The organism is Bradyrhizobium sp. 62B (assembly GCF_030272265.2).
Lineage (GTDB): Bacteria > Pseudomonadota > Alphaproteobacteria > Rhizobiales > Xanthobacteraceae > Bradyrhizobium.
The window spans coordinates 1305752-1361598 of sequence record NZ_CP092841.2; the positions used below are offsets into that span (position 1 = coordinate 1305752).

A 55847-nucleotide genomic window follows, 5' to 3' on the forward strand; every position below is an offset into this window, starting at 1 on the left:
GCGCGCCTTGACGTCCGCCGGCACCAGCTCCGGCAGCGTGCCGAGCAGATAGTCGTTGAGCTGATTCTCCTCGCGGATGATCTGCATCGCGCGGCCGCCGAGCACGTAGGACGGGCGCACCACCAGCGGCAGGCCGAGATCTGCGGAGACGAGCCTTGCCTGCTCGACCGAATAGGCGATGCCGTTCTTCGGCTGCTTGAGGCGAAGCTTGTCGAGCACGCGCTTGAAGCGGTCGCGGTCCTCGGCAAGGTCGATGGCGTCGGGCGAGGTGCCGAGGATCGGCACTTCGGCAGCTTCCAGCGCGCGTGCCAGCTTCAGCGGCGTCTGGCCGCCGAACTGCACGATCACGCCGTGCAGCGTGCCGTTCGAGCGCTCCTTGGTGATGATCTCCAGCACGTCCTCGGCGGTGAGCGGCTCGAAATAGAGCCGGTCGGCCGTGTCATAGTCGGTCGACACCGTCTCCGGATTGCAGTTGACCATGATGGATTCGTAGCCGGCATCATGCAGCGCGAAGCAGGCGTGACAGCAGCAATAATCGAACTCGATGCCCTGGCCGATACGGTTGGGCCCGCCGCCGAGAATGATGACCTTCTTCTTGTCTGACGGGGTGCTCTCGTCCGCCGGCGCACCTGCAAACAACGCCTCATAGGTCGAATACATGTAGGCGGTGGGCGAGGCGAATTCGGCCGCGCAAGTGTCGATGCGCTTGTAGACGGGCCGAACGCCGAGCGCATGGCGCTTCGCGGTGACCTCGGCCTCCGTCGTCTGGGCGAGCACCGCGAGCCGCGCGTCGGAGAAGCCCATGCTCTTCAGCGTGCGCATGCCGAAGGCGTTGCCGGGCAGGCCGTTCTTCCGGACTTTCTCCTCCATGTCGACGATGCCGCGCATCTCGCTGAGGAACCACGGGTCGATCTTGCAGGAGTTGAAGATGTCCTCGTTCGACCAGCCGAGCCGCATGGCCTGGGCGACCTGGAGCAGCCGGTTCGGCGTCGGCGTGCCCAGTGCGGCACGGATCGCGTTCTTGTCGTCGTCGCGGCCGAGACCCTCGATCTCGATCTCGTCGAGGCCCGTGAGACCGGTCTCGAGCCCGCGCAGGGCCTTTTGCAGGCTTTCCTGGAAGGTGCGGCCGATCGCCATGACCTCGCCGACCGATTTCATCGACGTGGTCAACGTGGTCGAGGCGCCCGGGAATTTCTCGAAGGCGAAGCGCGGCACCTTGGTGACGACGTAGTCGATGGTCGGCTCGAACGAGGCCGGCGTGGCGCCGCCGGTGATGTCGTTGGCGATCTCGTCCAGGGTGTAGCCGACCGCGAGCTTGGCGGCGACCTTGGCGATCGGAAAGCCGGTGGCCTTGGACGCCAGCGCGGAGGAGCGCGACACGCGCGGATTCATCTCGATGACGACCATGCGGCCGTCTTCGGGATTGACGCCGAACTGCACGTTGGAGCCGCCGGTCTCGACGCCGATCTCGCGCAGCACCGCCAACGAGGCGTCGCGCATGATCTGGTATTCCTTGTCGGTCAGCGTCAGCGCCGGCGCCACCGTGATGGAATCGCCGGTGTGCACGCCCATCGGATCGAGGTTCTCGATCGAGCAGACGATGATGCAATTGTCATTCTTGTCGCGCACCACCTCCATCTCGTACTCTTTCCAGCCGAGCACGGATTCTTCGATCAGCACTTCGTTGGTGGGAGACGCATCGAGGCCGCGCTCGATGATGTCGAGGAACTCTTCCTTGTTGTAGGCGATGCCGCCGCCGGTGCCGCCCATGGTGAAGGAGGGGCGGATGATCGCGGGCAGGCCGATCTCGGACAGCGCCATCATCGCCTGTCCCATCGCATATTCCTGATAGCGCTTGCGACGGTCGCCTTCGCCCAGCGTCCATTGCCGCTCGAGCTCTTCGAGCGCTGCGCCGGACGCCTTCTCGCGCGCCGCCTGGTACTTGTCGCGGAAAGACTTCTTCAGGTCGGAAGCATTGGCGAGCCGCGACTTCGGCGTCTCCAGCCCGATCTTGGTCATGGCCTCGCGGAACAGCTGGCGGTCCTCGGCCTTGTCGATGGCGTCGGCGGTGGCGCCGATCATCTCGACGTCGAACTTCTCCAGCGTGCCTTGCCGGCGCAGCGACAGCGCGCAGTTCAGCGCGGTCTGTCCGCCCATGGTCGGCAGCAGCGCGAAGCCGCCGGGGATGACGTGACGTTCCTTCTCGATGATCTTGGCGACGATCTCGGGCGTGATCGGCTCGATATAGGTCGCATCGGCCAATTCCGGGTCGGTCATGATGGTGGCCGGGTTGGAATTGACGAGGACGATGCGATAGCCCTCCTCCTTCAGCGTCTTCACCGCCTGGGTGCCCGAATAGTCGAACTCGCAGGCCTGGCCGATCACGATGGGACCGGCGCCGATGATCAGGATGGTGGTGATGTCTGTACGTTTGGGCATCAACTCTCGCCGGACTGGAATTTGGGCACAAAAAAAGGGCGCGCTGCTGCGCGTCCCTGTGGCCGAGAGCGCGGTGGTCTCCCTCGCGCGCGGGTGGGTCTTAGACCAGTTTTTGGGGCGGCGAAACCCCGAAAAACGCCCATCAACCGGCAATTTTGACTGGTTTTGGCCGGGCCTGCCAGCCGCGGGCGAGATGCACCAGAAGCGAGGCCGCTACGCTCACACCGCCGATCCAGCCGAGGTCGTTGGGCGACAGGGTGGCCAGCACCGCGCCGCCGAGGGCCCCGCCGATGGCGAAGCCGAGATACATGGCGGAGGCGTTGAGCGAGAGGGCGATCATCGAGGCCTGCGGCTCGATCCGGATGATGCTGGCGATCTGGGCTGGATAGAACGCCCAGCCCGAGATGCCCCAGAGGAAGATCGCGCCCAGCACGGCGTAATGGGCCTGGCCGGGCATCAGCTTCAGGGCCAGCGAATGCAGGATGAGGGCGCTCGCCATGCCGGCGAGCCCGAGCGCTGCGGTCGTGAGCGTGCCGAGCCGGTCGGCCAGGACGCCACCAAGCATGTTGCCGATCGCCGCCGCGCCGCCAAACACCAGCAATGCCAGGCTGATCTGCGAGGCGTCGAAGCCGAGATTGCGCAGTGGAACCGCGAAATAGGTGAATACGGTGAAGCCGCCGAGCGCCCATAATATCGTGATCAAAAGTGCGACCACGACATTGCCGTGGCGCGCCACCGCGAGCCGCTCGCCGAGCGAAGCCGTGTTGCGCGGCAGGCCGCGGGGCAGGCCGAGCAGGAGGCCCGCGAGCGCGACAGCGCCGATCAGGGCAACCATGGCAAAGGTCGCGCGCCAGCCGAGCAGGCTGCCGACGAGATTGCCGAGGGGAACGCCAATGACAGTCGCGACCGTGAGTCCGGAGGTGACCAGCGCCACCGCGCGGCCCCGCCGTTCGGGCGATGCGATGGCGATCGACACGGCGAGGGCCGTCGGCATGCACAGGCCCGAACCCAGCGCCATCAGCATCCGGGAGGCGAGCAGCAGGGCGTAATTCGAAGCCACCATCGCTGCGAGGTTTCCGGCGATGAAGGTCGTCAGCGCCAGGGCCAGCACGGTGCGGCGGTCGATATTGTTCAGCGCCACCGCCAGGATCGGGGAGCCCACGGCATAGGTGAGGGCGTAGGCGGTGACGAGCTGGCCGGCGGCGGGGACCGAAATCGACAGATCACCCGCGATTGCAGGCAAAAGCCCAGCAATCACAAAGCCTTCAGTACCGATCGCAAAGGCTCCCAAGGCCAGCCAGAACACGCTCATTGGACCACATCCCTAGTTCAACGCTTATTGAACAATTGAATGTACAAAGGTGGCGATGTCAATCTGTTCAAGAACTATTGAACAATGCGGCCGCATCGCTATGATCTCAGGGTCATGAGCCGCACGCCTCTCCACCCCACCCGCGAGCAGATCGAGCTGCCGATGGTTCTGGATTGCCTCAGCGATCCGATCCGGTTGGCAATCGTGTACCAGCTCGCAGCGCAGGAACGTGTCAGCAGCGAACTCTGCTGCGGCGATTTCAGTGGGCTCGGGGGCAAGTCGAACCTTGCCTATCACTTCGCCAAGCTGCGCGAATGCGGCCTGATGCAGACGCGCGTGGCCGGCACCAATCGCTTCATGCGATTGCGCCGCGAGGATCTGGATGCACGCTTTCCGGGCCTGCTGGACGCGGTGATCGGCTCCGCGGCCAAGGATGCCGAGCGGCTGCACTTGTTGTCGGAGGGGGATGTGGTCGAGGCGGATTGAGGTTCGAGCGGGCAGTCCGTCTTCGCTTGCGCTTCGCTCCAGCTACGCCGGACACGCTTCGTCCCTTCGGGACTCGCGTGACTGCGCCACGCGCAGCCCCGTAGGGGCGAAAAGTGGAGACCCGGCCTGGATTTGAACCAGGATGAAGAGCGTTGCACCGCCCTCGCGTAGACGCTTCCGCCACCGGGCCACAGCGATCATGTCCGATTGCAGTGCGACAAGCCACAACGGCTAATTGTTATGCTTAACGAACCAGGGGCGGCCGCGCGATGAAGGTCATGCGCCAGCGATTATGGCCGATATTGGTGTGGGCGCGCTGGACCGCGAAGCCGGCTGCGCTCAGCTTGGCGGTGATCTCGTCCTCGCTGTAGCGCTGCAGCCCGATGCGCGTGCGCAGTTGACGATAATCCGACAGCGCGGTGCTGATTAGCCCGATCAGCGCGTCCTTCAGAAAACCGTGGCGCAGGCCGAAGCCGAGCAGCGCCATGACATCCCTGAACATGCCGACATTGGGCTGCAGGATGTCCCCCAGCACCAGCTTGCCGGAGGGCCGCAGGATCCGGCGGATGTTGAGGAGCGCGGCATCGAGCTCCTCCGGCGCCATGTATTGCGCGACCGAGTTCATCACCACGAGGTCGATGGATTGGTCCTGCATATTGCGGACGTCGTCGAGCGAGCGGACGCGGATCTTGGTGTTCGGGGCAAAGCGCGCGATCAGCCGGCCGCGCACGCCGGGCGCTGGCTCGGCCAGGATCAGCTTGCCGCAGGCGGCCGCCACCTGGTTCGCCGACAACGCCTCGCCGCAGGCGTAGTCGAGCACGGTCGCCTCGGGCGAGGCGATGTAGCCGATAATGTCCCGCGCGATGATCTGGAAGTGCAAGTCACGATGCAGCTTGCTGACATAGATCGTATGCGTCGAGTCGTAATAATCGATCCAATCGTCCATGGTATCCGCCCAGCGGTTCCTGTCTGGGAACCGCGCTGCCCGCCTTGCGTTAGGGGTGCGACGGCGCGCCGTCAATGTCCGCGTCCTAACAGGAAGGTCTCCCGTGAGCAAAACCAACAAGGTCTCGCCCGATCTCGATACCCCCACCGATCTGTCGCCCGACGGGGTCAAGAAGGTCTCGGAGGCGCTCAACGTGCTTCTGGCCGACGCCTTCGCGCTGTATCTGAAGACCAAGAACTTCCACTGGCACATCAGCGGTCGGCATTTCCGCGACTACCATCTGCTGCTCGACGAGCAGTCGGACCAGATCTTCGCCACCACCGACCAGCTTGCCGAGCGCGTCCGCAAGATCGGCGGCACCACGCTGAAGTCGATCGGCCAGGTCGCAAAGCTCCAGACCATCAAGGACAACAACGAGGACTACGTCCCGCCGCGCGAGATGCTGCGCGAGCTGATGCAGGACAACAAGCACGTCGCAGCCGCGATGCGCAAAGCCCATGAGGTCTGCGACGATGCCGGCGACGTCGCCAGCGCCAGCATCCTCGAAGTCTTCATCGACGAGACCGAGCGGCGGACGTGGTTCCTGTTCGAGGCGACGCGGCAGGAAGGTGGCAACGAGGCGTAAGGGGTGCTGCCGTAGGTGGATTGGAAGGCGTAACCCACCTACGGCACCTTTCTCCTGGCTATCGCCACAGCCTCATCAACGCGCCATCCTTCCCCGTCACGGGATCCGCGGGCGGCAGCGCGACTTGCGGAATCGTCTTCAGCGCCTTGGCGTGGTTCTCCGGCGTCGCCCTTGTGATCTCCATCTTGCTGCCTGGCGGATAGGCGCCGATCACGCAGAAATCGTTGCTCGCCTTGATGCATTGATGCCCGGTGCCGGCAGGCAGGATCGCGACGTCGCCGGCCTTGATGTCCAGCTCCTGGCCGTGGTCGCCGCCGAAGCGGACGCGGGCGCTGCCGCGCGCGACGCCGAGCACCTCGTGCACCGTCGCGTGATAATGCAGATAATCGTAGACGCCGTTGCGCCAGGTGCCGCCCCAGCCGTTCGCCTCGAACAGATCTTCGATGGTCGCTTCCGGCTGCTTCGGATCAAGCTTCACCGCGGCTTGGTAGACCAGGAACGGACGGATGTTGTTCGGCGTAAGGCCGTCGTCCTCGAACACGATGGCGAGTGGCTCGGCGTTGTCGCGGACGACGGACATGGCGGGGCTCCTGCGCGAATCTAGCAGGGATCAACGAGGGGCGTGAGGCGGCGTTCCTCGCTCCTCCGTCAATCCGGGGCGACGCGTGAGCCCGGAATGACAAGAGCCCGGGACAAGGCCCGGGCTCGATGTCGTCAAAGCAGCTGCGGAAGAGCGCGCCCTACGCGCTCTTCTTCTGCCGCATCAGGTCCGCAAAGCGCTGGAACAGATAGTGCGAGTCGCGTGGACCCGGTGAGGCCTCGGGGTGGTACTGCACCGAGAACACCGGCTTGCCGTCGAGCTGGATGCCGCAGTTGGACCCATCGAACAGCGAGATGTGGGTCTGCGTCGCTCCCTTCGGCAGCGTTGCCTCGTCCACCGCAAAGCCGTGGTTCATCGAGGTGATCTCGACCTTGCCGGTGGTCTCGTCCTTCACGGGGTGGTTGGCGCCGTGATGGCCCTGATGCATCTTCTTGGTCTTGGCGCCGACGGCCAGGCCCAGCATCTGGTGGCCGAGACAGATGCCGAAGGTCGGCGTGCCCGACTTGATGACGTCCTGGATGACAGGCACGGCATATTTGCCGGTCGCAGCCGGATCGCCCGGACCGTTGGATAGGAACACGCCGTCCGGATTCATCGCCAGGATGTCTTCGGACGAGGTCGTCGCCGGCACCACCGTCACTTTGCAGCCGACGCCGGCGAGCAGGCGCAGGATGTTGCGCTTGATGCCGTAGTCGATGGCGACGACGTTGAACTCCGGCTTGTCCTGGCGGCCAAAGCCCTTGTCCCACAGCCAGGGCGTTTCGTCCCAGGTGAAGCGCTGGCCGCTCGTGACCATCGGCACGAGGTCCATGCCTTCGAGGCCGGGCCATTCGCGCGCTTCTTCCTTGAGGCCATGCAGGTCGAACTCGCCGTTCTTGGCGTGCGCGATCACGGCGTTGGGCATGCCCTTGCTGCGGATCAGTGCGGTCAGCGCGCGGGTGTCGATGCCGGAGAGACCGATGATGCCGCGTGCCTTCAGCCACTGGTCGAGATGCTTGGTGGCGCGGTAGTTCGAGGGATCGGTGATCGCGGTGCGCAGGATCACGCCGCGCGCGCCCGGCGTTGCCGCCATGTTCACCGTCTCGATGTCTTCCTCGTTGGTACCGACATTGCCGATATGCGGGAAGGTGAAGGTGATGAGTTGGCCGGCATAGGAGGGATCGGTGAGGATCTCCTCATAGCCGGTCATCGCGGTGTTGAAGCAGACTTCACCGACGGCGTGGCCTTCGGCGCCGAGACCAAAGCCTTCGAGCACCGTGCCGTCGGCAAGCACCAACAGCGCGGTCGGTTTGTGGTCCGGCCAGGCGGGATCGTTGTCATGTTGTGTCATGAGCGCGTTTCATAGTCTCCGCGGGCGCCGCCGTCAAAGCGGGAGAGGCCCGATTCACATGCGTTTTTGCATATTTGACAGGCCTCCTCGGCCGCTTAAGCTCGGTCGCATAATTTCCGGCAATTTGAGGGGCTTGCGAGGCAATAATGGACCAGACCACCCCGATCGTGCTGGTTCCGGGGTTGGCCTCCTCGGCCCGGATCTATGCCCCCGTCGTCCCGGCGCTGCGGCGGTTCGGCCCGGTGATGATCGCCAACCATATCCGCGATGACAGCATGGCGGCGATCGCGGCCCGGGTGCTGAGCGAGGCGCCGCCGCGCTTCGCGCTCGCCGGCCATTCCATGGGCGGCTACATCGCGCTCGAGATCATGCGTCAGGCACCCGAGCGGGTTGTGAAACTCGCACTGATCAACACCCAGGCCCGGCCCGACACCGCCGAGGCGACCGCACGCCGCCGCGGCCTGATGGAGCGCGCCAGGCGCGGCGAGCTCCGCGCCATCCGCGAGGAGAGCTTTCCGGAGCTTGTGCATCCGTCGCGACGCGACGATGCCGAGATCCTCGAGCTGGTTCATGCGCAGGACGAGGATGTCGGCGTCGCGGGATATCTGCGGCAGCAGGCCGCGATCATCGCGCGGGTGGATTCGCGCCCGACGCTTTCCGCCATCAGCTGTCCGACATTGGTGCTGACGGGCGATGCCGACAACACCATTCCCAACGCGTTCTCGATAGAGATGGCCGAGGGCATCGCCGGCGCAAGGCTCAAGGTTCTCGAGCGCTGCGGACACCTGCCGCAAGCCGAGCAGCCGGACGCGACAGTGCGTGCGCTCACCGAATGGCTCGGAACCGAGGTTGTCTAGGCGCCACGAACGGCCTAGATCAGGCCTCAGATATTCGAAGGGATCACGATCATGCTGCGCGACGACATCAACAATGCGGTCAAGGAGGCCATGAAGGCCAAGGACGAGCGCAAGCTGTCCACGCTGCGCATGGTCAACTCGACCATCAAGAACGCCGACATCGAGGCGCGCGGCCAGGGCAAGCCGCCGCTGTCTGACGCCGATCTGCTCGGTGTCTTTCAGAAGATGATCAAGCAGCGCCAGGAATCGGTCGAGCTCTACGACAAGGGTGGCCGCGCCGAGCTCGCGGCCCAGGAGCGCGAGGAGATCGCGGTGATCTCGGCGTACTTGCCGAAGCAGATGGCCGACGACGAGGTGAGGAAGGCGATCGCGGATGCGATCGCCGAGACGGGCGCAGCCGGCATGAAAGACATGGGCAAGGTGATTGCCGTGCTGCGCGCGAAATACGCCGGCCAGATGGATTTTGGGAAGGCCAGCGGTTTGGTGAAGGCGGCGTTGTCGGGCTAGGCCGTCATTCCGGGGCGACGCGAAGCGTCGAGCCCGGACTCCATCAGGCCGCCAGCCCTGTTGCTCAATGGATTCCGGGTTCGTGCTTCGCACGCCCCGGAATGACAAAAAGAAACTGGGAGGCACGATGACCGCGATCAAACCGTTCCGCATCGCCATCAGCGACGACATCCTCACCGACCTCAAATCGCGCCTCGCGCGTACGCGCTGGCCGGAGGCGGAGCTGGTCGACGACTGGAGCCAGGGCGCGCCGCTGAAATGGATCCGGGAGATCTGCACCTATTGGGCGAATGACTATGACTGGCGAGCGCGTGAGGCCAAGCTCAACCGCTTCGAGCAGTTCACCACCGAGATCGACGGGCTCGACATCCATTTCATTCACGCACGCTCCAAGGAGCCGGCCGCGCTGCCGCTGATCATCACTCATGGCTGGCCCGGCTCGATCGTGGAATTCCAGAAGGTGATCGCGCCGCTGACCGATCCCGCCTCGCATGGCGGCGATCCCGCCGATGCGTTTCACGTGATCTGTCCCTCGCTGCCGGGTTTCGGCTTCTCGGCCAAACCCAAAGAGACCGGCTGGGGCGTCGACCGCATCGCCGCGACCTGGGCCAGGCTGATGGAGCGGCTGGGCTATGCGCGCTACGGCGCGCAAGGCGGCGACTGGGGCTCGGCGGTGACGACGTCGCTCGGCGCGCAGGACGCGGCGCATTGCGCCGGCATCCACATCACGCTGTCCTTCAACTCGCCACCGCGCATCGAGGGCGAGCCGACGGCGGAAGAGAAGCGGGCGCTCGCCGGCCTCAAGCATTATGTCGACCTCGACTCCGGCTATTCCAAGCAGCAATCGACGCGGCCGCAGACACTCGGCTATGGCCTGACGGATTCGCCGAGCGGGCAGGCGGCCTGGATCCTGGAAAAATTCTGGGCCTGGACCGATTGCAACGGCCACCCCGAGAACATCTTCACCAAGGACGAGCTGCTCGACAACGTCATGCTCTATTGGGCGACGGAGACCGCGACCTCATCGGCCCGGCTCTACTGGGAAAGTTTTGGCAAGCGCCGCACCACGCCTGTCGTCAAGGTGCCGACGGGCGTGGCCGCCTTCCCCAAGGAGATCATCACGCCGGTGCGGCGCTGGATGGAGCCGAACTTTCCTGACATCACGCATTGGAGCGAGATGGAGAAGGGTGGCCATTTCGCCGCGTTCGAGCAGCCGGAGCTGTTCGTGCGGGATGTCAGGAAATTCTTTGCGACGGTGCGGTAACGTCATCCCGGGGCGACGCGCTGGCGTCGAACCCGGAATCGATCAGGCGGCGTTTCGTGTGGCTTGATGGATTCCGGGCTCGCCCCGCGGGCGCCCCCGAATGACGGGACTTTGTTCCGCGCCCCTGTGGCTCTAGACTACACACCAACAAGACATCGGGAAACGATCCGGCCCATGCTGACCGAAGCCGCAACCTACGACGAACTCGTCTGCAATTTCCGCTGGGACATCCCTGAGCGCTTCAACATGGCGGAGGCGTGCTGCGATCGCCATGCTGACGGCTCGGGCCGCCTCGCGCTGGTCTATGTCGACGACAACGGCGCAACCAGCCGCACCTCCTTCGACGAGGTCGCCGAGATGTCGCGCCGCTTTGCCAATGTGCTGAAGGCGGACGGGCTTATGCGCGGCGATCGCGTCGCGGTGTTCCTGTCGCAGTCGCTGGAATTGCCGGTCGCGCATATGGCGGCATTCCGCTCCGGCCTGATCTCGATCCCGCTGTTCGCGCTGTTCGGCGAGGATGCGCTCGAGTTTCGCCTGTCGAATTCCGAGGCAAAGGCTATCGTCACCGACGAGGGCGGCTGGGAGAAGCTCGCGAAGATCCGCGATCGCCTGCCGCAATTGAAGACCGTCTATGTCGTCGGCGACCGTGCACCGGCGGGCACGACGTCGTTCTGGGGTGCAATCAAGGCCGCTTCGCCCAACTTCGCGCGGGTCGATACCTCCGCGGATGATCCCGCGCTGATCATCTACACCTCGGGCACGACGGGCAATCCGAAGGGCGCGCTGCACGCGCACCGCGTCGTGCTCGGTCATCTCCCGAACGTCGAGATGTGTCACAACTTCCTGCCCAGGCCCGGCGATCTCATGTGGACGCCGGCGGATTGGGCGTGGATCGGTGGCCTCGTCAACGGCCTGCTCGCGTTCTGGTACCACGGCATCCCCCTCGTCGGCCATCGCGCACGGAAGTTCGGGCCGCAGGCGGCGATGCAGATGATGGCCGATCTCGGCGTCCGCAACGTCTTCCTGCCGCCGACGGCGCTCAAGCTGATGCGGCAGGCCGGGGTGAAGCATCCGGGTGTCAAGCTGCGCAGCATCTTCACCGGCGGGGAATCGCTCGGCGGCGAACTGCTCGGCTGGGTACGCGAAACCTTCGGCATCGACGCGCATGAGGTGTTCGGCCAGACCGAGTGCAATCTCGTGATCGGCAGCAACTCCAATCTGTTTCCGATCCGCCCCGGCGCGATGGGCAAGGCGACGCCGGGCTTCGACGTCCGCATCGTCAACGACAAGGGCGAGGAATTGCCGCGCGGCCAGCGCGGCATCATCGGCGTGCGCCAGCCGTGCCCCGTCACCATGCTCGAATACTGGCGCAATCCGGATGCGACAGCGAAGAAATATGCCGGCGCGTTCCTGCTCACCGGCGATCTCGGCGTGCAGGACGAGGAAGGCTACTTCTGGTACGTCAGCCGCGAGGACGACGTCATCACCACCGCGGGCTATCGCGTCGGCCCGTCCGAGATCGAGCACACGCTGATGAAGCATCCCTCGGTGGCCATGGCCGCGGTGGTCGGCATTCCCGATCCGATCCGCACCGAATCGATCAAGGCGTGGATCGTCTTGCGGCCCGGCTTCAGCGCCGGCGACGCGCTGGCGCGCGAGATCCAGGAGTTCGTCAAGGTGCAGCTTGCCGCACACGAATATCCGCGCTTCGTCGCATTCGCCGAGACGCTGCCGATGACGGCGACGGGCAAGGTGCTGCGGCGCGAGCTGCGAGCCAAGGGCTGACGTCCACGATGGCAAAGACTTCTCAAGCCGCGGGACTTCACCGCGCCTCGCTCGACAAGCTGCACGATCTCGATGCGGCGCTCGAACTCATGTACTACGGCTGGCGCGGCATGACGCTGGAAGCCGACGAATACCTCGCGAAGCAGGGCCTGTCGCGTCCGCACCATCGCATCCTCTACGTGGTGGCGCGCCGGCCCGACATCGCGATCGGCTCGCTGCTCGAGGTCCTCGGCATTTCCAAGCAGGCCCTCAACCGGCCGCTCAATCTGCTCTTGGAGCGCAAGCTCGTGACGTCGAAGCGCTCGCCCGAGCAGCATCGCTCGAAGCTGCTGCGCCTGACGGCCGCCGGCCAGCGCATCGAGCAGCGCGCCTCCGACCACGAGCGCAACGTCATGCGCAAGGCGTTCGATCGCGCCGGGTCGTCCAGTACGGCGGCATGGATGGCCGTCATGGAGGCGATTGCCGACCATAACTGACAGTCTCAAGTCAACGTAGTTGACATGAAGATCGTGCTTTGCCATTCTCCGCGCCATCGAGCGAGGGGAGGGCCGCGTCATGAGCGGACAGACGATGAATCGCGCGGCCGCCGAATCCTTTGTCGCGGCATGGTGCGCGAGCTGGCGCAAGGTCGATATCGACGCCGTCGTCGCGCATTTCGCCGAGGACGCGCAGATGCGCAGTCCTCTGGCGTTGACGCTGACCGGCTCGCCGGTCGTGAGCGGTGCCGAAAACATCCGCGCCTATTGGCGGAAAGCCTATGGCCACATCGAAAGCGCCGACCTCAGGATATTGAGCTGGAGCTGGGACGATACGATCGCGCGGTTGGTCGTCTGGTGGCAGCTCGGCGACACCCGCGCCAGCGAGTTCATGGATTTCGACGATGCCGGCCGCGTCGTACGCAGCGAAGCCTTTTACGGGAAATAACCATGCGTCTTTCCGATATCGTCCTGCTTCTCAACACGCTCTGGTTCGTCGGTGCCTTCGTCCAGTTCAGCATCGCGCAAACCAACACGCTGAAGATCCTGCTGCCGCGGGAGGAGCGCGGCAATCCGATCGCTCCGACCCTGGCGGCCAGCGTTGCGTTCCTCGGCGGCATGAACCTGCCGATCGGTCTGCTGTCGTTCTACCTTCTGGCGGCGCGTCCGTCCTTCTTCCAGCCGGTCGAGGCGCAGATCGTGCTGTTCCTGTTCTTTGCCGCCTGCCATTTCAGCCAGTTCGTCTACAACGTTCCGGTGCTGATGCGCGGCGGCCGCGTCGGGGTGGCCTACTGGCCGGTGCTGAAGGGTCCGATGCTGCGGATCTTCGTCATCGACGCGGGTCTGTTTGCGGCCAATCTCGCCGTGGGGATTCTGCTCGCGTCGCGCTTCTGACTATCGCGGCGCCGCCGCCAGGGCGGACCGCAGCATCGCGGCAAGATCCTGTCGTCGGAACGGCTTTGTCAGAATGCGAGCGTCGACCCCGTCCGGCGTCTTGACGGGATCCTGGCTGTAGCCCGAGGTGAAGAGCACCTTGAGATCGGGCCGCAGCACGGTGGCTTGTCTTGCGAGCTCCGGCCCGAACATGCCGCCGGGCATCACCACGTCGGTGAACAGCAACCGGACGTCGTCGCTCTGCCGCAGCAATTCCAGCGCCGCGGGCCCGTTCGACGCCGTGATGACGCGGTAGCCGAGCGTCCTGAGCTCGTTCTCGATATAGGCGCGCACCATGTCGTCGTCTTCGACGAGGAGAATGGTCTCGTGGTCCGCTTGCGTGACGGTCTGCTCCGCGGGAGGCGGATCTTCGCTCGGCGGTGTTGCGAGACGGGGAAAGAACAGCCTGACGACGCTGCCTTGTCCCGGCTCGGACTGCATCTGCACGAGTCCGCCGGATTGTCGTGCAAACCCGTAGACCATGCTCAGGCCGAGGCCGGTCCCCTTGCCGACCTCCTTGGTCGTGAAGAACGGCTCGAATGCGCGTCCCAACACTTCGCTGCTCATGCCGCTTCCGGTGTCCTTCACGGACAGCATGACGTAATCGCCCGGACGCGCTTCACCGTTGACGTCGATGTCGGTCTCACCGAGCGATGCGTTGCTCACCTCGACCATCAGCTTGCCGCCGTCAGGCATCGCATCGCGCGCGTTGAGCACGAGGTTGAGCACGGCGGTGGCCAATTGGCCGGGATCGACGCTGGCGAGCCACAGATCGGGCGCGAATGTGAAGCTCGATTCGATGTGCTCGCCCAGCGTCCTCCGAAGAAGCTGCTTCATGCCGGTGACCTGCTCGGCAATGTCGATCTCTCGCGGTCTTAGCGGCTGCTTGCGCGCGAAAGCGAGAAGGCTTCGTGTCAGGTCGGAGCCGCGCTCGGCGGCGGTCGCAATGTCGTTGGCGATCCGATGCAATTCCTTGTTGCCCGCCAGCCTGTCGGCGAGATGTTCCGAATTGCCGAGAATGACGGTCAGGAGATTGTTGAAATCATGCGCCACGCCGCCGGTGAGCTGGCCCATCGCTTCCATCTTCTGGGACTGGCTGAGCTTGTGGCTGAGATCGGCGATTGCGGCACGCTGCTGCTCGAGCGATTCCGCCGTGCTGTTGAGCAGGGTCATCAACCCGCCGAGCTCTCCGCCCGGGTGAGGCTCTGGAATGCGCGCGCTGAGATCACCGCGCCCCAGGCGCTTCGCCATGGCAGCGAGCCGCCCGACCTGACGTCCGATGCTCACGGTCGTGAGGATCCAGAGGCCGCCGAGGAGCAGCAGCGAGGCCACCGCGAGAATTGCCATGTCCTCGTAAAGTCGGCGGTTCGCGGCCGCGACCAGGACGTCCTTGGATCGCCCGACCAGGATGTAGAGGCCGGCCTTGCGGATCGCGGGCGAGCGGGCAACGCCCCATATCCGGGTCCGGCCCCCGCCGTCGGTGACCTCTCGAAATGGCTCGCCATCGGGCGCTGCGGCGAAGCGGAACAGGTCGGAGCCGGCGATCGATCCGCCGACGGGCACGCTCCAGCCGCCGCCCTTGGGGGCGGCCAGCACCGTTCCCTTAGCGTCGACGAACAGGATGTCCTTCTCCGCGAGCAGCCGCTTGTCGTGAAACTCGGCGAACTTGTTCAGGTTGAAGGACGCGAGCAGCACGAACTTCAGCGCTCCTGTCTCCGATCGCACGGGATAGGCGATCTGGAGCACGGACAGGCCGGTGAGGCGGCCGAACACCGGCTCGACTGCGACGACGCCTTGAAGGGTCTTGACCTCTTTGAAATAGCCGCGGTCGTTCAGGTCGAGCGTGCGGTTGGTCCGCAGCGAGTCGCAGAACAGGTGGCCGTCGGGATCGATGGTCAGGATACCCGTGAACTGCGGATATTCCTCGCGGACATCCGACAGAAATGCCGAGCACGCCGCCTTGTCGCGCGTGTCGAGGTCGCGGGCCCGGGCGAGCCCATAATGGAGCTGGGCGGTGCCCTGAATCTTCTCGCCGAGATCACTTGCGATGTCGTCGGCGGATGCGGCCAGATTGGCCAGCGCGGCGTCGATCTCGCTGGCTCGGTTCTGCATGAACCGCAGCCCGACCAGGATCGCCGGCACGAGCATGGCCGCGATGACGAGGATCAGTAACCGGGTACGCAGGCTCATCTGTTGGGCGGTCTGTTCTGATCGTCACGCGCGCGGCTTGAAGGTAAAATTTGCGGACGATTGTCTGTGCAGTCCATAGGAATCTGCTCGAAAATCGCACAGAAGACTAAAGAATTCGAGCCGCCGCCTTGTCGCCTTCGTGGGCCGGCGCCGTTCTCGCCCCGTCATCGGCCGTCAAGTTGCGCCCGCGGGCGGCAACGCTAATATCGCGTTCAATCTGCGCGCGACGAAAGATCGCGCCGATGTGGGGAGGAATGCTGATGTCCATCTCGGGCAAGGTCGATCCGGTGGTCCGTCCCGTCGCGGTGACCGACATCGCCGAGGCGCTGGTCGAGGGCCTGCGCGATTTCCAGGCGCTGCCGCTGTACGGTCTCTGCTTCGGCGTCCTTTACGCGGCCGGCGGCATCGCCATCATGCTGTGCTTCACCGCCTTCGGCATGGTCTATCTGGTCTATCCCCTGGCGGCAGGTTTCGCGCTGATCGGACCGTTCGTGGCCATCGGCCTCTACGAGGTCAGCCGCCGCCGCGAGCGCGGCGAGCCGGTCTCCTTCGGCGCGGTCTGGTCCGCCGTGCGCTCGCGCAGCGAGATCGGCTGGATGGCGTTCGTCACGCTGTTCGTGTTCGTGGTCTGGATGTACCAGGTGCGGCTCCTGATCGCGCTGCTGCTCGGCCTGCACGCCTCGTTCTCGAGCCTTCAGGAATTCATGACGGTGGTGCTGACGACCAATGAGGGCCTGCTGTTCCTCGGCATCGGCAACGCGGTCGGCGCCGTGCTGTCGCTGATCCTGTTCTCGCTGACCGTGGTGTCGTTTCCGCTGCTGCTCGACCGCGAGGTCGATTTCGTCACGGCGATGGTGACGAGCGTGCGCGCGGTGGTGACGAGCCCGCTGCCGATGATCTCCTGGGCCGCCGTGATCGTGATGCTGCTGATCGTCTCGGCGTTGCCATACTTTCTCGGGCTGATCGTGACGCTTCCGGTGCTGGGGCATGCGACCTGGCATCTCTACCGGCGGCTGGTGGCGCCGGTCGGGTAGTGTCGTTCCGCTGCCCTTCTTCCTTCTCCCCTTGTGGGAGAAGGTGGCGCGCAGCGCCGGATGAGGGGTCCCTATCCGCATGCACTGATGCGAGAGCAGTGCTCGTTGATAAATACCCCTCACCCGTCTCGCCGCTATCGCGGCGAGCCACCCTCTCCCGCAAGGGGGAGAGGGGAAGAAGCGGCCGCTGCTTGTCCCTCCGCACCTACGGCGTCTTGATCCCCATCGCCTTCAACGCGTCCAGCATCTTCACCGGCGGGGACATCTTGATCTGCGGCGCCTTGCCTGTCTCCAGCAGGCTCTTCAATCCGGAGAGGATCGCGGGCCAGCCAGTGCGGCCGCCGGACAGGATGTCGTCGCTGAGCTCGCGGTCGTGGCGCTCGCTCATGGTGAGACGGACGGCTTCACCGGCTGCCTCGATCTCGTAGGTGACGAGCGTGGAGCCGAGCTTGGCGACGAGGCCCGGCCAATTGACGTTCCAGCTCACCGTGAGCTTCCTCGGCGGATCGTATTCGAACACTTCGCCGCTGATGTGCTCGGAGCCGTCGGGTGCGCGCACGATGAAACGGCCGCCGAGCTTCGGCTCCATCTCGACCGCAAAGCCGGAGAAATACTTTCGGCTGAACTCCGCCGAGGTCAGCGCCTCCCACACCTTCTCCGGCGTGGAGGCGATGTAGATGGTGTAGACGGTCAGCGGCTTGAATTGCTCGATATTCATCACGCAAATCCTTCGATGCCGAGCGCGGCGGGCGGGATCGTCGGCGCCTTGCCGGTTTCCAGCAGGCTCTTGAGCCCGGACAGGATGGCCGGCCAGCCTTTGGAGATGCCGTCGAGCAGCTTGCTGCCCGCGGCGAATCCTTCGTGCGTCACCGTCAGCTTCACGAGATTGCCAAAGGGCGCCAGAGTGAAGACGACCCTCGTCGCCGCTTCGTTCCGCATCTCCTCCATCAATTCGTGCTTGAACGTGTAGGACAGTCGCCGCGGCCGGTCGGCCTCGAGGATCTCGCCGGTGTCCGTGACCTTGCCGCCCATCACGAGGGCAAAGGGCGAGCCGACCTTCCAGTCGGATCTGACTTCGGTGTCGAACCAGTACTGGCGCGTGAACGCGCTCGACGTCAGCGCCTCCCACAGCTTCTCCGGCGTGGTCTCGATATAGGTCACGTAGACGAATTCCGGCTTATTCATCGCGCTTCTCCAACTGGCGTTTCAACTCGCTGAGCGCAGCTAACTTGCCGCGCTCGAATTTCTTGATCCAGCGTTCGCCGATCTGATGGATCGGCACCGGGTTGAGGTAGTGCAGCTTCTCGCGGCCATGCCTGATGGTCGTGACGAGACTGGCCTCCTCCAGAATCGCAAGGTGCTTGGTCACGGCCTGCCGCGTCATCGCGAGGCCCTCGCAGAGCTCGTTCAGGGTCTGGCCGTTCCTGGCGTGAAGCCGGTCCAAGAGCGAGCGTCGTGATGCATCGGCGAGCGCTTTGAACACCTCATCCATGGCGACGACAATACGCAACCAAATGGTTGCATGTCAAGCGCGAGCCGCGAAATCGTGTTTTGGTCGCCCGCATTCGGCTATGTTAGCGTTGAAGCTCAGCCAGCACAGATTGGTTCCGGGAGGACTTTGATGTTTCGTTGCGTCCTGACTGCTGCAAGCCTCGTCCTTTTTGCTTGCAGCACGGCGGTCCATGCCCAGAAGCAAACCATCGGCGCGCCGCCCGAAGCGTCCAACATGAAGCTCGTGGGCACCAGCGACCTGCAGGCGCGCAGCGCCTATCAGCCGACCATCCATCATCAGGGCGATCGCTGGATCGCTTATATCGGCCATCACGGCGGCACCGACGACGTGCCCGCTCCCGTCAACCCGATGACGGGCAAGGCCGAGCCGAACGGCACCTCGATCGTCGACGTCACCGATCCCGCGCGCCCGAAATATCTGCGGCATCTGCCGGGGCAGGAGGGCAAGTACGAATCCGGCGGCGCACAGATGGTGCGGGTCTGCGACGGCAAGGCGTTGCCGAAGGGCGATCCCAACGCGGTCTACATGCTCAGGACCTTCGGCAGCGAGGCGCATGAGATCTGGAACGTCAGCGATCCCGCCAGTCCGGTGCTCATCACGCGCATTGGCGGCCTGAAGGATACGCACAAGAGCTGGTGGGAGTGCGACACCGGCATCGCCTATCTCGTCTCGGGCGCGCCCGACTGGCGCACCCGGCGCATGACGCAAGTCTACGATCTCTCCGATCCCGCGCGTCCGCAGAAGATCCGCGACTTCGGCCTGCCGGGCCAGGAGCCCGGCTCGACCGGCGCGGTGCCGACCGAGCTGCACGGGCCGATCTCGACCGGTCCCGATGGCAACCGAGTCTATTTCGGCTACGGCACCAACAAGGGCGGCATCTTGCAGATCGTCGACCGCGACAAGCTGCTGAGCGGACCGAAGCAGCCGACGCCGGACAATCTGCGCTATCCCGAGATTTCGCGCCTGCCGATGTCCGCCTTCAACGGCGCGCACACGACATTTCCGATGCTCGACATGCCCATCGCCGAATTTTCCGAGGACAAGGACGGCAAGACCCGCGACATCGTCATGATCGTGGACGAGGCGATCCTCAACGAATGCGGTGAAGCCAGGCAGATGGTGTGGTTCGCCGACGTCACCACCGAGACGCGGCCGATGATGATCTCGAGCTACACCGTGCCGGAGGCGAGCGGGCAGTTCTGCCAGCGCGGCGGCCGGTTCGGCGCGCATTCATCGAACGAGAGCATGGCGCCGGTCTACTACAAGAAGATGGCCTTCATCGCCTTCTTCAATGCCGGCGTGCGCGCTCTCGACATCCGCGATCCCTATCATCCCCGGGAAGTCGGCTATTTCATTCCAGCGATCACGGCTGCGACCGACAAGCGCTGCATTCCCATCGAAGGCGGCGAGCGCTGCAAGGTGGCGATCCAGACCAACAATGTCGAGACCGACGACCGCGGCTACATCTACATCGTCGACCGCGCCAATACCGGCCTGCACATCCTCGAGCTGACCGGAGCGGCGCGCGCGGCTGCCGGCTTGGCGAAGAATGGATGAGCGAGCTTCCGTTCCCGCTCGTCCCATGCATTAATACCTTCAAACCGCTTTCAGCCGAGTCCCTCCCATGATGTCTATGCAAGCCTATCTCGCCTTCCTCGCCGCCTGCATTGCGCTGGCGCTGCTGCCGGGGCCGATCGTCACTCTCGTCATCGCCAACGGCCTGCGCCACGGCACGCGTGCCGCGCTCACCAACGTGGCCGGTGCGCAAGCCGGGCTTGCCATCGTCATCGGCATCGTCGCGATCGGCCTGACCTCGCTGATGGCGACCATGGGCTATTGGTTCGACTGGGTGCGCTTTGCCGGCGCCGCTTACCTCGTCTGGCTCGGCATCAAGCTGATCTGGGCGCCGGTCGAGGGCGTTGATGTCGACACGCCGCCTCCGCCGCCGCGCGGCGGCTTCTTCCTGCAAGGGTTTCTGGTGCTGCTGTCGAACCCGAAAGTGCTGGTGTTCTTCGGCGCCTTCATCCCGCAGTTCATGGACATGAACCAGCCGCACTTTCCGCAAGTCGCGCTCCTGGGTGCGACCTTCATGGTCACCGCCGTGATGACGGATGCGCTCTACGCCATCGCCGCCGGCCGCGCGCGAAAATTCTTCTCGGCGCGCCGCACGCGGATGATGTCGCGCATCTCCGGCGGCTTCATGATCGGCGGCGGCATCTGGCTGGCGCTGACCCGGGCGAAATAACCTTCCGCGGACACGTCTTGGCTTGAACCATTTGCAGCGGCGATGCGTCCAATCGGACATTGCCGCTGACGAAGGTTTTCGCCGTGCCCGATCTGCCCTGGACCGTCTATGCGATGCTGCTCGCGCCACTTGGACTCCTCCTGGTTACCGCCATCGTCAAGACCTGGCAGGTGCGCGAGGCGCGAGGCTGGCTATTGGCGCCGGGTAAGGTCGTTGTCTCGGTCGCCGAGGTGCGCGAGGTCAGGGTCTCCGACAGCGACCGCGAGGACGGCTATCGCCTCGAGAAACGCAATTTTGCGAACGTGACTTACGAATATGCGGTCGGCGGCCGCAAGCTGCGCGGTAGCCGCATCTCGATCGGCGAGGATCTCGGCAATTTCGAGGTCGCCGAGAAGCTCGCAAAGTATCCCGCCGGAAGCATCGTCACCGTCTACTACAATCCGCGCCATCCCGAGCAGGCCGTGCTGGAGCGCGACCTGCCCAAGGGACTGTGGGGCTGCCTCGGCATCGGCACGGCGATCGTGCTTGGCATCGTGTTCGGCTCGGCGTTCGGGCTCAACCAGACTTATGCATACCTCGCGCGCCACATCGCCCGGCCCGATCTCGCGGGCCTCGTCGTCGGCCTCGGCGCGTTCGGCCTCGTTATCGCACTGATGGGATATGGGGTGCGACGTCAGGCGTCGATGGCGGCACGCTGGCCGGTCGTGCAGGGCACGATCAAGCTGTCGGCGCCCGAGCACTATTACGAGGCCAGCGAGCCGGGCGAGCGCCGCGGTACCGAGATGTTCGGCAGGCGCGTGACCTACACCTATCGCTACCAGAACGTCAGCTACACCAATGAATGCGCGCGCGTTGCGGCCGGCACCCCGTCGGGGTCCGAGAAGATGTTAAAGAAGCTCATGGCGCGCTACCAGGACGGCGCGACCGTCGAGGTCCGCGTCAATCCCGACAACCCGGTCGAGGCAACGCTCGATGCAAACGGCGCGAGCCGTATCGCCTGGCTGCTGTGGGGCATCGCCGCGATCTTCGCCGCGCTCGCGCTGTTCGTCGCAACGCGCGGCGGCTAACCGACCAGCAGTTCCGGCCGCAGCTCCCTCTCGATCTCGCCAAGGATCCGCGCCAGCCGTTCGGCCCATTGCCGCTGGCCGGAGGGGTCCGTGATCAGATCCTGCCGGATCTCGATGCCGGTGTTGACGAGGCCGCGTCCTTCGCCGTGGACCGGGATGGTGTAGTCGGTGAGGTCGCTGACCGCATAAGGCTCGTTGTCGCCGACGACGAGATCGCCTTCCGCGCGCAGATGCCTGAGCAGGAGCTGCGGCAGCACGGTGTCGCGGTTGTAGAGCGCGGCGATGTGCCAGGGCCGCGCGACGCCGGCATAGACTGGCGTGAAGCTGTGCAGCGACACCAGCACGGTCGGCCGCTTGGCGTGCAGGCGGGTGTCGATCGCGGCATCGATGCGATCATGATAGGGCTCGAAGATCTCGCGCCGCCGCGCCTCGCGCTCGTCATCCGAGATGCCCACGTTGCGCGGAATCGCCGTCGCCTCGGAGATGACCGGGATCGAGCTTGCCGCGGCAGGGGGGCGGTTGCAGTCGATCACGAGCCGCGAATAGCGCTGCGCGATCAGATGGGCGTCCAGCAGCGCCGCGAGGTGTTCGGCGACGCCGGCAATGCCGATGTCCCAGCCGATGTGCCTGACGAGCTCGCTTTCCGCGATGCCGAGGTCGCCGAGCGCGCGCGGCAGCGCCCGTCCGTAATGATCCGAGGTGAGCAGGAAGGGCGATCGTCCCTCCGCATTCACCTCATGCACGGGAGCAATGTCGCCCTCGCCGAGCAGTTGATCCGTCGCCTCGGCCGTATGCAGGTCCATCCTGATTGCCTATGAAACGATTACGTGTTGAAACGAGTAACGATATTGCACCGACGTCGCAACGTTAGAACAGCATGACCTCCGATCGCCTCTTCGTCTACGGCACCCTGATGCGCGGCTTCGACCATCCGATGGCGCGGCTGCTGGCGGGGCACGCGGATTTTCTGGGCGAGGCGACCTGCCGCGGCCGGCTGGTTCTGGTGAAGCACTATCCGGGATTGCTGCTGTCGGAGACGGCCACCGACATCGTCCATGGCGAGCTCTTCCGGATGCGCGTGCCTGACGAGCTGCTGGCCGAGCTCGACATGTACGAGGCCTGCGGCGAGGGCTTTCCCGAGCCGACCGAATATCTGCGCCGGCTGGTCGACGTGACGCTGCCGGATGGTGGCACGGAGAAGGCCTGGACCTACGTCTACAACTGGCCGGTCACCGATCTGCCGCGCATCGAGTCCGGGCGATTCCTGGAGCATTAAGCCGACAGCACTTCCTTCACCAAGCGCACGTCGACCTCGTGCTCGACGTAGCGCCACTCCTCAGTCTGCCTGAGCATCGCGACCAGCTCCTCGAACAGCGAGGCGTGCGCCGGGGCGAATTCGAACCATGTGAGGAAGTCGAAGGGGCCGCCGAGGTCGCGGCAATGATAGAGCTGGCGCGCGATGGCGGGCAGGAAACGAAGACTGCTCGCGATGTGGTGCGATCTGTCCTCGAAGATCTGGCGCCGTTCTTCCTGCGTCAGATCCCACCAGGCCTGCGATTTGCGGATCGGGATCAGCGCCGCGCTGGTGGCCTCCACCCGGCCGAGCCCGGCCTGCACGGCGACGAGCTGCTGCTTCTCAGGCCTTTCGGTGTAGCGCAGGCTGCTGGCGACGCCGACCAGCCGCCAGGCATTGCGCGAGGGCACCAGCGGCAACGAGACGGCCTCGCTGTCGGTGACCGACAGCGCCGGTACGAAGGGCAGGGGCTCGCCCGTCACTGCTGCAACCGAGGTCACCCGCCAGCCCCCGCTCTGGCCGCCGCGAAACGTCCTGAACATGGCCCATGGAAGCGTGGAACCGGGCGCGGTTCAAGCTTTCCGTCGAAACTTTCACCTGTGAATAGCCGGGAGAAGCCACACATGCTTCGTATTTCCCGGGGCCGTCCCTATATGCCTATCCGGTTGGCGATAACGTCCGACTCAGCCCAGAAATCAGCATAATGCGCTTCACGCCCCAATTCCTCGACGAGCTTCGTGCCCGGCTTTCGGTCTCCGAAGTCGTGGGCAAGCGCGTGAAGCTGAAGAAGGCGGGGCGGGAGTGGAAGGGGCTGTCGCCGTTCCAGCAGGAAAAGACGCCGTCCTTCTACGTCAACGACCAGAAGGGCTTTTACCACGACTTCTCCTCCGGCAAGCACGGCGACATCATCTCCTTCGTGATGGAGACCGACGGCGTGCCGTTCGCCGAAGCCGTGGAGCGGCTCGCGGGCATGGCGGGCCTCGCGCTGCCGGCGGTGACGCCGGATGCGGCGCGGCAGGAGCAGCGGCGCCGCACGCTGCATGACGTCATGGACCTCGCCGCGACCTATTTCGCGGAGACGCTGGCCTCGCGCGTGGGTGCCAAGGCGCGCGGCTATCTCGCCGACCGCGCCATCTCGCCTGCGACGCAATTGCAGTTCCGCCTCGGCTATGCCTCGCCGGATCGCTTCGCGCTGAAGGAGCATCTCGGCAAGCTCGGCGTGTCCGTCGACGACATGGTCGAGACCGGCTTGCTGGTCGCCGGCGACGACATCCCCGTGCCTTACGACCGCTTCCGCGATCGCGTGATGTTTCCGATCACGGATTTGCGCGGCCGCGTCATCGCCTTCGGCGGGCGCGCGCTGGAGAAGGACGTTCCGGCAAAGTACCTGAATTCGCCGGAGACGCCGCTCTTCCACAAGGGCGACAATCTCTACAACCACCAGACCGCACGCAAGGCGACCCATGACGGCGCATCGCTGATCGTGGTCGAAGGCTATGTCGACGTCATCGCGATGGTCACCACCGGTTTTCCCGGCGCCGTCGCGCCGCTCGGCACCGCGCTCACCGAAAGCCAGCTCGCGCTGCTCTGGAAGATGGCGGACGAGCCGATCCTCTGCTTCGACGGCGACCGCGCCGGCCAGAAGGCGGCGTATCGCGCCGCGGATCTTGCCTTGCCCTATCTCGCGCCCGGCAAGAGCCTTCGTTTCGCGCTGCTGCCGGAAGGGCAGGACCCCGACGATCTTGCACGCTCCGGCGGGCGCGGTGCGATCGAGGAGGTGATTGGAGCGGCCCGTCCGCTCGCCGACATGATCTGGTCGCGCGAGCTCGAAGGCGGCAATTTCGCGACCCCTGAACGCCGCGCCGCGCTGGAAGCGCGCATCAAGGAGCTGACCAACGGCATCCGCGACGAGGTGGTGCGGCGCTATTACCGCGACGAATTCGTCGAGCGGCTGCAACGCGCCTTTGCCCCCGAAGGCGGGCGCGGCGGCTTCGGCGGCCGGGGCAATTTCCGCCAAGGCCAGGGCGGCGGCGGCCGGCCATTCCAGCCCAGGGGCGGCGGCGCGAATCGATTCGGCGGCCAGGGATTCGGTGGAGGCCGCCGGGGGCCGGCCGGCCCCACCCCGCTACCGTCAGGCCCCTATCAGGCGGCCAGCCCCCAGCTGGCGGCCAGCCCGATCATGAGGGGACAGCGCAGCGCCATCTCGCGCCGGGAGGCCCTGATCCTGCAAATTCTGATCAACCACCCTTGGCTGCTGCACGACCACCTCGAGGAAGTCGCGGCCCTGGAGCTGGCTCATCCCGAGGTCCACAAGCTCCGGGCCGGCATCATCGCCGCCTTCGCCAACGACCATCACCATTCGCCCGACCCCGAGGAGCAGGCCGAGAAGATGCGGTCAGATCTCGAAAAGGGCGGATTTTTGCAAGTCCTTCAAAGGGTTGAGAGCGGCATCACCACCGCCGCGGTGTGGGGCGCGCGCGAGGGCGCGGCACGGGACGACGTTCTCTCCACCTGGCATCAGCTCGTTGCCTTGCATCGGCAATGGCATTCACTACTTAGGGAGTTGAAGGACGCCGAGCTGGCCTTGGGGGAGGACCCCAGCGAGGCCAATTTGGCGTGGCTGCGTGACGTCAAGGCCCGGATGGCCGAGGTCGACGGCACCGAAGCCCTGATCGAGGGTTTTGGCGAGCTGTCGGGCCGGTTCCAGAAGAGCGTGTGAAGAAAAGAATCATGCGGACGGCCGGGGCCGGAACCGCTAAAAGACTCGCCAAATCTTGGGTTTGGCGGCAAAAACAGGGTTAATCGAGGCTTAACGGTCTTGTAGCACTTTGGCCATCAGGCGGCCGCAGGCAGAACAGACGCGTCAGGAATGAATCCGCGCAATCGCTGTTGGCACTTCACCTGCATCCGCTGCGACAAAGAGGCTGACGAAGCGTTAGGCAATTCCGGCGAGAGAAGGTTGGGGGGTGGCGATAGACATGCGCGCCGCCCTTTCCGTGTCGAGAGCTGCCGAAGCGAGAGCGTCGGGCAACAGGTTCATGTGAATTCACGCGGACGCGGCGCAGCGTCCTGCATGAAGCGCGTTTAGGAGCAATGGATGGCCACCAAGGCAAAGACGCTGCAGGCGAAGGACAAGGAAAAAGACGACAAGGCAGCGGACGCGCCGGAGAAGGATTCCCAGGACGCGCCCTCGCCCTTGCTCGACCTGTCCGACGCCGCCGTGAAGAAGATGATCAAGCAGGCCAAGAAGCGCGGCTTCGTGACCTTCGATCAGCTCAACGAAGTCTTGCCGTCCGACCAGACCTCGCCCGAACAGATCGAGGACATCATGTCGATGCTCTCGGACATGGGCATCAACGTCACCGAAGCCGACGATAGCGAAGGCGAGGAAGAGAAGGACGAGGGCGGCGAGGACGAGACCGACAACGAGCTCGTCGAAGTCACCCAGAAGGCCGTCACCGAGGTCAAGAAGAGCGAGCCGGGCGAGCGCACCGACGATCCCGTGCGCATGTATCTGCGCGAGATGGGCACGGTCGAGCTGCTCTCCCGCGAAGGCGAAATCGCCATCGCCAAGCGCATCGAGGCCGGCCGCGAGGCGATGATCGCGGGTCTCTGCGAAAGCCCGCTGACCTTCCAGGCCATCATCATCTGGCGCGACGAGCTCAACGAAGGCAAGATCTTCCTCCGCGACATCATCGATCTCGAAGCCACCTATGCCGGCCCCGACGCCAAGGGCGGCATGAACAACGCGATGATCGCCGGCCCCACCGGCGAGAACGGCGAAGCTCCCGCCGAGGGCGGCCAGGCCGCCGCGGCCGTCGGCGCGCCTGCGCATGTCGCCCCGCCCGCTGCGCCGCCGTCGCCGACCCCGTTCCGCGCCGCGCCCGCCGCCGGCAATGTCGGCGAAGGCAAGGATCCCGGCGAATCCGCCGCCGAAGCCGACATGGACGAGGACGACGAGTTCGAGAACCAGATGTCGCTGGCGGCGATCGAGGCCGAGCTCAAGCCGAAGGTCGTCGAGATCTTCGACAAGATCGCTGAGAGCTACAAGAAGCTGCGCAAGCTGCAAGAGCAGGACATCCAGAACCAGCTCGAGAGCACCTCGCATGGGCCCTCGCTCTCGCCGCACCAGGAGCGCAAATATCGCAAGCTCAAGGACGAGATCATCGTCGAGGTGAAGTCGCTGCGCCTCAACCAGGCGCGTATCGATTCACTGGTCGAGCAGCTCTACGACATCAACAAGCGCCTCGTCTCGCATGAGGGCCGCCTGATGCGCCTTGCCGACAGCCACGGCGTCGCGCGCGAAGACTTCCTGCGCAACTATACCGGCTCGGAGCTCGATCCGCGCTGGCTCAACCGCGTCTCGAAACTATCGGCCAAGGGCTGGAAGAACTTCGTCCACCACGAGAAGGACCGCATCAAGGACCTTCGCCACGAGGTGCACCAGCTCGCCGCCCTCACCGGGCTCGAGATCGTCGAATTCCGCAAGATCGTGCACTCCGTGCAGAAGGGCGAGCGCGAAGCCCGCCAGGCCAAGAAGGAGATGGTGGAAGCCAACCTCCGTCTCGTGATCTCGATCGCCAAGAAGTACACCAACCGCGGCCTGCAGTTCCTCGACCTGATCCAGGAAGGCAACATCGGCCTGATGAAGGCGGTCGACAAGTTCGAGTATCGCCGCGGCTACAAGTTCTCGACCTACGCCACGTGGTGGATCCGCCAGGCGATCACGCGCTCGATCGCCGATCAGGCGCGCACCATTCGCATCCCCGTGCACATGATCGAGACGATCAACAAGATCGTGCGCACCTCGCGCCAGATGCTCAACGAGATCGGCCGCGAGCCGACCCCGGAAGAGCTCGCCGAGAAGCTCGGCATGCCTTTGGAGAAGGTGCGAAAAGTTCTCAAGATCGCCAAGGAGCCGCTGTCGCTGGAGACGCCGGTCGGTGACGAAGAGGATTCGCATCTCGGCGATTTCATCGAGGACAAGAACGCGATCCTGCCGATCGACGCCGCGATCCAGTCGAACCTGCGCGAGACCACGACGCGCGTGCTCGCATCGCTCACCCCGCGCGAAGAACGCGTCCTGCGCATGCGCTTCGGCATCGGCATGAACACCGACCACACGCTGGAAGAAGTCGGCCAGCAGTTCTCGGTGACGAGAGAGCGTATCCGCCAGATCGAAGCGAAGGCGCTGCGGAAGCTGAAGCATCCGTCGCGGTCGAGGAAGCTACGGAGCTTCTTGGATAATTGATCGGGAACGGAGTGGCCGGGGCTTGATCGGGGCATCCATCCAAACCGAAAACGGCGGGCGTAAGCCCGCCGTTTCCATTAGGCGGCTGAACAAAGCGCCTTCTTCGTCGCACTTCCTGACGCTCTTCACTTACACCACGGGATGTTTCCCTTTAGAACGGCATTATTCTCTATCTCCTTGCGAAGGGCCGGCGAAAAGTAGGGCTGCTCGGACTTGAGTTCCTCAGGAGTCACGTTGGTTTTGTGACGGTCGCCGACGCACGCCGTCTGAAGCTGCTTTGCAGTTAGCTGCTGCGCCCCCTTGAAGCTGGTGCGGGAGATGACGGCTCGCGCGAAGTTGGCATCCTTCAATATGGCGCCGGAGAAATCGGCGCCCTGAAGCCCGGCGTCGCTGAAGTTTGCCCCTTCCAGGTTTGCGTCGATGAAGTGAGTGACGAATTTCCGCCTCACGTCTCCGTTGTCGGTGCCTTCCCTATTGTCTCCCTCGTCCCCCTTGTGAAGGTGATCGCCGATTGTCTTATCCCAGGAGGGATTCAGGTAGTCGCCCGCCTCGATGCCGATCAACTGCGCATAGGAAAGATCTGTTTTACCGAAATCGACCCGAAGCATTTTCGACCCCGAGAACCTGGCCTTGGCAAAGCCCTGGATGACGCCCCATTCATCGAGACGCTGGCATCGACTGGCAGCGCAACAAGCTGCTGGCGCTGGTGCGCGCGGGGACTGTCGAATTCAGGGACATCAACGAGCAGCCTGATGCGCTGGCGCATTTCGGCGCTTCGCTCGACGACATCAGGCGCCGCCTGCACGCGACCGATGAGGACGGCCGGCTCATTGTCGGTGCGGATGTCGCTGTTGCGTTGTGGCGGATAAAGCCGGGGGAGGGGTGGCTTGCGGCGCTGTTCGGCAATCGCTTGGCGCTGCCGGTCACGCGGTTCGGCTACGACCGGTTTGGATCTGCTGTTTGCCTGGAATAAATGGAGCGGGCGCTGGTGAGCGCCGGCATTTGCCGCACCTACTTCTTCTTCACCCCCACCCGCTCGATCCGCTTGATCTCCAGCGCGGGCCGGCCGCTCTTCTCCGCGATCTCGCGGTCCTGCTCCATGATGAAGCCGCGCGCGGGTTCGTCGCCGTCGAGGCCGCCGAGCAGCTCGGAGGGCACGCGGCGGTTGGAGCGTTGGGAATCGTCTTCATAGAAGACGTTGAAGAAGGCGAATTCGCCTTTGGGATTGGTTCCGGGTTTCTTGGCCATGGCGGCTTTTCGTCGATAGAGGCGCCTTAGTCAAATGACTTTGCGCAGGGCCCCGGGGGCGGTGGGAAGCCGTGGCCGCGGACCCGCCGTGTCACAAACCCTGGCATCGAGAGGCGCTCGCCTCAATAAACGGCGGGCCGAAGCCCGCCGTCTATTTTTGGTCTTCAGTGTCGCCCGGGGCTGGCGGGGCGACAACCTAAAATAGAATGTTATAGAAGGCGCGCTGCGATGGCAAGGCAAATCAGATGATGCCGATGTCGCAGCGAGCGCATCACATATGCGTTGGCTACGATCTGTGGTGTGTCGCCACATCGAAGCAATTATTCGGATTGGCAAACCACTTTGTTCATCTTCGCGGGCGCGCGATGCAGCGCATGTGGAGCGCGCCATTGCCGGAAGGGTGCGCCGGCCTGCACATGCTCCCGCGTGCGTGCAGATGATGTGATCAGCGTGTGAGGCGAGTTCCATCGCCGCGCGGTTCTCATTGCATGCGGGGCCGCTGCGCCACCTCCTGCACGGCGAGCCGCGATCCGTGCCCGCCGCCCTTGTCGTTGTTCTCCTTGCGCCCTTGCGCCATGATCGCGCTGCCCATCGCGGCCGAGCCGAAGGTGATGAGGAAGGAGGCCAGCAGCAGCGCGAGCGCGATGCCGGGAGAGCTGTCGGCAAAGATCAGCTCGCGCAGATGTCCTGGATTGAGCCAGAGCAGCCCGCCGACGAGAAGCGCGGCGGCGCAGGCGCCGATCGCGAGGTTGATGGCGAGCAGGCGAAGCAGGGGGATGCGGAGGAGGGCGCGCGTTGGCTTGTGCTGATGGTCGGGCATGGCCTGTTGCCTCAGACTTTGTCGAGCCCGGAATGACGCCGAGAGAAGATGTGTGCGTCCATCCCTCTCACGTCGTTCGTTCCGCGATATTGACCCGCATCAAACTCGCACGCAATGCTCTACGGCGCCACCAGCTCTACCCGCCGGTTCAGCGCGCGGCCGGCATCTGTCGCGTTCGGGCCGACCGGTGCCAGCAGGCCGACACCGGCGGTGCGCAGGCGTTGCGCGGCGATCCGGAAGCTCTTCGTAAGCTCGGCCGCGACCGCTTCCGCGCGGCGCTTCGACAGATCGAGATTGTATTCATAGGCGCCCTGGCTGTCAGTGTGGCCGACGATGAAGACATTGAGCTGCGGCTGGCCCGCCAGCAGCTTTGCGATCTGCTCCAGCGTCGGACGGCTTTCCGGTTTCAGCACGGCCTTGTCGGTGTCGAAATAGATGCCGTAGAGCGCGATGTGGCCGGTCTCGCCAAGGCCCTTCGCCATCGCGGCGGCGTCGACCATCTTGTTCGCGATGGCGCCGAGCTCGGCGACGGTGACCTGCGCGGTGATGTCCTGGTTGTTCTGGCTGACGATGACGCTGGCATAGGTCTCGCGTCCGCCTTCGACCTTGCGGCCGGCAACATAGCGGTAGTTGAAGCCGTCGACCCACATTTGCGGCACCGGCAGCGTGTCGATGCTTTCGGTGAAGGGAATGGCGCCGCAGGCCTCGGTGTCGCAGGCCAGCAGGGTCTCGAAGCCCGCTTTGGCAAGCTGCGTCTCGAAATTGCGCGACACTTCGAGGATCGAGGGACCGGGGTTGGTGCGATAGGCGATGCGGACGATGCGGCCCTCGAGCCTCCGCGCGTCGGTCGGCTGGCCGTCCCTAAAGGCCGCCGCCTGGATCCGCGTCGCATCGAAATCCTTCACCACATAGCCGGTGACGACGCTGCCGGCGAACCGGCCGATGCCGGGATAGTCGCGCGCGCCCGCCACGTCGCGCGTCTGCGCGGAGGCGGGGATGGTGTACAGGCAGAGCAGGGCGGCAAGGACGAGCATTCCCGGGACGTTTTGCGGTGCGGACATCGGCACTCTCTGTCGGTTGCGGGGAGCTGGGGCGCAAGACGTTAGTCTCGCGCGCCGCCCTGCCGGTTCTAACCGACGGACCGTTTCCGCTTCCATTGCGCCGGAACTTGCCGTCTGCCTTACGCGGCCGGCGCGGCCTGCTGGCGCTCCATCATGGTCTGCCACAGCGCTGCGATGCTCACTTGCGTCTGCGGGGCGATCAGGCAATGGCCTTCATTGTCGAAGCCGCAGAACCGCACGAGTGGATCCTTCTTCACCTCGATCAGCGCCTGGTTGATCATCTCGAGGCACGTGATGACCGCGTTGATGTCAGGCAGGCGGGTGTGATGAAGGATGTCCATCAGGCGGAACGTCATCACCGCGGGCTGGCCGAAGCTGATGCCGGGACGGCCGAGCTCGAGCAGCACGTTGACCGCCGGCAGCACGCCCCTGATGTGCTCGAGCACGCCGGCGACGTCCTCCACGCTGCAGGCGACGAGATGGGAGGCGTGCGGCGGCATCGTCACGGGCGCGCGGGGGCTGAGGCCGAGCGAAGAGATCACCTCCTGCTCGATCCATTGCCGCACCGCTGCGGGCGCACTGCGGATCTGCTCGGCGGTCAAGGTAATTCCGGTCATGAACGCGTCTCCTCGGAGGCTTTCCTGGTCGCCTGCAATCTAGGGAGCGGTACGTGAGACAGTTTGATGCGGATCAAGCATTGCGCTTTCAGGCTTTGCGCTTTGACCCTTGCGGCTTTCCCGGGCATGATCCGCGCGCTGCTTCGCGCTTTTCTCCAAGGGGTTTTTCCATATGCTGAGACTGCTTCTCGCCGCCGCGTCCGTCCTGTGTCTGGCCGGCGGCTCGGCGCAGGCCGCGCGCTGCGGCGGCGACTTCAACAGCTTCGTCGCCACCATGGCGCAGGAGGCACAGGCCGCCGGCGTCTCGGCGAGCGTGACCAGCGCGGCGCTCAGCGGCGTAACTCCTGATGCTGCGGTGCTCGCCTTCGACCGCCGGCAGCGCCACACCTTCAACAAGAGCTTTGAGCAGTATGTCTCGACCCGCGTCGGCCCGGGCCGCATCAATGGCGGCCGCGCACTGCTGCAGCGCCACGCAGCGCTGCTCTCGCGCATCGAGCAGCAGTTCGGCGTGCCACGGTATATCCTGGTCGCGATCTGGGGCCTGGAAAGCGATTTCGGCAAGGGCGACATCGGCAAGATGCCGGTGGTCCGCACGCTGGCGACGCTCGCGCATGATTGCCGCCGCACCGATCTGTTCCAGGGCGAACTGCTCGCCGCCTTGAAGATCGTGCAGCGTGGCGACCTGCCGCTGCGCGACCTCATCGGCGCCTTTGCCGGCGAGATCGGCCAGACCCAGTTCCTGCCGTCGTCCTACATCAAATATGGCGTCGATTTCGACGGCGACGGCCATGTCGACCTCCGCCACAGCGTCCCCGACGTGCTGGCCTCGACCGCCAATTTGCTTCACACCAACGGCTTCAAGATGGGCCAGCCCTATGGCGAAGGCACCGCCAATTTCGAAGCGATGCGCGAGTGGAACAGGGCGGTGATCTACCGCAAGGCCATCGGCTATTTCGCCGATCGGCTGGCGGGGCAGTGATGCCGTCACGCCCCCGGCGTCACGTCCCCTTCGCCATCTTCTCCAGCTTCCGTTGCAACGGCGCCCAATAGGTGCCCGGGCGAAAGCGCTGCAGCAGGTCCATGAAGCGGGCGTCGTTGCCGATCAGGATGCGCGGCTCGTTCTTCTCGATGCCCTTGATGATGCGCAGCGCAGCGTCCTTCGGCGTGGTCTTGGCCGCGTTCTCGAACCGCTCGATCGACTGCGCGCGGCGGGCATTGTCGGTGACGCCGACACCGGTGCGCGAATTGCGCGCGATCGCGGTGGCGACGCCGCCGGGATGCACGACCGACAATCTGATCGGGCTCCCCGCGACGCTGAGCTCATGCCGCACGCTCTCTGAAAAGCCACGCACCGCGAACTTCGCCGCCGCATAGGCCGACTGTCCCGGCGGCGCGATGATGCCGAAGATCGAGGAGAGGTTGACGATATGCGCCTCGGGCCTCGTCTTCAGATGCGGCAGGAAGGCGCGCGTGCCGTGCACCACGCCCCAGAAATTGATGTCGAACAGCCAGTCCATCTGCGCCTGGTCGATCTCCTCGAACGAGCCCATCAGCGCCACGCCCGCATTGTTGACGACGATGCCGAGCTCCGGATGCGCGGCCGTCGCCTCGCTCGCGAACCGCGCGATGTCGGCGAGCTCGCCGACGTCGACGCGATGCACGCTGACCTTTCGGCCTCGTCCGATCTCGGCCGCGAGCGTCTTCAGCCCGGCCTCGTCGCGATCGGCGAGCGCGAGATCGCAGCCGCGCCCCGCCAGCTCGATGGCCAGCGCCCGGCCGATGCCGCTGGCCGCTCCCGTAATGGCGGCGGCGCCGCGAATCGCTGTCATGATGTCCCCCGTCAAGGCCCGATCGATGGAACTATGCTTTACATTTTTTCAGAATGGAACCGAACCACATGGGAATTTGCTCCTTAACGTACGTTACGCAAGCGAGCATTGGGAGACGCAGATGGGACAAGCGCAACCATTTCGTGCCACCGCGCTGATCGTGGAAGACGATGTCATGCAGCGTGAGATGTTGTGTCTCCTGCTCGAAGAGAGCGGCTACCAGGTCATCCAGTGCGAAAGCGCCGAGGCCGCCGAGCTCGTGCTCGAGAAGAGCGCCGGCGCGCTTTGCCTGATGCTGACCGACGTGCAATTGGCCGGCCGCATGAACGGCGTCGAGCTCGCTCATGTCGCCAAGGATCGCAATCCCGGCCTCGACGTCGTGGTCACCTCCGGCCGACCGTTGATGCAGCCGCTGCCTGAGGGCGCAAAATTCTGGGCCAAGCCCTGGGCGCCGCTCGACGTGCTGCGCGAAGCCGAGATCGCACAGCTGTCGTGAGGCCTCGCTTCGCCGTTGCGCGGGGGTGATGTAGAGAGACTGAAGGCCCTGAGGCGTGACTTCCCTGCCGCGATGGGCGGTGATAGCGTCCGCCCATGTCCTGGTCCTTCCTGCTCACCTCGCTCATCGTCGTCGCGTCGCCCGGCACCGGCGTGCTCTACACGCTGGCCGCCGCGCTCACGCGCGGCTCGCGCGCCAGCCTCGCCGCCGCCTTCGGCTGCACGCTCGGGATCGTGCCGCATATGTGTGCCGCGATGCTGGGGCTCGCCGCGGTGCTCCACACCAGCGCGCTCGCCTTTGCCGCGCTGAAATGGGGCGGGGTCGCCTATCTGCTCTACATGTCCTGGCAGGCGCTGCGCGAGAGCGGGGCGCTTTCGGTCGAGGGTGACATCAGCGAGCGTTCGAGCGGCCGCGTCATCGTGACAGGCTTCCTGATCAACATCCTCAATCCGAAGCTGTCGATCTTCTTCCTCGCCTTCCTGCCGCAGTTCATCGCCGTGGACGAGGCCCATGTGCTGGCGCGCATGCTGGAATTGAGCGGCGCCTTCATGGCGATGACCTTCGCGGTGTTCGCCGTCTACGGCCTGTGCGCCGCCTCGGTGCGCGAGCACGTCATCTCCCGCCCGCGCGCCATGGCCTGGTTGCGCCGCAGCTTTGCGGCCGGCTTCGCCGCGCTCGGCGCCAAGCTGGCGTTTGCGGAGCGGTAGTCCTCTCCGGGCAATAAAAAAGCGGGCCTCGCGCCCGCCACCTCTTACCCGACGCCCGGGCGGAGCGAGGCTCCACCCGGGCAAAGAACAAGCCTCGTTACTTCTTCTTCGCCTTCTTGGCCTTTTTCGCCTTCTTCTTCGTCGCCTTCTTCGCTTTCTTAGCCATAGGATCCTCTTCAGGGTTAATGGTGAAACGCGACACGAGGGATGCTAGGCGGAGGGCCAGCCTCGCAACATCCTCGACGACAAACTCAGCAGATTCGCAGCGCTCTGCCCCGCACTGTCACATACGTGTCATCGCGTTATCCACAGCTCAGATGCATTTTCAGGTGATTTTGGTCCGCGAATCCGCATCGCCCTGTCGGAGATGCCATCGCCCGCGACAGACTTAACGATCCGCCAACGGCCCCGGCATTCATGAATCCAAAACCAAAGGCGGAACTTTCGAAGGTCGCAGTGAGACTCCATTAAGCGCGTCGCGCGCATGATCACCGCAAGAAAACGGGGATGGGTCATGGACGGACGGTTGCCAGAGACGGGAGGCGGGACGCTGCGCGTGCTGCACGCGTCATGCTGAACGTCCCGACATTGTGGACCGTCTTCGTCGTCAACTTCCTGGCGCTCGGCGTGATTTGGGCCTACGTGACGCGGTCCTATCCGAAATTCGCCGCCGCGCGGTTCTGGATGGCATCGTCCTTCGTCGGCGCCACCGGTGCGATGACGGCGCTGGTCCGCCTGTTCGTCGCCTCGCCCTTGCCGCTGCTGCTCGGCGCCGCCGGCGTCATCGCCGCGAGCTGCTTCGCCGCCATGGGCATTCAGCGCTTCTATGACCGGCCCGTCTCGTGGCGCCTCATGACGGTCGCGGGATGCCTGAGCCTTGCCGGTGTCGTGGTCTTCATGGTCGGCTTCGAGCACATGCAGCTGCGCATGCTCAGCTACACGTTGGGTCAAGCCTTGCCGCTGGTGCTGGCGCTGCGCCTGCTGCTGTGGCCGCCCGAAGGCCGCGCCAGCCCGGGCGCACGGCTGTCCGGCATCGTCATTCTCACCATCATCGCGATTCTCGTGGCCCGCACGGTGGGCAACCTGCTCGGCCACGATCTGTCGGCGAAGGCCGGCGGCCAGACCCATGCCGTCATGGTGCTGGGGCTGCTGTTCCTGTCGATGACGCTCAATTTCGGCTTCCTGCTGATGGCGATGGACCGGCTGCGGGGCGAGGTCGCCGACCTCGCGCTGCTCGACGATCTCACCGGCGTCGCCAACCGGCGGCATCTGTTGCAGCGGCTGACCGAGGAATGCGCCCGCTCCGAGCGCAGCGGCGCGCCGTTCTCGCTGCTGGTGATCGATCTCGACGGCTTCAAGACCATCAACGACACCCACGGTCATGCCGCCGGCGATGCCTGCCTGAAGCACTTCACGCTGATGGCGCAGACGCGGCTGCGGCCCGGCGACATGCTCGCCCGCACCGGCGGCGACGAGTTCTGCGTCGTGCTGCCGTCCTCGTCCTTGCGCGAGGCCGCCGCGATCGCCCGCCGCGTGCTCGAGATCTGCCGCCAGGATGCCGAGGCCTGCACCGGCAGCGACATCCCGATCGCGATCTCGATCGGCGTCGCGCAGTGGGATCGCGGCATCGGCGCATTCCCGGACCGCCTGATGGCCAATGCCGACCACGCCCTCTACGCCGCCAAGAAGAACGGCAAGAATGACTTTGCCGTCTACGACCCGGTGCCGCCGCTGTCGCCCGCAGCGATCGGCCCGGACCACAGCCAGCGCACATTCGCGTAAGGCCGTGCTACATCGGGGGTCCGTGATTGGATCCCGCCTGATGATTGCCCGTCTGCTCGCAGCCGCCCTGGCCGCTCTCGTGTTGATCGTCCCCGCCATCGCCGAGGATGCCGAACTCGCCAAGCTGGCGCGCGCCTCCGGCACGCCCGAGATTCCCGGCCTGAAGATCGTCTGGCTCGCGCCATGGGGCGACGTCGCCAACGCAAGGCCGTGGCGCAACATCATCGTGCACCAGACTGAAGGACCCGCAGGCTCGGCGCGCGGCGGCGCGCAGGCCCAGGCAAAGGGGCCGACGCGCCGCGGCGTCACGGTGTGGGTCGAGACCGACGGCACCGTCTATTGGGCGGTCGCGGAGAACCTGGTGCCGACCCATGGCGACGGCGCCAACCGCAACGACAACAAGTACATCGACAATCGCGCGACCTACCGCCAGGTCGTGCGCGACAATTCGATCGGCGTCGAATTCGCCGGCAATTATCCCGACGTGACGACGGGCCCGACCGAGGCGCAGGTCGCGGCGTGGCAGATCCTCGTCAAGGTGCTGCGCACGCGCTACGACATCCCGCTTGATCACGTCTATGCGCACAATTGGATCGACTACAAGGACGCGCGCTATTGCGAAGGCTGCTGGCTCGCAACCATGGCGCGGATGTGGGGAGAGTAGACGGCCGGCGTCACACCGGCTGCGACATCCAGCGAAAGAACCGTTGCATCAGTCCCGGCCGCCCCGGCAATTCCGGCGGCTCGTCCGCGGCCAGCACGCGTTTGTAGAAATAGTCCAGGAACACCATGTCGTTCGGCTCGGTGACGGTGAATGTCTCCTCGCCGAAGAACACGCTGTAGCCATAGAAGAACGGGCCCATGATGGGGATCGTCGCCGTGCTTGCATAGTCCTTGGAGATCACGAACTCGGACGGCTCCAATCCGTGCTCGCGCATCGCCTGCTCGACCAGCGGCAGCTTGCGCATGAACAGGGCTGAGAAGCCGCCGACGGTGGATTGCAGAATGATCGACATGGCGTCCGTCCTAGCGATGCTGTCGGCCGGTCGACCGGCAGCGCGGGTCAAGTCCGGGTTTGATGCTACGTCGGACGAGGGGAGGCGACTGTGATGTCTCGCACTCCAGCACAATCACCGCTGTGATCGCGGGCGTCGGGTCGAGCTTTGCACCAGACAAACAAAAAAGCCGGCGTCGCCGCCGGCTTTCTGTCTCTTTCGATCCGCCAATCTCTCTTCGCGGCGAAGCCCCGCTTAGTGCGCGGCTTCCAGCGCGGCCTGTTCGGCCCTTGCGATCGTGCCCTTGACCGCGGACTGCACCTTCTCGAAGGCGCGGACCTCGATCTGGCGGACGCGCTCGCGCGACACGCCGAACTCGGCGGCAAGGTCTTCCAGCGTCATCGGCTCATCGGCGAGGCGGCGCGCCTCGAAGATGCGGCGTTCGCGCGGGTTGAGCACGCCCATGGCGCCGTTCAGCGCGTCACGGCGATGATCATACTCCTCGTGCTCCGCCATCATGGCTTCCTGGTTGGGCGTGTTGTCGACCAGCCAGTCCTGCCATTCGCCGGCCTCGCCGTCGTCGCGGATCGGTGCGTTGAGCGACGCGTCGCCACCGAGGCGGCGGTTCATGTCGATCACGTCCTGATCGGTGACGCCGAGGCGCTTGGCAATGATCTTCACCTGGTCGGGGCGCAGATCGCCTTCGTCCAGTGCGTTGATCTTGCTCTTCGCCTTGCGCAGGTTGAAGAACAGCTTCTTCTGGTTCGCGGTGGTGCCCATTTTCACGAGCGACCAGGAACGCAGGATGTACTCTTGAATAGACGCCTTGATCCACCACATGGCGTAGGTGGCGAGACGGAATCCCTTCTCGGGTTCGAAACGCTTCACCGCCTGCATCAGGCCGACATTGCCTTCCGAGACGACCTCGGAAATCGGCAAGCCGTAGCCGCGATAGCCCATGGCGATCTTGGCGACGAGCCGGAGATGGCTGGTGACGAGTTGGTGCGCCGCGTCGCGATCGTCATGCTCGCGCCAACGCTTGGCGAGCATGTATTCCTGCTGGGGTTCCAGCATCGGGAACTTGCGGATCTCGGCGAGGTAGCGAGATAGGCCGGATTCTCCATTGAGGACCGGCAAAGCAGCGGTACGGGCCATAGTGCGCCCTCCAAAGGTTCAGGCCCCCGATAGCGGCGGGCCAGGCAGACGACCGCTGTGTCAAAGCCGGTCGGGCTGCGATGTTCCGCGTCGGTCATTTCCAACGCAGGCGCAATATACCCCATAGGGGGGCAAAAAGGGAAGGATTGCTGACGTCACGTCCCCGTGTGGCAGCTATAATCTTTTGTAATGTAACGCTTTTCTTAAAGCCTCTGCGTCATAGCGCCGCTTTCAGGGCGCCCTGAAGGAGAAGCAAATCCTCTGGCAAGGGCGCCTCCCAGTGCAGTAATTCTCCCGTCCTCGGGTGCTCCAATACCAGCAAATAGGCATGCAGGGCCTGCCGCCCAAGCGCGGTCAGGGCGGCTTGCGACTCGGGGCCGAGCTGGTTCGCCTTGGTCTTGAAATGCGGGCCATAGACGGCATCCCCCATCAGGGGATGGCCGATATGGGCGAGATGGACGCGGATCTGGTGGGTGCGCCCGGTCTCGAGCTCGCAGGCGAGCAGTGTCGCGATCGGCTTGCCGTCGCGGCCGTTGAAACTCTCCAAAATCTCCCAATGCGTCACCGCTTCGCGGCCGCCCTGGCGCACCGCCATCTTCTCGCGCGCATGCGGATGGCGGTCGATCGGCGCATCGACGGTGCCGCGGTGCCGGCCGGGCACGCCCCAGGCAAAGGCCATGTAGCCGCGCCGCATCTCGCCGGTGCGGCCGTGATCGGCGAACTGGGCCGACAGCGACGCGTGGGCCATGTCGTTCTTGGCGACCACCATCAACCCTGTGGTGTCCTTGTCTAGCCGGTGCACGATGCCGGGCCGGCGCACTCCGCCGATGCCCGACAGCGACGCGCCGCAATGGGCGATCAGCGCATTCACCAGCGTGCCGGTCTCGTGGCCGGCCGCGGGATGCACCACCAGCCCCTTCGGCTTGTTGAGGACCACGATGTCGTCGTCCTCGAACACGATGTCGAGGGCGATCTCCTCGCCCTTGGGCTCGGCGGGCGCTGCCTCCGGCACGTCGATTGTGATCGTATCGCCGGGACTTACATGATAAGCGGGGTCGCGGACCGCGGAGGCCTTCAGCTGGACTGCGCCCGCCAGGATCAGGGCTTTCAGCCGCGATCGTGACAGCTCGGTGAGGCGCGCCGCCAGCACGCGGTCGAGCCGGGCCGAGCCTTCGTCACCGGCGACGACAACCTCCAACCTTTGCGCAGAGCCAGAATTTTCCATGACGACGTCTGATACCGCTGTTCCCGAACCGAGCCCCGAGCAGGCCGCGCTGTTCGCGCGGGTGCGGCGGATGATGCTGATCGCGGGGTTGACCACGGCGCTGGCGATCTGCGCCGTGCTGATCGCGGTGGGCTACCGCCTTTTCAAGTCGGAGGGAAGGGCGGCCGAACCCGCCGGCGACGTCACCGCCACCCTGCCCAAGGGCGCCAGGATCGTCTCGACCGGGGTCGCCGGCGACCGCCTCGTGATCACCCTGGATCTCGGCGGGGTCATCGAGGTCAGGACCTTCGACGCCCACACCCTGAAGCCGGCCGGACGGCTGAAATTCGCCAATGAGCCGTAAAAGGCCCGTCGGGGTCCTTGCGGCGGACAAATTTCGAGGTTATTGGCTAGCCCTCACGCTCCCTTCGTCTAGCGGTTAGGACGCGGCCCTCTCAAGGCTGAAACAGGGGTTCGATTCCCCTAGGGAGCGCCATTTGTCTTGAAGACAGTCTTTCCCTTGATCTCCACTTGATTGTTCCGCCCTTTGGGTGAGCCTGTGGCATTGGCGATCAATATCCGGGCCGACAACGAGTCAGCAGGCGAGATCGAGCGGCTGTGGGATCAGGTTGCTGTGTTCGAGGCCGAGCCTTCGATGCGCGCCCTCCGCTATCGGCCACATTTCACATTCGCGATCTACGACGAGCCTGCGGTCAACGAGAAGGCCGTGTGGGACGTCATGCTGGCAGCTGTCGCCGGCGAGACGCAGTTGCCGATCGCATTCAACCAAATTCGCTGGTTCGAAGGTTCTCCGCTCGTCCTCTGGGCGGAGCCGGAGGCCGATGAAACCCTGGCTCGCATCCACCGCGCGATCAGCGCGGCCATCGATCCAGCGCATTGTCGTCCTCATTACCGGCCCGGTGCCTGGACGCCCCATTGCTCGCTCGGCACTGCCATTGCCGACGAACGGCGCGATGATGCGATTGCCTTTGCACGGGCGTTTGATCGCAGATTTCAAGTGCTGTTCGACGTCGTGGATTGCGTCGCCTTTCCGCCGGTGCGGATTATCACCGAGCGCAAATTACCATCTTAGCTGATCGTCGTCCTTCGCCAATGATCGCAATGTATCATGCCTTGCGAGCGCTCCCTCATGCCGTCGTCCCGTCGATCGACCGTCGGATCACTCCCTGCACCTCCGCGTTCGACAGGAACAGGTCGTGGTTGACGATGCCCCAGCCTTCCGCTGACGCATCGATCACGCGCACGCCGAGCCGCGCGATCGCGGCTTTCTCGGCGGCGCCGACCCGGGTCATTCCGCCTGCGAGCTGTCCCGACAGCGCCAGTGCGCGATCGTTCGTCGAGGCGATCACGGTGATCTTGCCGGCGAGCGGGCCGATGCGCTGGATCGCCGACGAGAACACGTCCATGTCGATATCGGGCGAAGCAAACACCACCGCGCCGATCTTGCCGGTGACCGTCTCGCCGTATCGCGCATGGAGCTGGCGCAGGCTTTCGAGCGTCAGCATGGTTCCCATGCTGTGCGCGACGATGTGGACGCGGCCAGCGCCGGGCGAGGACACCAGCGCCGAAAGCACGCGTTCGAAATCGTCGCGCGACCACATCGCGCTGTCGCGGTCATAGGCATAGTCGAACAGTCCGGCCTTGGAGGGCCAGGCGAACACCATGGTCCGGCCACGGAACCTGATCGCATCGGAGAGATAGGCGCCATCCAGCACCGCCGTCTCGAACGTCTGCTTGAAGCCGTGCACATAGATCAGCACGTCTCCGCCGCCGGCCTGCGCGGCGAGATCGCCGGCGTCGGCTGGCGCGGTCTCGATCCGATCGAGACGCCAGCCGCCGAGTCCAACCGAGGCGAGCGACAGGCGGCTCTCGTCGGGCGCCACCAGCTTGGCCCGCGCGACCGTCATGCTCGTCGCGCGCTCCGGACCGAACCAGGGTTTGGCGCGAGCACCATTCACGGGCTTGCGCGTGGTGGCGACGAGCAATGTGGAGTCGACGGAGAGCGACGAGGCATCGTAGCGCGCGCCGGTCGCACCGAGCCCGGCGCATCCGCCGAGCGCGAGCGCACTGCCCCCCGACACGAGTCCGCCGAGCACAGCGCGGCGCGACATGGAATGACGGATGTCTCGTTGCAGAAGATGTCGGACGATCACACGGAACCCTCGGGAACTTGCCCACCGTAACGCCGCCCCGTCTATCCCCTGAATGACAATGGGGGCGAGAAGACGGCGGAGCCTCCTCGCGCACATCATGGTGTTCGGGTGATTGCCCGGTCAGTCGACGATCTCGATGGAATGGACCTCGCACCAATCTCGCAATGCCCGCTTTGTCGCCTTGTTCCGATAGTCATGCCAAGCATCGATCGCTCTCCGTTGAGAGAGGAGGGTCTTGAATTTCTGATAGGCGCCGCGCTTGCTGAAGATGTCGCGAACGTCGTCCCGGTCGCTCGGCAGGTGCTCGCGGACGAAATCCAGCACAAGCGGCTTGCCGAGGCTGAGATCTCGCGAGTTCGGCATCGGCAGGTATTTGGTCTCGTCGTCGATATCGTCAGGCAGTTCGTCGTCTTCGAGCTCCTTCAGGGTGTCATCGTCGAACTGATAGTAGATCTTTCCTGTCTGCCTGCAGACGAAGGTGCGGCACTCCCCCATGCCGCCACTGGCGTCGGCGAACTCGAAAGCCTGAAGGATGTCTCCAAAGCGAGCTGGCATGATCGGCTCCATCACGGCGAGCATACGGGGAAGCGGCCAAATAAAATACAAGCACAGTTTGGGACGAAGTGCCGCCCGTCGGGCAAGACACCCTAATCCACTGTCAACCCCTCTACCCAAAAATATTCCACTTTACCGAAATTCGGATTTGTCGTGCGTGTCGGCCATCCCAGCCCACCAAAGGGGCGGTCGTACGTCGTTTCGAGCGCGGGCTGGGAGTTGCGGTGGACGCGGGCGGCGTTAAGGGCGGAGCTTGCGCGTGCAGGGCGAGATCACCTCGTGAGCATGCGCGACCCGCAAAGACGAACGGCGCCTCTCGCGTACGGCGAAACCGTGTGGTCCTGGCCGTCGTTGCTACGGTCAAGCCTCTTGCGCAGATGCCAGCGAGCCCGACCGGGCAGACTGCATCATCCAATTCGCGGGGCGAGGGAGGCCAAAGGAAAGGTCGGCTCCCGGGAGAGCGCGGCATAGGCCGTCAAACCATCGCGCAGGGAAGGCCTGGATTCGGCTGCCCTGTGTCTCCCCTGTGCATTGCGTGCGCACCTGTTCAGCACGGGGGCCTTTACGGGTGCCAGCCGGCGCCCGGCCTTCCCTGCGCCCTTTCCTTCGAGAGGGTGAGGAGAAAAGCATCACTCGGGCAAATCATGCCGCGAGGATGCGCGCGCTTGTCCGCGATCTGCCCGCCGGATGATCTTCCCTATGAGCATGCTGCGTCGGCTTCAGTGGAGGTGGTGGTCGCTTCCGGAATCTGCCTTGATGCGATTTCGAGGTGGAGGGAGTGACGATATGAGCGGCTTGGTGATCTCTGGCGGCCGGGTGGTGGATCCCGCGAGCGGGATGGATGCGATCGGCGACGTGGCGGTGGTGGATGGCAAGATTGCCGCGGTCGGCTCGTCGCTGGGCGGCGCCGAGCGGGTGATCGACGCCACCGGGCTCGTGGTCACCCCCGGCTTCATCGATCTGCACGCGCACGGCCAGTCGATCCCCGCCGACCGCATGCAGGCGTTCGACGGCGTCACGACCACACTCGATCTCGAGGCCGGCGTGCTGCCGGTCGGGTCCTGGTACGAGCGCCAGGCGAGAAAAGGCCGCGTGCTGAATTACGGCGCCGCCACCAACTGGGCGTTCGCGCGCATCGGCGCGATGACGGGCTCCAACGCCGAGAGCTCGCTGGAGGCGTTCGGCAACGCCATGCGCGACCGCCGCTGGATGGACAATGTCGCGACCGACGCCGAGGTCTCGGGCATTCTCGAACGTCTTTCGCGCGGGCTCAACGAAGGCGGTATCGGCATCGGCATCCTCAATGCTTACGCGCCGGGCGCCGGCGTGCAGGAGCTGACCGCGGTCTGCCAGCTCGCCGCAGCCAAAGACGTGCCGACCTTCACCCATGTCGCCTTCATGTCGCGGATCGACCCCGAAAGCGCGGTGGAAGCCTATATCCGCCTGATCGGCTATGCCGGCGCGACCGGCGCGCACATGCACATCTGCCATTTCAACTCGTCGAGCAAGACCGATGTCGAACGCTGCCGCGTGCTGATCGCGCAAGCGCAAGCACAGGGCCTGCCGATCACGGTCGAAGCCTACCCCTACGGCACCGGCTCGACCGTGCTGGCCGCCGCCTTTTTCAGCGACCCGGAATTCGTCGAGCGCAACGGCACCGGTTACGATTCCGTGCAGCGCGTCACCGACGGCTATCGCTTCCACGACCGCGAGGAGCTGTTGAAGGCGCAGGCGGAAGAGCCGTCCTCGCTAGTGCTTTGGCACATCCTCGACACCGAGCATAACGCGCATCACCGCGACCTCCTCGACATGTCGGTGCTGTATCCCGGCGGCGCGATCGCCTCCGACGCCATGCCGTGGACGACGTCGGACGGCAAGACCTACACCGGCGACGCCTGGCCGCTGCCCGACGATGCCACCTCGCATCCGCGCTCGGCGGGCTGCTTCACGAAATTCATCCGCGAATGGGTGCGCGAGCGCAAGACCGTCTCGCTGCTGGAAGGCGTGCGCAAATGCGCGCTGATCCCGGCGGAAATCCTGTCGCAGAGCACGCCGGCGATGCGCGCCAAGGGCAGGCTCGCGAAAGACGCGGACGCCGACATCGTGGTGTTCGATTACGAAAAGCTCTCGGACCGCGCCACCTTCACCGCGATGAACCGCCCGTCTGAAGGCGTGCGGCATCTGATCGTCAGCGGCCAGCCGCTGATCCGCGACGGCATCCTCGATGTCGACGCGCGGCCGGGAAAACCCGTGCGCCGCCCCGTCGTCGAGAGCTGAGCCATGCCGGTCCCCATTCTCCTGGTCACGGGCTTTCTGGGGGCGGGCAAGACCACGGTCGTCAATCATCTGCTGGCCCATGCGGAGGGACGGCGCATCGCCGCAATCGTCAACGATTTCGGCGCCATCAACATCGATGCGGAGTTGATCGCGGGCGCGAGCGACGGCGTGGTCAGCCTCGCCAATGGCTGCATCTGCTGCTCGCTCGAAGGCGATCTCCTGCGCACGCTCTCGACGCTGCTGCGCCGCGATCCGAGGCCCGACTATATCGTGATCGAGACCAGCGGTGTCGCCGACCCCTCCGATATCGTCCGCAATCTCATGGACCCCGTGATCCTGCGCGAGGCGCCGCTGGAGACGGTGCTCTGCGTGCTGGACGCTGGCACGCCGCCGTCAGCTCTGGACGACGCGCTCCAGCGCTCGCAGCTCCGCGTCGCCGACATCGTGGCGCTCAGCAAGCTCGATCTGGCGGACGAGGGCGCGGGTGCGAGAATGCGCGCGGCCATTCGCGCCCAGCGCGTTCCCGCCGTGGTGGTCGATGCGAAGCATGGCGAGATTCCGTCCGCGCTGCTGTTCCCCGCGCATGTCGCTCGCGCACCGGCGCCGCGCGAGCCCGGCCCGAAACGGCCGGCAGAGGACCGCTTCGAGACGCTGAGCTGGACCTCGGAGCGCCCGCTCTCGCTACCGCGCTTGCAGCAGGCGATCGGCAAGCTGGCGCCGAAGCTGGCGCGTGCAAAAGGCCTGTTCGAGACGGTCGAGCAGCCCGGCCGCCAGACGGTGTTTCAATTTGCCGCCGGCCGCGCCACGCTCGCCCCGGGCGATGCGCCCGCACCGGGCGTGCCACGCGCGCGGATCGTCTTCATCGCCGAGCTCGGGGTGCTCTCGCGCGCCGAGCTCGACGGCATCATGGCGGCGTGCGTTGCGGATTGAAACCGGAGCCAGCTCACGCAAATTGCGCCAGCCCATGTCCGACCGACCAGTTCTCCTTGGGCGCATCGAGCACGTTCACGAACACGTCCTCGGGCCGGATGCCGGGGCTTTCGCCGAGACGATCCGCGACGCAGCGATACAGCGCCTTCTTCTGCTCGGCGGTCCGCGAAGCGAATACGGTGATCTGGATCAGCACCGCATCGTCGCTGCGCACGACGCCGTAGGCGTTGCCGCAGCGGAAGTTCGCGCGCTCATGCTCGGTGATCGCCATGAAGGCGTCGCCGTCGGGCACGTCAAGCGCTTCCCGCATGGCGCCATAAAGCCCGTCGAGAATCGCCTGCCGGTAGGCTTCGGACTTGCCGGCGCGCATGGCGATATGAAGCAGAGGCATGAGCTGGTCCCTTTTACATGCGGACCGATCCGGCAAGGCGAATGTACGCCGCCGGTTCGGCCCATTGACGAAATGGGCTATCAATTCCGATCAGTTTTTGACACGATGTCTAGAAAGCACGTTCTTGACATCGTGTCAAATACTGCAGGAGCAGAGTTTGCGGCCACGGGAATTCGATCATGACGAGGTCCTGCGCATCGCGTTCGACCAGTTCTGGCGCAACGGCGTGCGCGGCACTTCGCTGTCGGACATCGCGCGCGATGCCGGCGTCCAGCGCGGCAGCCTCTACAATGCTTTCGGCAGCAAGGAGGCATTGTTTTTGCAGGCGTATGAACGCTATGCCGGCAATTATCTTGCGGCGCTGCAGAAAGCGCTCGCGACGGGCTCGTTGCGCAAGCGCCTCACCGCGTTCTTCGATCTGACCATCAGCAATTTTCGCGCAGGCAAGCCGTCGCGGGGATGTCCAACCACGCGCGGCTTGATGGAGCTCGGCTCGGCCGAAGGCGAAGGGCTCGACGAAGAAGCGCGCCGGGCCTTTGCGAGCCTCATTGCGCGCATCACCGCACTGGTTCAGGACACGTTGTCGGCAGGCGCGGCGCGGGGCGAGTTCAACGGCGATCCCGCGGCCGCGGCACTGCACATCATCACCGTGACGCGCGGCCTCGCGGTGCTCGAACGTGCCTTCGGCGACGAGCCGCAGCTGCGCAAGATCGCCGCGCACACGATCGATCTCGTGCTGGGCGGGAAGGGCGCCTAAGCCTCAGCACAGTGCAAGCGCGTTGACCGCGCGTGTCGCCGCATCTTCCTTGCCGGAGCCGACCAACTGGCCGACGATGGATTCGAGCTCGCCCGGCTGCTTGCGGCGCGCGACCGCCAGCAGCCGCATCAATTCGGTCTCGTCCTTCGACAGGCGCCGGCAGGACGGCGGCATGAAGCACAGCTCGCACGGCCGGCCGCTGCGCAGGATTCTGACGAGCGCGGCAGCCCGCGCTACCAGCAACGGACTGTCGGAGATGCCCGGCGCCTCGTCGGCAAAGCGATAGGCCGCTTCCCAGCAATCCGACGCGCCGGTGGTATAGGCCGCCCCGATGAACCGGAACAACGACAGCGCGACGCGGCAGAAGTCATCGTAGCTTTCGACGCAGGAACGCGCCGCAAGCGCGGCCTGAAGCGGACAGAGCCGCGGCTGGCCGGCGTTCGGGATCGTGACAGAACCGCAAATATCGGAGGGCATGAACGATCTCGTCAGTGCAATGTCGGGCTTCCGACCAGCCAGCTCTTCATCGCCATGGTCCGGTCGTGGTCGAAAGACCGCAGCTGCCGGTCGGGCAGGATGAGACCCGCCATGCGGAAGATCGTCGCGAGCCCGCGCACGGGCGCGAGCGCCCAATCGGCGCCGACCGGCGGCAGCCAGCTCTCGAATTGTTCGCGTACGATGTCGATGCGATCCTGTTGTGCTGCGGCGATGGCGTGCAAGATTCCGTGCTCGCTGTCCGACACGCGCGGACAGGTCGGGCAATGCACCTCGATGGCGGTGTGGGCCGTGCATGCGAAGATCTCGATGATGGATTCCAGCGAGTGCACGGCATCGCCCACGCGAAAATGGTCGTATACCTCCTTGATGTCGGCTGCGGTCGGAACCGGGCCTCCGCTGCGGGCCTTGGCGCGGAAGCCCCAGATGAAGAGCCGTTCGGCCGCGCTCAGCGCCGGCAGGTCCAACGACCGGTGTTGTATCGATTGATGCATGGAGCCTCTGACGTCTGCAGCGCGCACGCCGCCTTTGATCTGCGCGATCGTTCCGCCAGAGCGTCTCGCAAGTCAACGCTCGCGGGCGCGATATCGAGGTGTTCTAGAATTGCAATCGGGATTTCGCATCAGAGCCGAGTGGCGAACGCCCGTAGAAACACGTTGAACGAATCCAATCTTGAATCCTTCGAACCGTATCATGGTGCCGCAGATGCCATGGAAAGGCGCGGCGCGGGATTCGATTTACGACGCCTTAAGCCGATCAAGTCATACCGGACTTATTCGGGCGATGGTCGAATTGCCTCAAACATTGATTGCATGCGGCGCTCGCGTGTTGCTGCGCCCCGTCTCCAGAGAGAACGACTGTGCTGAACCAGATCTCGATCCGTACCAAGCTCTTGAGTGCCGTCCTTGCGATGGCGGTGGCGATCTGCTGCGTGACCGGTATTGCGCTGTGGTCGATGTACCAGCGGATGTACCAGGACAGGGTGAACGTCCTGAAGGCCATGGTCGACGCCGGCTACAGCCTTGCGGAAAAGTTCGAGGCCGCGGCCGTGGCGGGCCAGCTGACCCGCGAGGACGCGCAGGCGCGCTTCAAGGACGCGTTGCTGAAGATTCGCTATTCCGGCGACGAATATCTGTTTGCCCATACCTACGATCAGGTCGGCTTCGCTCATCCAAGCCTCAAGCTGATGGGCAAGGACGTCTCCGGCATCAAGGACAGCAACGGTGTTCCCGTCATCCCGGCTCTGCTCGACATCGTGCGCAAGCAGAACGAAGGCACCTACGCCTATGACTGGCCGTTGCGGCAGGACGATCCGAAGACGGCGGTGAAGCTGTCCTACGTCAAGGGTTTCGCGCCCTGGAAGGTCTTCATCGGAACGGGCGTGTTCGTGAACGACATCTGGACCGACTTCATGGCGATGGTCTGGAAGATCGTCGGCATCATCGCGCTGCTCGCGCTTCCGGCGATCGGGCTCGTCGGCCTCGTCGGCTTTGCCGTCAGCCGCAGCATCCGCGGCGTCAGCGCCGCGATGCAGGCGCTCGCCGACGGCGATCTGTCGATCGACCTGCCCGAAGCGAAGCGGGCCGACGAAGTCGGGCAGATGGCGCGCGCGACGACATATTTCCGCGACCGGATGGCGGAGAGCGAAAAATTGCGCACCGAGCAGGAGAGATTGCGCTTGGACACCGCAGCCCAGCGCAAGCAGGACATGTATCGTCTCGCCGACGATTTCGAGCACGCGGTCGGCGCGATCATCGAGACGGTGTCGCAGGCCGCCGGCAACCTCGAGAGCTCCGCGGGCACCCTGACCTCGACCGCCGACAGGTCGCAGGACCTTGCCAGGACGGTGACCGCCGCCTCCGGCGAAGCTTCGACCAACGTCCAGTTGGTCGCGGCGGCGACCGAGGAGCTCAGCTCCTCGATCACGGAGATCAGCCGGCAGGTGCAGACGTCGGCCCGCATGGCCGGCGATGCCGTCGCGCAGGCGCACAAGACCAACGAGCGGGTCAACGAGCTGGCGCGGGCTGCCAGCAGCATCGGCGACATCGTCGCGCTCATCAACGGCATCGCGGCACAGACCAATCTCCTCGCGCTCAACGCCACCATCGAGGCGGCGCGCGCCGGCGAAGCCGGCCGCGGCTTCGCCGTGGTCGCCTCGGAGGTGAAGCTGCTGGCGGAGCAGACCGCCAAGGCCACCGGCGAGATCAGCGAGCAGGTCAGCGGGATGCAGGCGGCGACCGGCGAGTCCGTTGCGGCGATCAAGGAGATCGGCGACACCATCGGCGGCCTCTCGGAAATCGCCTCCGCCATTGCCGCCGCGGTGGAGGAGCAGGGCACGGCGACGCAGGAGATCTCGCGCAACGTCCAGCAGGCCGCGCACGGAACGCAACAGGTGTCCACGGGCGTCGCCGACGTGCAGCGTGGGGCGTCCGAGACCGGGGCGGCATCGTCCCAGGTTCTGTCCGCGGCACGCTCGCTCGCCGCCGACAGCGCAAGCCTGAAGCAGAAGGTCAGCTCCTTCCTCACCTCTGTCCGCGCGGCCTGAGGGAGGCCTGAATTCCGGGAACCGGAATGCTTAAGGCTTTGCTAAGGGGATCGGGATAAATTGGCATGTCTGTACCGCCAATTTTGCGAGCCCCGATGATTTTCTCCCGCATCAGTTTCAAGCTGGTCCTCATTGTCGGCATCAGCCTGCTCGGCATGATCGCGCTGGCGCCGATCGCCCTGTCGACCGTGCGTAGCCAGATGGTCGCCGACCGTCAGGCCAAGACGCAGCACATGGTCGATGTCGGCTACGGCATTCTTGCCCACTATCAGAAGCTCGAGAGCGAGGGGAAACTGCCGCGCGAGCAGGCCCAGGCCGCCGCCATGGCCGAGATCAAGAGCCTGCGCTACGACAAGGTCGAGTATTTCTGGATCAATGACATGACCCCCAAGATGGTCATGCATCCGATCAAGCCGGAACTCGACGGCAAGGATCTGTCCGGCATGAAGGATCCCGCCGGCAACGCGTTGTTCATGGGCTTCGTTGACGTCGTCAAGAAGCAGGGCGCCGGCTTCTATGGCTATCTCTGGCCCAAGCCCGGCTTCGACCAGCCGGTCGGGAAAATCTCCTATGTGAAGGGCTTTGCGCCCTGGGGCTGGATCATCGGCACCGGTATCTATCTCGACGACGTCGACGCCGTGTTCCGCCAGAACGCGATGACGTTCGGCTACGTCTGCCTCGCCGTGCTGGTTCTGGTTCTCGGCGCCTCGTTCCTGATCGGACGCAGCGTCACCCGGCCGCTGGCCACGATCACGGCGCTGACCGAGCGCCTCGCCGCCGGCGACAGCGCTTTCGAGGTGCCCTACACCGACCGCAGCAACGAAGTCGGTGCGCTTGCCAAGGCACTCGCCGTGTTCAAGGACAATGCGTCGGCGGTGGGCCGGATGCATGCCGAGCAGGAAGAGATGAAGCACAAGGCCGACGACGAGAAGCGCAAGGCGATGGCCGATCTCGCCGGCAAGTTCGAGGCGAGCGTCCAGGCCGTCGTCCGCGACGTCTTCAACGAGGCGCGCGCGATGCAGCAGGCCGCGCAGGGCATGTCGGAGACCGCGAACAAGGCGAGCGACCGCGCGAGCTTCGTCGCCACGGCCTGCCAGCAGGCTTCGAGCAACGTGCAGACGGTCGCTTCCGCGGCCGGCGAACTGTCGTCATCGATCTCGGAGATCAGCCAGCGCGTCGCGCAGGCCGCGACCGTGGCCGACAAGGCCGCCGCCGACGGTCAGCGCACCAACGACACCGTGCAGGGGCTGGCTGCGGCTGCGCACAAGATCGGCGAGGTCATCGACCTCATCAACCAGATCGCCTCGCAGACCAATCTGCTCGCGCTCAACGCCACCATCGAGGCGGCGCGGGCCGGCGAAGCCGGCAAGGGCTTTGCGGTGGTCGCGAGCGAAGTGAAGTCGCTGGCGAGCCAGACCGCGAAGGCGACCGACGAGATCGGCGCGCAGATCACCGCGATCCAGGCCGAGACCAATCAGGTCGTCGGCAACATCGAGAGCATCCGCGCCACCATCATGGAAGTCAACGAGATCTCCTCGTCGATCGCCGCGGCGGTCGAGGAGCAGGGCGCCGCGACGCAGGCGATCGCCCACAGCGTACAGGAGGCGGCATCCGGCACCGACCAGGTCTCGCAAAACATCTCCGGCGTGACCGATGCGACCGCAGAGACAGGGCAGGCCGCCGGCCTCGTGCTGCAGTCGAGCGGCCGCCTGACCCAGAAACTGCAAACCCTCGAGAACGAGGTCAGCGTCTTCGTCGCGGGCGTCCGCGCGGCGTAACGAAACGCGCTGCACCTTCCTGGTATTTCCGCGTCGCGGCATCGGTCGCGGCGCGGATGCTGTTTTCCTTGACATGACCTCTGCCGTGCTCGACGTGTAGTGACGTCGAGCGACGGCACGTGCGTGCCTGCGCGAAGAAAAAAAGCAGCACGGGAAGACGTCATGAGCGCAGGCCTCAACGAACAGGACTACCTCGCCACCTTGCGCGGCCTGTGGGACAAGGCCTGGCCGAAGGGCCTGCCGCGTTCGCCGAACTATCTGCACGGCGAAGTTCCCTTGACGGAATATCTGCGCGCCTGGGCGAAGCGCAGCCCCGAACGTCCCGCGGTGATCTTCTACGGCCACGTCACGACCTACGCGGACCTCAACCGGCAGAGCGACCGCTTCGCGGCGCTGCTGGCGGCCAAGGGCGTGCGCAAGGGCGATCGCGTCGCCGTGTTCCTGCCGAACTGTCCGCAATTTCACATCGTGTTCTTCGGCATTTTGAAGCTCGGTGCGATCCACGTTCCGGTGAGCCCGCTGTCGCGCGCGTTCGAACTGTCCTACGAGCTCAACGACACCGGGGCCGAGGTGATCGTCGCGCTCGACCAGCTCGTCCCCGTCGTCGATCAAGTCCGCGGCGAGGTGCGCCTGCGCGAAATCATCGTCACCAGCTTCGCCGACGTCGTTCCGGCAATGCCTTCCTTTCCCGCGCCGGACTCGATCCGAGGGCCACGCGTTGCGGTCGCAAACGCCACTGATCTGCTGCCGGCGCTCGCGGCGCTACCTGCGCCATCGCCGCTGCCGGCGCCCGGGCTCGACGATGTGGCCGCGCTCAATTACACCGGCGGCACCACCGGCATGCCCAAGGGCTGCGTCCATACCCATCGCGACATGGTCTATACGGCGGCCGCCAATTACGGCATCTCGGTGCTGTCGGACGAGAGCAGTGTGTTCCTGTCGTTCTTCCCTGAGTTCTGGATCGCGGGCGAAAATTTCGGCCTGATCTTTCCGCTGTTCTCCGGCGGCACACTGGTTCTGCTCGCGCGCTGGGACGCCGTCGGTGCGATGGCGGCGATCGACAAGTACAAGGTCACCATCACCGCCATGCCCGTGGATGGCGCGGTCGAACTGATGGACCATCCGCGCTGGCACGAGTTCGATCTGTCGTCCTTGAAGCAGGTCCGCGTCGTCTCCTTCGTCAAGAAGCTCAATGCCGACTACCGCAAGCGCTGGAAGGATCTCACCGGCACGATCCTGATGGAGGCGGCCTGGGGCATGACGGAGACCCACACCTCCAACACCTTCACGGCAGGCTTCCAGGACGACGATTTCGATCTCAACAACCAGCCGATCTTCGTCGGCCTGCCGGTCCCCGGCGCCGAGTTCAAGATCACGGATTTCGAAACCGGCGTGCTGCTGCCGCTCGGCGCCGAAGGCGAGATCCGCGTGCGGACGCCCTCGCTGCTCAAGAGCTACTGGAACAAGCCGGAGGCGACCGCCGAGTCGCTCGTCGACGGCTGGCTGCGCACCGGCGATATCGGCGCCATCGACAAGGACGGCTTTCTGCACTTCCTCGGCCGCCGCAAGGAGATGCTGAAGGTCAAGGGCATGAGCGTGTTTCCGCCGGAGATCGAGGCGCTGCTCGGCCAGCATCCGAAGGTGTTGGGCTCGGGCGTGGTCGGGCGGGACGATCCCGACAAGGGCCAGGTGCCGGTCGCCTATATCCAGCTCAAGCCGGAGGCGGTCGGCACCATCTCCGCGGAAGACCTGCGCGCCTGGTGCGCCGAGCGCATGGCCGTCTACAAGGTTCCGGAAGTGCGTATGATCGATGCCCTGCCGCTGACGGCGACGGGCAAGGTGAAGAAGCAGGATCTCAATCCTAATGTGCCTCCTGCTGCCTGAGTGAGAGAGACGATGTCGTTCAAGAAGCTCCTGATCGCCAATCGCGGCGAGATCGCCATCCGCATCGCGCGTGCCGCCGCCGATGCCGGCATCGCGACGGTCGCGATCCATCCCGCCGACGACGCGCTGTCGCTGCACGTGCGTGTTGCCGATGACGCGATCGAAATCCCCGGCCGCGGCGCCCGGGCCTATCTCGACATCGAGGCGATGGTGACGGCGGCGAAGAGCGCCGGCTGCGATGCCGTCCATCCCGGCTATGGCTTCCTCAGCGAGAACGCGGCGTTTGCTAAGGCCTGCGCCGACGCGGGCCTCACTTTCGTCGGACCGAAACCGGCTGCACTCGAATTGTTCGGCGACAAGGTCGCGGCACGGCAACTCGCAAAACGTTGCGGCGTCCCCATCATCGCCGGCACCAGCGGGCCGTCGAACCTCGAGGAGATCACGGCGTTCTTCACCTCGCTCGGCAGCAACGCGGCCATTGTCATCAAGGCGATGGCCGGCGGCGGTGGGCGCGGCATGCGCGTGGTGGAGAGCGCGGTCGATCTCGCGGAGGCCCATGCGCGCTGCCAGTCGGAAGCCAAGGCCGCCTTCGGCTTCGACGGCGTCTATGCCGAGCGCCTGATCCGGCAAGCGCGCCATATCGAGGTGCAGATCATCGGCGACAAGCATGGCGCGATCTCGCATCTCTGGGAGCGTGAATGCACCATCCAGCGTCGGCACCAAAAGCTGGTCGAAGTCGCCCCGAGCCCCTCGCTGAGCGATTCCCTGCGTGGCCGCATCATCGAGGCGGCGAGGCAGCTTGCGACGGCGGCCTCCTACGACAATCTCGGCACGTTCGAATTCCTGGTCGACGGCACCGCCGAGGACAGTTTTGCCTTCATCGAGGCCAATCCCCGGCTGCAGGTTGAGCACACCGTGACTGAAGAGGTGCTCGGGCTCGATCTTGTCCGCGCCCAGCTCGCGGTCGCCGCGGGCGCGACGCTGGCTTCGCTCGGCCTCGCGCAAGGGTCGATCCCGAAGCCGCGCGGCCATGCCATGCAGCTCCGCGTCAACATGGAAACGCTGGACGCTGGCGGCGCGACGCATCCGACCGGCGGCGTGCTCGCCGTGTTCGAGCCGCCGTCGGGGCCCGGCGTGCGCGTCGACAGTTTCGGCTACGCCGGCTACAAGACCAGCGCGGCCTTCGACTCGCTGCTGGCAAAAGTCATCGTGCATACGCCGGGCGAAGCCTGGCACGACGTCGTCGCCAAGGCTTCGCGCGCCCTGCGCGAATTCCGGATCGACGGCGTCGTCACCAACATCGCCTTCCTCCAGGCGGTGCTCGCGCATCCAGATTTCAAGACCAACCGCATTGCGACCGACTTCATCGATCGCAACATCGCAAAGCTCGTCGATGCCGCCGATGGGGCGGCCAAGCCGCTTTACTTCGCCGCGACCGAGCAAAGCGGCGGTCACGGTATCGAAGCGCATGTCGCACAGGTCGTGCCCGAAGGCACGGTGATGGTCGCAGCTCCCCTGCAGGGCACCATCGTCACCATCCAGGTGAAGGAAGGCGAGATCGTGCGCCCGGGCCAGCAGCTCGCCGTGATCGAATCCATGAAGATGGAACATCTCGTCATGGCCGAGCAGGGCGGCCGTGTCATGAAGCTCGTGGCCGGCGACGGCGTCACGCTGCTGCATGGCGAAGCCATCATGTATCTGGAGCCGCTCGACGTTGCGGCCGACCACTCGGCTGCGGAAGCCGACGTCGATCTCGACCACATCCGTCCTGACCTCGCCGAGCTGATCGCGCGTCAGGCCAACACGCTTGACGAAAATCGCCCGGCCTCGGTCGAGCGTCGCCGCAACACCAACCAGCGCACCGCGCGCGAGAACGTCGCGCAACTCGTCGACGAAGGCTCGTTCATGGAGTATGGCAGCCTCGCGATCGCGGCGCAGCGGCGCCGGCGCAAGCTCGACGACCTCATCAAGAACACACCGGCCGACGGCCTC

Annotated in this window: 55 protein-coding genes, 2 tRNA genes and 1 pseudogene (2 of these 58 running past the window's edge); 32 read left to right on the plus strand and 26 right to left on the minus strand. The window is 65.1% G+C overall.

The features are described 5' to 3' along the window. On the minus strand, positions 1 to 2439 hold the 5' portion of the coding sequence (gene carB / locus ML401_RS06240) for a carbamoyl-phosphate synthase large subunit (protein ID WP_285810678.1). 1026 nt of this gene lie to the left of the window's left edge; only the first 2439 of its 3465 coding nucleotides appear in the window; the start codon lies at positions 2437 to 2439; its stop codon lies beyond the left edge, outside the window. Positions 2440 to 2581: 142 nt separating this feature from the next. Then, a complete protein-coding gene (locus ML401_RS06245) occupies positions 2582 to 3751 on the minus strand; it encodes an MFS transporter (RefSeq protein ID WP_285810680.1) in 1170 nt (389 codons plus the stop codon). 114 nt (positions 3752 to 3865) lie between these two features. Between ML401_RS06245 and ML401_RS06250 the strand changes: the two genes are divergently transcribed. After that, on the plus strand, positions 3866 to 4237 hold the full coding sequence (locus tag ML401_RS06250; protein ID WP_063197133.1) for a helix-turn-helix transcriptional regulator: 372 nt from the start codon (positions 3866 to 3868) through the stop codon (positions 4235 to 4237). A 114-nt stretch (positions 4238 to 4351) separates the two neighbouring features. On the opposite strand, the gene ML401_RS06255 is transcribed toward ML401_RS06250, so the two are convergent. Continuing rightward, positions 4352 to 4427, minus strand: a tRNA-OTHER gene (locus ML401_RS06255). A gap of 54 nt (positions 4428 to 4481) precedes the next feature. Continuing rightward, positions 4482 to 5183, minus strand: coding sequence for a class I SAM-dependent methyltransferase (locus ML401_RS06260; RefSeq protein ID WP_211418440.1), 702 nt, complete (start codon positions 5181 to 5183; stop codon positions 4482 to 4484). A gap of 103 nt (positions 5184 to 5286) precedes the next feature. Between ML401_RS06260 and ML401_RS06265 the strand changes: the two genes are divergently transcribed. Beyond that, positions 5287 to 5808: a Dps family protein gene (locus ML401_RS06265; protein WP_194406168.1), complete on the plus strand. Its 522-nt coding sequence runs from the start codon at positions 5287 to 5289 to the stop codon at positions 5806 to 5808. Between the two features lie 58 nt (positions 5809 to 5866). Here the strand turns inward: ML401_RS06265 and ML401_RS06270 are convergent, their stop codons facing one another. Beyond that, positions 5867 to 6388: a cupin domain-containing protein gene (locus ML401_RS06270; protein WP_194406169.1), complete on the minus strand. Its 522-nt coding sequence runs from the start codon at positions 6386 to 6388 to the stop codon at positions 5867 to 5869. A gap of 160 nt (positions 6389 to 6548) precedes the next feature. Continuing rightward, positions 6549 to 7739 (minus strand): glutamine-hydrolyzing carbamoyl-phosphate synthase small subunit, encoded by a 1191-nt coding sequence (gene carA, locus ML401_RS06275; RefSeq protein ID WP_285810683.1) that lies wholly within the window; start codon positions 7737 to 7739, stop codon positions 6549 to 6551. A 146-nt stretch (positions 7740 to 7885) separates the two neighbouring features. On the opposite strand from carA, the gene ML401_RS06280 reads away from it, so the two are divergent. From ML401_RS06280 to ML401_RS06310, 7 genes are all read left to right on the plus strand, one after another. Continuing rightward, positions 7886 to 8596, plus strand: coding sequence for an alpha/beta fold hydrolase (locus tag ML401_RS06280; protein WP_285810684.1), 711 nt, complete (start codon positions 7886 to 7888; stop codon positions 8594 to 8596). A gap of 51 nt (positions 8597 to 8647) precedes the next feature. After that, positions 8648 to 9103, plus strand: a complete 456-nt coding sequence (locus ML401_RS06285) for a GatB/YqeY domain-containing protein (RefSeq protein ID WP_259216158.1) — start codon at positions 8648 to 8650, stop codon at positions 9101 to 9103. Between the two features lie 127 nt (positions 9104 to 9230). Beyond that, positions 9231 to 10367, plus strand: coding sequence for an epoxide hydrolase family protein (locus ML401_RS06290; protein WP_285810685.1), 1137 nt, complete (start codon positions 9231 to 9233; stop codon positions 10365 to 10367). A 174-nt stretch (positions 10368 to 10541) separates the two neighbouring features. Continuing rightward, positions 10542 to 12152 (plus strand): acyl-CoA synthetase, encoded by a 1611-nt coding sequence (locus ML401_RS06295; protein WP_285810687.1) that lies wholly within the window; start codon positions 10542 to 10544, stop codon positions 12150 to 12152. Positions 12153 to 12160: 8 nt separating this feature from the next. Further along, positions 12161 to 12628, plus strand: a complete 468-nt coding sequence (locus ML401_RS06300; RefSeq protein ID WP_211418433.1) for a MarR family winged helix-turn-helix transcriptional regulator — start codon at positions 12161 to 12163, stop codon at positions 12626 to 12628. A gap of 79 nt (positions 12629 to 12707) precedes the next feature. Then, positions 12708 to 13076, plus strand: a complete 369-nt coding sequence (locus tag ML401_RS06305; RefSeq protein ID WP_285810689.1) for a nuclear transport factor 2 family protein — start codon at positions 12708 to 12710, stop codon at positions 13074 to 13076. A 2-nt stretch (positions 13077 to 13078) separates the two neighbouring features. After that, positions 13079 to 13522 carry a hypothetical protein gene (locus ML401_RS06310; RefSeq protein ID WP_211418431.1) on the plus strand — a complete coding sequence of 148 codons (444 nt, stop codon included), beginning with the start codon at positions 13079 to 13081 and terminating at the stop codon, positions 13520 to 13522. Here the strand turns inward: ML401_RS06310 and ML401_RS06315 are convergent, their stop codons facing one another. Next, complete coding sequence (locus ML401_RS06315) at positions 13523 to 15751, minus strand: ATP-binding protein (protein ID WP_285810691.1); 2229 nt, start codon at positions 15749 to 15751, stop codon at positions 13523 to 13525. Between the two features lie 260 nt (positions 15752 to 16011). Here ML401_RS06315 and ML401_RS06320 point away from each other — a divergent pair, with 260 nt between their 5' ends. After that, a complete protein-coding gene (locus tag ML401_RS06320) occupies positions 16012 to 16785 on the plus strand; it encodes a DUF2189 domain-containing protein (protein ID WP_212068037.1) in 774 nt (257 codons plus the stop codon). Between the two features lie 205 nt (positions 16786 to 16990). Here ML401_RS06320 and ML401_RS06325 read toward each other — a convergent pair whose 3' ends face one another. Genes ML401_RS06325 through ML401_RS06335 form a run of 3 tightly spaced genes read right to left on the minus strand, consistent with a single transcriptional unit; the run spans position 16991 to position 18277 of the window. Beyond that, complete coding sequence (locus ML401_RS06325; protein WP_285810693.1) at positions 16991 to 17503, minus strand: SRPBCC family protein; 513 nt, start codon at positions 17501 to 17503, stop codon at positions 16991 to 16993. After that, complete coding sequence (locus ML401_RS06330) at positions 17503 to 17970, minus strand: SRPBCC family protein (RefSeq protein WP_212068039.1); 468 nt, start codon at positions 17968 to 17970, stop codon at positions 17503 to 17505. The genes ML401_RS06325 and ML401_RS06330 overlap by 1 nt, the downstream gene beginning before the upstream one ends. Then, the gene (locus tag ML401_RS06335) at positions 17963 to 18277 is read right to left on the minus strand and encodes a helix-turn-helix transcriptional regulator (protein ID WP_211418843.1); all 315 of its coding nucleotides are present in this window, start codon (positions 18275 to 18277) and stop codon (positions 17963 to 17965) included. The genes ML401_RS06330 and ML401_RS06335 overlap by 8 nt, the downstream gene beginning before the upstream one ends. A gap of 129 nt (positions 18278 to 18406) precedes the next feature. Between ML401_RS06335 and ML401_RS06340 the strand changes: the two genes are divergently transcribed. The 3 genes from ML401_RS06340 to ML401_RS06350 all read left to right on the plus strand — a co-directional run bounded on the left by ML401_RS06340 (position 18407) and on the right by ML401_RS06350 (position 21610). Next, positions 18407 to 19855 (plus strand): LVIVD repeat-containing protein, encoded by a 1449-nt coding sequence (locus ML401_RS06340; protein ID WP_259216189.1) that lies wholly within the window; start codon positions 18407 to 18409, stop codon positions 19853 to 19855. Positions 19856 to 19922: 67 nt separating this feature from the next. Beyond that, positions 19923 to 20543, plus strand: coding sequence for a LysE family translocator (locus tag ML401_RS06345; RefSeq protein ID WP_211418424.1), 621 nt, complete (start codon positions 19923 to 19925; stop codon positions 20541 to 20543). Positions 20544 to 20626: 83 nt separating this feature from the next. Then, entirely contained in the window at positions 20627 to 21610 is a 984-nt protein-coding gene (locus ML401_RS06350) for a DUF3592 domain-containing protein (protein ID WP_285810695.1), read from the plus strand. Here the strand turns inward: ML401_RS06350 and ML401_RS06355 are convergent. Further along, positions 21607 to 22413: an N-formylglutamate amidohydrolase gene (locus tag ML401_RS06355; protein ID WP_285810697.1), complete on the minus strand. Its 807-nt coding sequence runs from the start codon at positions 22411 to 22413 to the stop codon at positions 21607 to 21609. The genes ML401_RS06350 and ML401_RS06355 overlap by 4 nt on opposite strands. A gap of 74 nt (positions 22414 to 22487) precedes the next feature. On the opposite strand from ML401_RS06355, the gene ML401_RS06360 reads away from it, so the two are divergent. After that, positions 22488 to 22886 carry a gamma-glutamylcyclotransferase gene (locus ML401_RS06360; RefSeq protein WP_285810699.1) on the plus strand — a complete coding sequence of 133 codons (399 nt, stop codon included), beginning with the start codon at positions 22488 to 22490 and terminating at the stop codon, positions 22884 to 22886. On the opposite strand, the gene ML401_RS06365 is transcribed toward ML401_RS06360, so the two are convergent. Next, entirely contained in the window at positions 22883 to 23446 is a 564-nt protein-coding gene (locus tag ML401_RS06365; protein ID WP_285810701.1) for a chlorite dismutase family protein, read from the minus strand. The genes ML401_RS06360 and ML401_RS06365 overlap by 4 nt on opposite strands. Before the next feature lie 161 nt (positions 23447 to 23607). Here ML401_RS06365 and dnaG point away from each other — a divergent pair, with 161 nt between their 5' ends. Next, a complete protein-coding gene (dnaG, locus tag ML401_RS06370) occupies positions 23608 to 25623 on the plus strand; it encodes a DNA primase (RefSeq protein WP_285810702.1) in 2016 nt (671 codons plus the stop codon). A gap of 378 nt (positions 25624 to 26001) precedes the next feature. Continuing rightward, complete coding sequence (rpoD, locus tag ML401_RS06375; protein ID WP_211418418.1) at positions 26002 to 28155, plus strand: RNA polymerase sigma factor RpoD; 2154 nt, start codon at positions 26002 to 26004, stop codon at positions 28153 to 28155. 125 nt (positions 28156 to 28280) lie between these two features. Here the strand turns inward: rpoD and ML401_RS06380 are convergent, their stop codons facing one another. After that, positions 28281 to 28763, minus strand: coding sequence for a pentapeptide repeat-containing protein (locus ML401_RS06380; protein WP_285810704.1), 483 nt, complete (start codon positions 28761 to 28763; stop codon positions 28281 to 28283). Positions 28764 to 28810: 47 nt separating this feature from the next. Between ML401_RS06380 and ML401_RS06385 the strand changes: the two are divergent. Further along, a pseudogene (locus tag ML401_RS06385) lies at positions 28811 to 29147 on the plus strand (DCC1-like thiol-disulfide oxidoreductase family protein). A 19-nt stretch (positions 29148 to 29166) separates the two neighbouring features. On the opposite strand, the gene ML401_RS06390 reads toward ML401_RS06385, so the two are convergent. The 4 genes from ML401_RS06390 to ML401_RS06405 all read right to left on the minus strand — a co-directional run bounded on the left by ML401_RS06390 (position 29167) and on the right by ML401_RS06405 (position 31901). Continuing rightward, entirely contained in the window at positions 29167 to 29403 is a 237-nt protein-coding gene (locus ML401_RS06390) for a hypothetical protein (RefSeq protein WP_014492112.1), read from the minus strand. Positions 29404 to 29884: 481 nt separating this feature from the next. Continuing rightward, positions 29885 to 30223, minus strand: a complete 339-nt coding sequence (locus ML401_RS06395; RefSeq protein ID WP_259216215.1) for a hypothetical protein — start codon at positions 30221 to 30223, stop codon at positions 29885 to 29887. A 119-nt stretch (positions 30224 to 30342) separates the two neighbouring features. Further along, positions 30343 to 31284 carry an OmpA family protein gene (locus ML401_RS06400; protein WP_211418415.1) on the minus strand — a complete coding sequence of 314 codons (942 nt, stop codon included), beginning with the start codon at positions 31282 to 31284 and terminating at the stop codon, positions 30343 to 30345. 119 nt (positions 31285 to 31403) lie between these two features. Next, on the minus strand, positions 31404 to 31901 hold the full coding sequence (locus ML401_RS06405) for a hypothetical protein (RefSeq protein WP_285810707.1): 498 nt from the start codon (positions 31899 to 31901) through the stop codon (positions 31404 to 31406). 172 nt (positions 31902 to 32073) lie between these two features. On the opposite strand from ML401_RS06405, the gene ML401_RS06410 reads away from it, so the two are divergent. After that, positions 32074 to 32880 (plus strand): lytic transglycosylase domain-containing protein, encoded by an 807-nt coding sequence (locus ML401_RS06410; RefSeq protein WP_285810709.1) that lies wholly within the window; start codon positions 32074 to 32076, stop codon positions 32878 to 32880. A gap of 19 nt (positions 32881 to 32899) precedes the next feature. Here the strand turns inward: ML401_RS06410 and ML401_RS06415 are convergent, their stop codons facing one another. Continuing rightward, positions 32900 to 33730: an SDR family oxidoreductase gene (locus ML401_RS06415; RefSeq protein WP_211418412.1), complete on the minus strand. Its 831-nt coding sequence runs from the start codon at positions 33728 to 33730 to the stop codon at positions 32900 to 32902. A 121-nt stretch (positions 33731 to 33851) separates the two neighbouring features. On the opposite strand from ML401_RS06415, the gene ML401_RS06420 reads away from it, so the two are divergent. The 4 genes from ML401_RS06420 (at position 33852) to ML401_RS06435 (ending at position 37379) form a co-directional block, all read left to right on the plus strand. Continuing rightward, entirely contained in the window at positions 33852 to 34226 is a 375-nt protein-coding gene (locus ML401_RS06420; protein ID WP_194406197.1) for a response regulator, read from the plus strand. Between the two features lie 95 nt (positions 34227 to 34321). Further along, positions 34322 to 34933: a LysE family translocator gene (locus tag ML401_RS06425; protein WP_259216224.1), complete on the plus strand. Its 612-nt coding sequence runs from the start codon at positions 34322 to 34324 to the stop codon at positions 34931 to 34933. A 570-nt stretch (positions 34934 to 35503) separates the two neighbouring features. Next, on the plus strand, positions 35504 to 36715 hold the full coding sequence (locus ML401_RS06430) for a GGDEF domain-containing protein (RefSeq protein ID WP_285810712.1): 1212 nt from the start codon (positions 35504 to 35506) through the stop codon (positions 36713 to 36715). A gap of 40 nt (positions 36716 to 36755) precedes the next feature. Next, the gene (locus ML401_RS06435) at positions 36756 to 37379 is read left to right on the plus strand and encodes an N-acetylmuramoyl-L-alanine amidase (protein WP_285810714.1); all 624 of its coding nucleotides are present in this window, start codon (positions 36756 to 36758) and stop codon (positions 37377 to 37379) included. 10 nt (positions 37380 to 37389) lie between these two features. On the opposite strand, the gene ML401_RS06440 is transcribed toward ML401_RS06435, so the two are convergent. From ML401_RS06440 to ML401_RS06450, 3 genes are all read right to left on the minus strand, one after another. After that, entirely contained in the window at positions 37390 to 37731 is a 342-nt protein-coding gene (locus ML401_RS06440) for a hypothetical protein (RefSeq protein WP_212068053.1), read from the minus strand. Between the two features lie 234 nt (positions 37732 to 37965). After that, a complete protein-coding gene (gene rpoH / locus ML401_RS06445) occupies positions 37966 to 38865 on the minus strand; it encodes an RNA polymerase sigma factor RpoH (RefSeq protein ID WP_100178250.1) in 900 nt (299 codons plus the stop codon). A 217-nt stretch (positions 38866 to 39082) separates the two neighbouring features. Further along, entirely contained in the window at positions 39083 to 40090 is a 1008-nt protein-coding gene (locus tag ML401_RS06450) for an RluA family pseudouridine synthase (protein ID WP_259216234.1), read from the minus strand. On the opposite strand from ML401_RS06450, the gene ML401_RS06455 reads away from it, so the two are divergent. From ML401_RS06455 to ML401_RS06465, 3 genes are all read left to right on the plus strand, one after another. After that, entirely contained in the window at positions 40089 to 40433 is a 345-nt protein-coding gene (locus ML401_RS06455; protein ID WP_194406203.1) for a hypothetical protein, read from the plus strand. The genes ML401_RS06450 and ML401_RS06455 overlap by 2 nt on opposite strands. Positions 40434 to 40490: 57 nt before the next feature. Then, positions 40491 to 40565: transfer RNA gene (locus ML401_RS06460), tRNA-Glu, on the plus strand. A 63-nt stretch (positions 40566 to 40628) separates the two neighbouring features. Then, positions 40629 to 41162 (plus strand): 2'-5' RNA ligase family protein, encoded by a 534-nt coding sequence (locus ML401_RS06465; protein WP_285810725.1) that lies wholly within the window; start codon positions 40629 to 40631, stop codon positions 41160 to 41162. Between the two features lie 55 nt (positions 41163 to 41217). On the opposite strand, the gene ML401_RS06470 is transcribed toward ML401_RS06465, so the two are convergent. Both ML401_RS06470 and ML401_RS06475 read right to left on the minus strand, forming a co-directional pair. Continuing rightward, the gene (locus ML401_RS06470; RefSeq protein ID WP_285810726.1) at positions 41218 to 42201 is read right to left on the minus strand and encodes an alpha/beta hydrolase; all 984 of its coding nucleotides are present in this window, start codon (positions 42199 to 42201) and stop codon (positions 41218 to 41220) included. 162 nt (positions 42202 to 42363) lie between these two features. Further along, positions 42364 to 42798: a UPF0158 family protein gene (locus ML401_RS06475; RefSeq protein ID WP_285810728.1), complete on the minus strand. Its 435-nt coding sequence runs from the start codon at positions 42796 to 42798 to the stop codon at positions 42364 to 42366. Positions 42799 to 43584: 786 nt separating this feature from the next. On the opposite strand from ML401_RS06475, the gene ML401_RS06480 reads away from it, so the two are divergent. Together ML401_RS06480 and ML401_RS06485 are read left to right on the plus strand one after the other, a co-directional pair. After that, the gene (locus ML401_RS06480) at positions 43585 to 45075 is read left to right on the plus strand and encodes an amidohydrolase family protein (protein ID WP_285810730.1); all 1491 of its coding nucleotides are present in this window, start codon (positions 43585 to 43587) and stop codon (positions 45073 to 45075) included. 3 nt (positions 45076 to 45078) lie between these two features. Next, positions 45079 to 46005: a GTP-binding protein gene (locus ML401_RS06485; protein WP_211418403.1), complete on the plus strand. Its 927-nt coding sequence runs from the start codon at positions 45079 to 45081 to the stop codon at positions 46003 to 46005. Between the two features lie 13 nt (positions 46006 to 46018). Here ML401_RS06485 and ML401_RS06490 read toward each other — a convergent pair whose 3' ends face one another. Beyond that, the gene (locus tag ML401_RS06490) at positions 46019 to 46396 is read right to left on the minus strand and encodes a tautomerase family protein (RefSeq protein ID WP_194406210.1); all 378 of its coding nucleotides are present in this window, start codon (positions 46394 to 46396) and stop codon (positions 46019 to 46021) included. Between the two features lie 157 nt (positions 46397 to 46553). Between ML401_RS06490 and ML401_RS06495 the strand changes: the two genes are divergently transcribed. Next, on the plus strand, positions 46554 to 47153 hold the full coding sequence (locus ML401_RS06495; protein ID WP_285810733.1) for a TetR/AcrR family transcriptional regulator: 600 nt from the start codon (positions 46554 to 46556) through the stop codon (positions 47151 to 47153). Positions 47154 to 47156: 3 nt separating this feature from the next. Here ML401_RS06495 and ML401_RS06500 read toward each other — a convergent pair whose 3' ends face one another. Further along, positions 47157 to 47630, minus strand: a complete 474-nt coding sequence (locus tag ML401_RS06500; protein WP_285810734.1) for a hypothetical protein — start codon at positions 47628 to 47630, stop codon at positions 47157 to 47159. Positions 47631 to 47641: 11 nt separating this feature from the next. Continuing rightward, positions 47642 to 48142, minus strand: coding sequence for a hypothetical protein (locus tag ML401_RS06505; protein WP_285810736.1), 501 nt, complete (start codon positions 48140 to 48142; stop codon positions 47642 to 47644). Between the two features lie 365 nt (positions 48143 to 48507). Here ML401_RS06505 and ML401_RS06510 point away from each other — a divergent pair, with 365 nt between their 5' ends. The 4 genes from ML401_RS06510 to ML401_RS06525 form a co-directional block, all read left to right on the plus strand. After that, positions 48508 to 50193, plus strand: a complete 1686-nt coding sequence (locus tag ML401_RS06510; protein ID WP_285810738.1) for a methyl-accepting chemotaxis protein — start codon at positions 48508 to 48510, stop codon at positions 50191 to 50193. Positions 50194 to 50288: 95 nt separating this feature from the next. Then, the gene (locus ML401_RS06515; RefSeq protein WP_211418397.1) at positions 50289 to 51971 is read left to right on the plus strand and encodes a methyl-accepting chemotaxis protein; all 1683 of its coding nucleotides are present in this window, start codon (positions 50289 to 50291) and stop codon (positions 51969 to 51971) included. Positions 51972 to 52133: 162 nt separating this feature from the next. Next, positions 52134 to 53855, plus strand: coding sequence for an AMP-binding protein (locus ML401_RS06520; RefSeq protein WP_285810740.1), 1722 nt, complete (start codon positions 52134 to 52136; stop codon positions 53853 to 53855). 12 nt (positions 53856 to 53867) lie between these two features. Continuing rightward, positions 53868 to 55847, plus strand: the 5' portion of a protein-coding gene (locus tag ML401_RS06525; protein WP_285810743.1) for a carboxyl transferase domain-containing protein. It continues 1326 nt past the right edge of the window; 1980 of the gene's 3306 nt are visible here — the first part of the coding sequence; it begins with the start codon at positions 53868 to 53870; the stop codon falls past the right edge of the window.

Coding starts and splice junctions, on each gene's coding strand:
- ML401_RS06245 (WP_285810680.1), bottom strand. CDS start 3,751: ATGAGCGTGTTCTGGCTGGCCTTGGGAGCCTTTGCGATCGGTACTGAA.
- ML401_RS06250 (WP_063197133.1), top strand. CDS start 3,866: ATGAGCCGCACGCCTCTCCACCCCACCCGCGAGCAGATCGAGCTGCCG.
- ML401_RS06260 (WP_211418440.1), bottom strand. CDS start 5,183: ATGGACGATTGGATCGATTATTACGACTCGACGCATACGATCTATGTC.
- ML401_RS06270 (WP_194406169.1), bottom strand. CDS start 6,388: ATGTCCGTCGTCCGCGACAACGCCGAGCCACTCGCCATCGTGTTCGAG.
- carA (WP_285810683.1), bottom strand. CDS start 7,739: ATGACACAACATGACAACGATCCCGCCTGGCCGGACCACAAACCGACC.
- ML401_RS06280 (WP_285810684.1), top strand. CDS start 7,886: ATGGACCAGACCACCCCGATCGTGCTGGTTCCGGGGTTGGCCTCCTCG.
- ML401_RS06285 (WP_259216158.1), top strand. CDS start 8,648: ATGCTGCGCGACGACATCAACAATGCGGTCAAGGAGGCCATGAAGGCC.
- ML401_RS06290 (WP_285810685.1), top strand. CDS start 9,231: ATGACCGCGATCAAACCGTTCCGCATCGCCATCAGCGACGACATCCTC.
- ML401_RS06295 (WP_285810687.1), top strand. CDS start 10,542: ATGCTGACCGAAGCCGCAACCTACGACGAACTCGTCTGCAATTTCCGC.
- ML401_RS06300 (WP_211418433.1), top strand. CDS start 12,161: ATGGCAAAGACTTCTCAAGCCGCGGGACTTCACCGCGCCTCGCTCGAC.
- ML401_RS06305 (WP_285810689.1), top strand. CDS start 12,708: ATGAGCGGACAGACGATGAATCGCGCGGCCGCCGAATCCTTTGTCGCG.
- ML401_RS06310 (WP_211418431.1), top strand. CDS start 13,079: ATGCGTCTTTCCGATATCGTCCTGCTTCTCAACACGCTCTGGTTCGTC.
- ML401_RS06315 (WP_285810691.1), bottom strand. CDS start 15,751: ATGAGCCTGCGTACCCGGTTACTGATCCTCGTCATCGCGGCCATGCTC.
- ML401_RS06320 (WP_212068037.1), top strand. CDS start 16,012: ATGTCCATCTCGGGCAAGGTCGATCCGGTGGTCCGTCCCGTCGCGGTG.
- ML401_RS06325 (WP_285810693.1), bottom strand. CDS start 17,503: ATGAATATCGAGCAATTCAAGCCGCTGACCGTCTACACCATCTACATC.
- ML401_RS06330 (WP_212068039.1), bottom strand. CDS start 17,970: ATGAATAAGCCGGAATTCGTCTACGTGACCTATATCGAGACCACGCCG.
- ML401_RS06335 (WP_211418843.1), bottom strand. CDS start 18,277: ATGGATGAGGTGTTCAAAGCGCTCGCCGATGCATCACGACGCTCGCTC.
- ML401_RS06340 (WP_259216189.1), top strand. CDS start 18,407: ATGTTTCGTTGCGTCCTGACTGCTGCAAGCCTCGTCCTTTTTGCTTGC.
- ML401_RS06345 (WP_211418424.1), top strand. CDS start 19,923: ATGATGTCTATGCAAGCCTATCTCGCCTTCCTCGCCGCCTGCATTGCG.
- ML401_RS06355 (WP_285810697.1), bottom strand. CDS start 22,413: ATGGACCTGCATACGGCCGAGGCGACGGATCAACTGCTCGGCGAGGGC.
- ML401_RS06360 (WP_285810699.1), top strand. CDS start 22,488: ATGACCTCCGATCGCCTCTTCGTCTACGGCACCCTGATGCGCGGCTTC.
- ML401_RS06365 (WP_285810701.1), bottom strand. CDS start 23,446: ATGTTCAGGACGTTTCGCGGCGGCCAGAGCGGGGGCTGGCGGGTGACC.
- dnaG (WP_285810702.1), top strand. CDS start 23,608: ATGCGCTTCACGCCCCAATTCCTCGACGAGCTTCGTGCCCGGCTTTCG.
- rpoD (WP_211418418.1), top strand. CDS start 26,002: ATGGCCACCAAGGCAAAGACGCTGCAGGCGAAGGACAAGGAAAAAGAC.
- ML401_RS06380 (WP_285810704.1), bottom strand. CDS start 28,763: ATGCTTCGGGTCGATTTCGGTAAAACAGATCTTTCCTATGCGCAGTTG.
- ML401_RS06390 (WP_014492112.1), bottom strand. CDS start 29,403: ATGGCCAAGAAACCCGGAACCAATCCCAAAGGCGAATTCGCCTTCTTC.
- ML401_RS06395 (WP_259216215.1), bottom strand. CDS start 30,223: ATGCCCGACCATCAGCACAAGCCAACGCGCGCCCTCCTCCGCATCCCC.
- ML401_RS06400 (WP_211418415.1), bottom strand. CDS start 31,284: ATGTCCGCACCGCAAAACGTCCCGGGAATGCTCGTCCTTGCCGCCCTG.
- ML401_RS06405 (WP_285810707.1), bottom strand. CDS start 31,901: ATGACCGGAATTACCTTGACCGCCGAGCAGATCCGCAGTGCGCCCGCA.
- ML401_RS06410 (WP_285810709.1), top strand. CDS start 32,074: ATGCTGAGACTGCTTCTCGCCGCCGCGTCCGTCCTGTGTCTGGCCGGC.
- ML401_RS06415 (WP_211418412.1), bottom strand. CDS start 33,730: ATGACAGCGATTCGCGGCGCCGCCGCCATTACGGGAGCGGCCAGCGGC.
- ML401_RS06420 (WP_194406197.1), top strand. CDS start 33,852: ATGGGACAAGCGCAACCATTTCGTGCCACCGCGCTGATCGTGGAAGAC.
- ML401_RS06425 (WP_259216224.1), top strand. CDS start 34,322: ATGTCCTGGTCCTTCCTGCTCACCTCGCTCATCGTCGTCGCGTCGCCC.
- ML401_RS06430 (WP_285810712.1), top strand. CDS start 35,504: ATGCTGAACGTCCCGACATTGTGGACCGTCTTCGTCGTCAACTTCCTG.
- ML401_RS06435 (WP_285810714.1), top strand. CDS start 36,756: ATGATTGCCCGTCTGCTCGCAGCCGCCCTGGCCGCTCTCGTGTTGATC.
- ML401_RS06440 (WP_212068053.1), bottom strand. CDS start 37,731: ATGTCGATCATTCTGCAATCCACCGTCGGCGGCTTCTCAGCCCTGTTC.
- rpoH (WP_100178250.1), bottom strand. CDS start 38,865: ATGGCCCGTACCGCTGCTTTGCCGGTCCTCAATGGAGAATCCGGCCTA.
- ML401_RS06455 (WP_194406203.1), top strand. CDS start 40,089: ATGACGACGTCTGATACCGCTGTTCCCGAACCGAGCCCCGAGCAGGCC.
- ML401_RS06450 (WP_259216234.1), bottom strand. CDS start 40,090: ATGGAAAATTCTGGCTCTGCGCAAAGGTTGGAGGTTGTCGTCGCCGGT.
- ML401_RS06470 (WP_285810726.1), bottom strand. CDS start 42,201: ATGTCGCGCCGCGCTGTGCTCGGCGGACTCGTGTCGGGGGGCAGTGCG.
- ML401_RS06475 (WP_285810728.1), bottom strand. CDS start 42,798: ATGCCAGCTCGCTTTGGAGACATCCTTCAGGCTTTCGAGTTCGCCGAC.
- ML401_RS06480 (WP_285810730.1), top strand. CDS start 43,585: ATGAGCGGCTTGGTGATCTCTGGCGGCCGGGTGGTGGATCCCGCGAGC.
- ML401_RS06485 (WP_211418403.1), top strand. CDS start 45,079: ATGCCGGTCCCCATTCTCCTGGTCACGGGCTTTCTGGGGGCGGGCAAG.
- ML401_RS06490 (WP_194406210.1), bottom strand. CDS start 46,396: ATGCCTCTGCTTCATATCGCCATGCGCGCCGGCAAGTCCGAAGCCTAC.
- ML401_RS06500 (WP_285810734.1), bottom strand. CDS start 47,630: ATGCCCTCCGATATTTGCGGTTCTGTCACGATCCCGAACGCCGGCCAG.
- ML401_RS06505 (WP_285810736.1), bottom strand. CDS start 48,142: ATGCATCAATCGATACAACACCGGTCGTTGGACCTGCCGGCGCTGAGC.
- ML401_RS06515 (WP_211418397.1), top strand. CDS start 50,289: ATGATTTTCTCCCGCATCAGTTTCAAGCTGGTCCTCATTGTCGGCATC.
- ML401_RS06520 (WP_285810740.1), top strand. CDS start 52,134: ATGAGCGCAGGCCTCAACGAACAGGACTACCTCGCCACCTTGCGCGGC.